The 54,394-nt window shown below is 44.2% G+C and carries 44 protein-coding genes, 1 tRNA gene and 1 pseudogene (1 of these 46 running past the window's edge); 30 read left to right on the forward strand and 16 right to left on the reverse strand.

Annotated features, from left to right (window positions below):
• From ureC to ACTXGJ_RS01370, 4 genes and pseudogenes are all read right to left on the reverse strand, one after another.
• Positions 1–94, reverse strand: the start of a protein-coding gene (gene ureC, locus ACTXGJ_RS01355) for an urease subunit alpha (protein WP_439240778.1). It extends 1,610 nt beyond the left edge of the window; only the first 94 of its 1,704 coding nucleotides appear in the window; its start codon is at positions 92–94; its stop codon lies off the left edge, out of view.
• Positions 95–96: 2 nt separating this feature from the next.
• A complete protein-coding gene (locus ACTXGJ_RS01360) occupies positions 97–468 on the reverse strand; it encodes an urease subunit beta (protein ID WP_439241325.1) in 372 nt (123 codons plus the stop codon).
• 14 nt (positions 469–482) lie between these two features.
• On the reverse strand, positions 483–785 hold the full coding sequence (gene ureA / locus ACTXGJ_RS01365) for an urease subunit gamma (protein ID WP_439240776.1): 303 nt from the start codon (positions 783–785) through the stop codon (positions 483–485).
• A gap of 124 nt (positions 786–909) precedes the next feature.
• Positions 910–1,722 (reverse strand): annotated as a pseudogene (locus ACTXGJ_RS01370) (urease accessory protein UreD); the annotation flags it as partial.
• On the opposite strand from ACTXGJ_RS01370, the gene ACTXGJ_RS01375 reads away from it, so the two are divergent.
• From ACTXGJ_RS01375 to ACTXGJ_RS01395, 5 genes are all read left to right on the forward strand, one after another.
• Complete coding sequence (locus ACTXGJ_RS01375; protein ID WP_439240774.1) at positions 1,712–2,995, forward strand: ABC transporter substrate-binding protein; 1,284 nt, start codon at positions 1,712–1,714, stop codon at positions 2,993–2,995. The pseudogene ACTXGJ_RS01370 and the gene ACTXGJ_RS01375 overlap by 11 nt on opposite strands.
• Before the next feature lie 58 nt (positions 2,996–3,053).
• A complete protein-coding gene (locus ACTXGJ_RS01380; RefSeq protein WP_439240772.1) occupies positions 3,054–3,998 on the forward strand; it encodes an ABC transporter permease in 945 nt (314 codons plus the stop codon).
• A complete protein-coding gene (locus tag ACTXGJ_RS01385) occupies positions 3,995–4,891 on the forward strand; it encodes an ABC transporter permease (protein WP_439240770.1) in 897 nt (298 codons plus the stop codon). Before ACTXGJ_RS01380 ends, ACTXGJ_RS01385 begins: the two co-directional genes overlap by 4 nt.
• Before the next feature lie 63 nt (positions 4,892–4,954).
• Positions 4,955–5,830 carry an ABC transporter ATP-binding protein gene (locus tag ACTXGJ_RS01390; RefSeq protein WP_439257382.1) on the forward strand — a complete coding sequence of 292 codons (876 nt, stop codon included), beginning with the start codon at positions 4,955–4,957 and terminating at the stop codon, positions 5,828–5,830.
• Positions 5,820–6,437 (forward strand): ABC transporter ATP-binding protein, encoded by a 618-nt coding sequence (locus ACTXGJ_RS01395; RefSeq protein ID WP_439240766.1) that lies wholly within the window; start codon positions 5,820–5,822, stop codon positions 6,435–6,437. Before ACTXGJ_RS01390 ends, ACTXGJ_RS01395 begins: the two co-directional genes overlap by 11 nt.
• A gap of 64 nt (positions 6,438–6,501) precedes the next feature.
• Here the strand turns inward: ACTXGJ_RS01395 and ACTXGJ_RS01400 are convergent, their stop codons facing one another.
• Positions 6,502–7,224: a hypothetical protein gene (locus ACTXGJ_RS01400; protein ID WP_439240764.1), complete on the reverse strand. Its 723-nt coding sequence runs from the start codon at positions 7,222–7,224 to the stop codon at positions 6,502–6,504.
• Between the two features lie 296 nt (positions 7,225–7,520).
• Positions 7,521–8,210, reverse strand: coding sequence for a hypothetical protein (locus ACTXGJ_RS01405; RefSeq protein WP_439240763.1), 690 nt, complete (start codon positions 8,208–8,210; stop codon positions 7,521–7,523).
• 244 nt (positions 8,211–8,454) lie between these two features.
• Between ACTXGJ_RS01405 and ACTXGJ_RS01410 the strand changes: the two genes are divergently transcribed.
• From ACTXGJ_RS01410 to acnD, 6 genes are all read left to right on the forward strand, one after another.
• Positions 8,455–9,471 (forward strand): LysR family transcriptional regulator, encoded by a 1,017-nt coding sequence (locus tag ACTXGJ_RS01410; RefSeq protein ID WP_439240761.1) that lies wholly within the window; start codon positions 8,455–8,457, stop codon positions 9,469–9,471.
• Between the two features lie 183 nt (positions 9,472–9,654).
• Positions 9,655–10,941, forward strand: a complete 1,287-nt coding sequence (locus ACTXGJ_RS01415) for an NRAMP family divalent metal transporter (RefSeq protein WP_439240759.1) — start codon at positions 9,655–9,657, stop codon at positions 10,939–10,941.
• A gap of 469 nt (positions 10,942–11,410) precedes the next feature.
• Complete coding sequence (gene prpB, locus ACTXGJ_RS01420; RefSeq protein ID WP_439240757.1) at positions 11,411–12,301, forward strand: methylisocitrate lyase; 891 nt, start codon at positions 11,411–11,413, stop codon at positions 12,299–12,301.
• Between the two features lie 44 nt (positions 12,302–12,345).
• Positions 12,346–12,993 (forward strand): DUF2059 domain-containing protein, encoded by a 648-nt coding sequence (locus ACTXGJ_RS01425; protein WP_443564868.1) that lies wholly within the window; start codon positions 12,346–12,348, stop codon positions 12,991–12,993.
• Positions 12,994–13,094: 101 nt separating this feature from the next.
• A complete protein-coding gene (gene prpC, locus ACTXGJ_RS01430) occupies positions 13,095–14,222 on the forward strand; it encodes a bifunctional 2-methylcitrate synthase/citrate synthase (RefSeq protein WP_439240753.1) in 1,128 nt (375 codons plus the stop codon).
• Positions 14,223–14,489: 267 nt separating this feature from the next.
• Complete coding sequence (gene acnD / locus ACTXGJ_RS01435) at positions 14,490–17,144, forward strand: Fe/S-dependent 2-methylisocitrate dehydratase AcnD (protein ID WP_439241323.1); 2,655 nt, start codon at positions 14,490–14,492, stop codon at positions 17,142–17,144.
• A gap of 146 nt (positions 17,145–17,290) precedes the next feature.
• Here acnD and ACTXGJ_RS01440 read toward each other — a convergent pair whose 3' ends face one another.
• Together ACTXGJ_RS01440 and ACTXGJ_RS01445 are read right to left on the reverse strand one after the other, a co-directional pair.
• Positions 17,291–17,581 (reverse strand): type II toxin-antitoxin system RelE/ParE family toxin, encoded by a 291-nt coding sequence (locus tag ACTXGJ_RS01440; protein ID WP_439240751.1) that lies wholly within the window; start codon positions 17,579–17,581, stop codon positions 17,291–17,293.
• A 17-nt stretch (positions 17,582–17,598) separates the two neighbouring features.
• Positions 17,599–17,820: a TA system antitoxin ParD family protein gene (locus tag ACTXGJ_RS01445; RefSeq protein WP_058368813.1), complete on the reverse strand. Its 222-nt coding sequence runs from the start codon at positions 17,818–17,820 to the stop codon at positions 17,599–17,601.
• 101 nt (positions 17,821–17,921) lie between these two features.
• Here ACTXGJ_RS01445 and prpF point away from each other — a divergent pair, with 101 nt between their 5' ends.
• The 4 genes from prpF to ACTXGJ_RS01465 all read left to right on the forward strand — a co-directional run bounded on the left by prpF (position 17,922) and on the right by ACTXGJ_RS01465 (position 23,563).
• Positions 17,922–19,145, forward strand: coding sequence for a 2-methylaconitate cis-trans isomerase PrpF (prpF, locus tag ACTXGJ_RS01450; RefSeq protein WP_439240748.1), 1,224 nt, complete (start codon positions 17,922–17,924; stop codon positions 19,143–19,145).
• Between the two features lie 103 nt (positions 19,146–19,248).
• The gene (locus tag ACTXGJ_RS01455) at positions 19,249–21,114 is read left to right on the forward strand and encodes an ABC transporter ATP-binding protein (protein WP_439240746.1); all 1,866 of its coding nucleotides are present in this window, start codon (positions 19,249–19,251) and stop codon (positions 21,112–21,114) included.
• 136 nt (positions 21,115–21,250) lie between these two features.
• Entirely contained in the window at positions 21,251–21,865 is a 615-nt protein-coding gene (locus ACTXGJ_RS01460) for a GNAT family N-acetyltransferase (RefSeq protein WP_439240744.1), read from the forward strand.
• 171 nt (positions 21,866–22,036) lie between these two features.
• The gene (locus tag ACTXGJ_RS01465; protein WP_439257384.1) at positions 22,037–23,563 is read left to right on the forward strand and encodes a bifunctional 2-methylcitrate dehydratase/aconitate hydratase; all 1,527 of its coding nucleotides are present in this window, start codon (positions 22,037–22,039) and stop codon (positions 23,561–23,563) included.
• A gap of 108 nt (positions 23,564–23,671) precedes the next feature.
• Here ACTXGJ_RS01465 and ACTXGJ_RS01470 read toward each other — a convergent pair whose 3' ends face one another.
• On the reverse strand, positions 23,672–24,436 hold the full coding sequence (locus ACTXGJ_RS01470; protein WP_439257386.1) for an SDR family oxidoreductase: 765 nt from the start codon (positions 24,434–24,436) through the stop codon (positions 23,672–23,674).
• A gap of 171 nt (positions 24,437–24,607) precedes the next feature.
• Between ACTXGJ_RS01470 and ACTXGJ_RS01475 the strand changes: the two genes are divergently transcribed.
• Entirely contained in the window at positions 24,608–25,993 is a 1,386-nt protein-coding gene (locus ACTXGJ_RS01475; protein ID WP_439240738.1) for a DUF2868 domain-containing protein, read from the forward strand.
• A 52-nt stretch (positions 25,994–26,045) separates the two neighbouring features.
• Positions 26,046–27,683: a DUF3482 domain-containing protein gene (locus ACTXGJ_RS01480; protein ID WP_439240736.1), complete on the forward strand. Its 1,638-nt coding sequence runs from the start codon at positions 26,046–26,048 to the stop codon at positions 27,681–27,683.
• A 26-nt stretch (positions 27,684–27,709) separates the two neighbouring features.
• Here the strand turns inward: ACTXGJ_RS01480 and ACTXGJ_RS01485 are convergent, their stop codons facing one another.
• From ACTXGJ_RS01485 to ACTXGJ_RS01495, 3 genes are all read right to left on the reverse strand, one after another.
• Complete coding sequence (locus ACTXGJ_RS01485) at positions 27,710–28,732, reverse strand: ArsA family ATPase (protein WP_439240734.1); 1,023 nt, start codon at positions 28,730–28,732, stop codon at positions 27,710–27,712.
• Between the two features lie 89 nt (positions 28,733–28,821).
• On the reverse strand, positions 28,822–29,112 hold the full coding sequence (locus ACTXGJ_RS01490; RefSeq protein WP_439240732.1) for a cory-CC-star protein: 291 nt from the start codon (positions 29,110–29,112) through the stop codon (positions 28,822–28,824).
• A 148-nt stretch (positions 29,113–29,260) separates the two neighbouring features.
• Entirely contained in the window at positions 29,261–30,940 is a 1,680-nt protein-coding gene (locus ACTXGJ_RS01495; protein ID WP_439240731.1) for a carbon starvation CstA family protein, read from the reverse strand.
• A 345-nt stretch (positions 30,941–31,285) separates the two neighbouring features.
• Between ACTXGJ_RS01495 and ACTXGJ_RS01500 the strand changes: the two genes are divergently transcribed.
• On the forward strand, positions 31,286–31,954 hold the full coding sequence (locus ACTXGJ_RS01500; protein WP_439240729.1) for a hypothetical protein: 669 nt from the start codon (positions 31,286–31,288) through the stop codon (positions 31,952–31,954).
• 90 nt (positions 31,955–32,044) lie between these two features.
• The gene (locus ACTXGJ_RS01505; RefSeq protein WP_439240727.1) at positions 32,045–32,608 is read left to right on the forward strand and encodes a hypoxanthine-guanine phosphoribosyltransferase; all 564 of its coding nucleotides are present in this window, start codon (positions 32,045–32,047) and stop codon (positions 32,606–32,608) included.
• 49 nt (positions 32,609–32,657) lie between these two features.
• Here the strand turns inward: ACTXGJ_RS01505 and recD are convergent, their stop codons facing one another.
• The 3 genes from recD to ACTXGJ_RS01520 all read right to left on the reverse strand — a co-directional run bounded on the left by recD (position 32,658) and on the right by ACTXGJ_RS01520 (position 43,904).
• Entirely contained in the window at positions 32,658–34,844 is a 2,187-nt protein-coding gene (gene recD, locus ACTXGJ_RS01510; protein WP_439240725.1) for an exodeoxyribonuclease V subunit alpha, read from the reverse strand.
• A gap of 73 nt (positions 34,845–34,917) precedes the next feature.
• The gene (locus tag ACTXGJ_RS01515) at positions 34,918–39,366 is read right to left on the reverse strand and encodes a UvrD-helicase domain-containing protein (RefSeq protein ID WP_439240723.1); all 4,449 of its coding nucleotides are present in this window, start codon (positions 39,364–39,366) and stop codon (positions 34,918–34,920) included.
• Positions 39,367–39,428: 62 nt separating this feature from the next.
• On the reverse strand, positions 39,429–43,904 hold the full coding sequence (locus ACTXGJ_RS01520) for an exodeoxyribonuclease V subunit gamma (RefSeq protein ID WP_439240721.1): 4,476 nt from the start codon (positions 43,902–43,904) through the stop codon (positions 39,429–39,431).
• 353 nt (positions 43,905–44,257) lie between these two features.
• Here ACTXGJ_RS01520 and ACTXGJ_RS01525 point away from each other — a divergent pair, with 353 nt between their 5' ends.
• The 11 genes from ACTXGJ_RS01525 (at position 44,258) to ACTXGJ_RS01575 (ending at position 52,144) form a co-directional block, all read left to right on the forward strand.
• Positions 44,258–45,037, forward strand: a complete 780-nt coding sequence (locus ACTXGJ_RS01525; protein ID WP_443564869.1) for a hypothetical protein — start codon at positions 44,258–44,260, stop codon at positions 45,035–45,037.
• 93 nt (positions 45,038–45,130) lie between these two features.
• A tRNA-Arg gene (locus tag ACTXGJ_RS01530) sits at positions 45,131–45,206 on the forward strand.
• Positions 45,207–45,426: 220 nt separating this feature from the next.
• Positions 45,427–46,890, forward strand: coding sequence for a tyrosine-type recombinase/integrase (locus ACTXGJ_RS01535; RefSeq protein WP_443564870.1), 1,464 nt, complete (start codon positions 45,427–45,429; stop codon positions 46,888–46,890).
• Positions 46,891–47,056: 166 nt separating this feature from the next.
• On the forward strand, positions 47,057–47,365 hold the full coding sequence (locus ACTXGJ_RS01540; RefSeq protein WP_439240715.1) for a type II toxin-antitoxin system HicA family toxin: 309 nt from the start codon (positions 47,057–47,059) through the stop codon (positions 47,363–47,365).
• Between the two features lie 2 nt (positions 47,366–47,367).
• Complete coding sequence (locus tag ACTXGJ_RS01545; protein WP_439240713.1) at positions 47,368–47,715, forward strand: type II toxin-antitoxin system HicB family antitoxin; 348 nt, start codon at positions 47,368–47,370, stop codon at positions 47,713–47,715.
• Positions 47,716–47,820: 105 nt separating this feature from the next.
• A complete protein-coding gene (locus ACTXGJ_RS01550) occupies positions 47,821–48,708 on the forward strand; it encodes a hypothetical protein (protein ID WP_439240711.1) in 888 nt (295 codons plus the stop codon).
• Positions 48,709–48,854: 146 nt separating this feature from the next.
• Positions 48,855–49,157 carry a helix-turn-helix transcriptional regulator gene (locus ACTXGJ_RS01555; protein WP_443564871.1) on the forward strand — a complete coding sequence of 101 codons (303 nt, stop codon included), beginning with the start codon at positions 48,855–48,857 and terminating at the stop codon, positions 49,155–49,157.
• Between the two features lies 1 nt (position 49,158).
• A complete protein-coding gene (locus ACTXGJ_RS01560) occupies positions 49,159–49,443 on the forward strand; it encodes a helix-turn-helix domain-containing protein (RefSeq protein WP_439240706.1) in 285 nt (94 codons plus the stop codon).
• A complete protein-coding gene (locus tag ACTXGJ_RS01565) occupies positions 49,440–49,727 on the forward strand; it encodes a hypothetical protein (protein WP_439240703.1) in 288 nt (95 codons plus the stop codon). Before ACTXGJ_RS01560 ends, ACTXGJ_RS01565 begins: the two co-directional genes overlap by 4 nt.
• Positions 49,720–49,914 carry a hypothetical protein gene (locus tag ACTXGJ_RS01570; protein WP_439240700.1) on the forward strand — a complete coding sequence of 65 codons (195 nt, stop codon included), beginning with the start codon at positions 49,720–49,722 and terminating at the stop codon, positions 49,912–49,914. The genes ACTXGJ_RS01565 and ACTXGJ_RS01570 overlap by 8 nt, the downstream gene beginning before the upstream one ends.
• A 109-nt stretch (positions 49,915–50,023) precedes the next feature.
• Positions 50,024–52,144 carry a DUF3987 domain-containing protein gene (locus ACTXGJ_RS01575; protein WP_439240698.1) on the forward strand — a complete coding sequence of 707 codons (2,121 nt, stop codon included), beginning with the start codon at positions 50,024–50,026 and terminating at the stop codon, positions 52,142–52,144.
• Between the two features lie 243 nt (positions 52,145–52,387).
• On the opposite strand, the gene ACTXGJ_RS01580 is transcribed toward ACTXGJ_RS01575, so the two are convergent.
• Positions 52,388–54,394 (reverse strand): type I restriction enzyme subunit R domain-containing protein (locus ACTXGJ_RS01580; protein WP_443564872.1); only part of this gene is annotated, 2,007 nt, incomplete at its 5' end.

The following is a 54,394-nucleotide window of genomic DNA, read 5'->3' on the forward strand; positions in this document are numbered from 1 at the left end:
CAATCTCTATCCACAGCTCGGTATCCCCTAAGCGTATTCTGTCCCCTGTGGTAGGCCCGTACATATTTGCATAAGCATCGCGTGAAATTTTCATGACTACTCCTCGCCGCTATTTTTGTTTGTTTTTTTACCGCTATCAGCTTTATTATCAGCACTCTCTTTATCCAAAGGCCCCATAACATCGCCATGAAACCCATAGATAATCCGAGCGCCAGAATACGGAATCAGAGACACTTCGCGCTTTTGACCCGGTTCAAACCGAATCGCCGTGCCAGCAGGTACTGCCAAACGACGACCATACGCTTTTTTGCGGTCAAACTCTAAGGCATAATTGACTTCAGCAAAATGATAATGTGAGCCCACTTGAATGGGTCTATCGCCTATATTGGCCACTTCAATCGTAATCACTTCACGATCGGCAAACAGCTCAATATCGTTTTCTTTTAATTTATACTCGCCAGGTATCATCATAGCGTATCTCCTTATACGATGGGATTATGGACGGTGACCAGTTTAGTACCATCAGGAAAGGTAGCTTCGACCTGTACGCTCTCTACCATCTCAGCGACGCCTTCCATAACATCGTCACGTGTTAGCACTTCACGGCCGGCGCTCATCATGTCAGCCACCGTTCGACCCTCACGTGCGCCCTCCATGATAAATGCGCTGATGAGAGCGACAGATTCTGGATAGTTTAGCTTAATACCTTTGGCTTTACGGCGCTCTGCTAATAAAGCGGCGGTAAACAACATCAGCTTATCTTTATCTCTTGGGGTCAATTCCATTAGTTATTCCTCTTGTCGTGACTGTTTATTATGATTATTACAACTTATTATTTATTGCGACTGGTGTTTAAAAGATGTTTAGAACCTGCTTTAAGTTTTTATTATATGAGTCAAAAGCAGCTTTTTAAGTAAGCCAAATACGAGGCGTTGTCGCTTTAAGCCCTATCAAATGCGGCCGAACGATATTGCGCACTTGTTGAAACAACGCCCAGACATCGTTACGCTCTGACCCTAAATAACGTATGAGTAACACGCCGCGCCGATAGATCACTGCCCACTGCGTGGCTGCGCTTTGAAAGGAAGGATAAGCCGCTTCGGTCGCCGTCAGTAAAGTCGCGTGTAACTGCTCAACCACCTCATCAGGATTATTCAAACCCACGACCCACATAGTGGCATGAACGCTCGCACCGCCCTGCCCCCACATACCCATGAAGCGGGGATGATTTGGGTCAATGACTTGCTTTTCTATCCATAGCGGTTGGCCGTTTTGAGTGAGGCAAAAATGTTGTTCAAGCTTACCACTAGCAAAAGGTAAATCGCTGGCAGGACGACCTAACCCCATAATTTCCCAGCCCAGACACTTAGAGCTCTCATCCAAATCTATCAGAACGGTTTGCTTCCCAAGAGAACCATCGAAGGCTATTGTCTCCTGCGGTAGCCATTCTAGAACAGAATCATTAGTCACCTTTAGATGAGTATGTTGGCTCCACGCCACATGATTACTATCTGCTCGATACAACTTATTGGCAGCTGGCGTCGTTAATAAGGTAGTGGCATTATCAGTGACCGTCACATCGATATTGAGCGAATCGCCACTGGCAATACCGCCCGGCGGATGCAAGAGATACACATGACAGCAGCCATCACGGCCTTCCGGATAAAATGGTCTTTGAACACGCAGAGGACCATAATGGCGCACCGTATTCATGCGGGTAATGACTTTAGTGAAAGATGTGACGTTTACTTTTGAGCAAGCGATGCAAAGTGCGTCAGTGGTTGATTTAAACATCCTAGAAAAAGTAGAAGCGCTTGATGAGACCAGCGTGCAGTTCACCTTGAAAACCCCACAATCCACTTTTGCTAACAGCTTAGTGGCTACAGGGATCGTGCCAGCGCATGCTTATGATGATAATTATGCCGAAAACCCTGTCGGCTCAGGGCCGTTTCAATTAGTGCAGTGGGATAAAGGGCAGCAGCTTATTGTAGAGGCTAATCCTGAGTACTATGACAAGCACCCTTATTTTAAGAAGTTAACGTTTGTGTTCTTAAGTGAAGACGCCGCCTTTGCAGCAGCGCAAGCAGGGACGGTTGATATTACCTATCTGCCGGCCGCTTTTAGTCACCAAAAAGTACCTGGCATGAAGCTTGAATCAGTCGAAACGGTGGATAACCGCGGCATTGCCTTTCCTTACGTTAAGTCAGGCAAAATGACAGAAGAAGGTTTGCCCATTGGCAACGACGTCACCGCTGATCCAGCGATTCGTCACGCTATCGATATTGCAGTAGACCGTGAAGCGTTAATCGAAGGGGTGTTAGAAGGCTATGGTTCGCCGGCTTATACCTCGGTCGATGGTTTGCCATGGTGGAATCCAGAAACCGTGGTCGATGATGCAAACATGGATGGCGCTCGTAAGATGCTAGCCGATGCAGGCTGGGAAGATACCAATGGCGACAGCGTGCTTGAAAAGGACGACCTAGATGCCAAGTTTACCCTTTATTATCCGGCCAATGACGTTATCAGGCAGTCGCTTGCCATTGCCGTTGCCGATATGATAAAGCCCTTAGGTATTCATATTAATATTGAGGGCGGCAGCTGGGATAGTATCGGCAAAAAAATGCATTCTAACGCGGTGTTAATGGGCTGGGGTAGCCATAATCCTTATGAGCTGATCAATATTTATGGTAGTGAAAATGCGGGAGTTGATTTCAATAATACAGGCTTCTACAGCAATAAAAGCGTAGATAAATATTTTAAACAAGCGCTACAAGCAAAGAGTGAAAGAGAAGCACTTGAGTATTGGAAAAAAGCGCAGTGGGATGGAACGACAGGACTTAGCGGTAAAGGTGACGCGGCTTGGGTCTGGCTGGTTAATATTGACCACTTATACCTGATGAAAGACAATCTCGATATTGGTAAGCAAAGAATCCATGTCCATGGACACGGTTGGCCTGCGACTGACAATATCGTAGATTGGACATGGAGTAAGTAATGTGCAAAAAAATATGGGAGGTAAAGTTAGTACTTACTTTTTGTACAAAGGTCTAAGAATGGCATCATTATTAGTTGCCATTAGCTTTATCTCATTTATCCTGATGAAGAACTCCCCTATTGATCCTGTGCAAGCTTACATCGGCGCGGATATGCTAAATGTAGGACCTGAGCAGCGTCAGCAAATAGCGGAATATTGGGGACTTAATAAACCTGTTTTGGTGCAGTATGCGAATTGGGCGGCGGCGGTACTGCAAGGCGATTTGGGTACCTCAATGATTTATCGGCGTCCGGTTAGTGAGGTTATCGGTGAGCGTTTTATAAGCTCCTTAGCGCTTATGATAGTAGCATGGACGTTATCTGGGGTGATGGGATTTGTGCTTGGTGTCGTTGCCGCTATGAAAAATGGCACCTGGATTGATCGCGCTATTCAATGGTACTGCTATACCCTAGCCTCCACCCCTACTTTTTGGATGGGACTGTTGGTGCTTATTATTTTCGCGGTATGGCTTGGCTGGTTTCCGATCGGTTTAGGAGTGCCAGCAGGAGTTTTAGCGGAGGATGTGGTGTTTTTAGATCGAGTAAAACACCTTGTGCTTCCGGCATTAACACTCAGTATTGTCGGCGTTGCCAACGTGGCACTGCATACCCGTCAAAAGCTCATTGAGGTGCTATCAAGCGACTACGTCTTATTTGCAAGGGCTCGCGGTGAAAAAGGTTTTTCTTTGTTTTGGAGGCATGGCCTACGCAATATTGCTTTACCCGCAGTTACCCTACAGTTCGCTGCGTTTAGTGAGTTATTTGGCGGCGCTATTCTTGCCGAGCAAGTCTTTTCTTATCCAGGACTTGGAAAAGCAACGATAGACGCAGGTTTACGGGGAGACGTGCCACTGTTATTAGGCATCGTTTTATTTAGCACCATCTTTGTCTTTGCGGGCAATTTAATTGCCGATCTGATTTACTACCTCGTCGATCCGAGGACGAGGGAAAGTAGAATGCTATGATGCCAAGTAGCCCAAATAGCCAAAGTAAACCAAGCAACATGACCAATAAAAACCATAAGCGCTTTAAACGCTTTGGACTCAATCTCAGACAGCGCACGCTGCTGACTATTATAGTTGCCAGTATATTCCTAGCCAGTGTCATACTTGGCGGCATTGTTATAGATGAAGGCAAAATTGCCAGCAATTTAACTGATCGTAACCTGTCTCCTTCACTCGAGCATCTCTTTGGCACCGATTGGCTGGGCCGAGATATGTTTGCACGCACGATTAAGGGTTTGAAGCTAAGTATCGGAGTAGGATTGCTCGGCGCAGTAGGCAGCGCTTTTATAGCGCTCGTGCTAGGTATGGCAGCCGCAACAATGGGCCGTATGACCGATCGCGTGATTACGTGGGTTATTGACCTGTTTTTGAGTGTGCCGCATTTGGTAACGCTGATTCTCATCTCATTTATGCTAGGCGGCGGTTTTAAAGGCATCGTGGTTGGTTTGATATTGACGCACTGGCCAAGTCTGGCACGGGTGATTAGAGCCGAAGTCATGCAAATACGCTCTGCGGACTACGTGCAAGTCTCGCAGCAAATGGGAAAATCGCAGTGGTGGATTGCGACTAATCATATCTTCCCGCATCTTATCCCGCAGCTGTTAGTGGGATTTATGCTCATGTTCCCGCACGTTATCTTGCACGAAGCATCCGTGACGTTTTTAGGATTAGGCTTATCGCCTCATGAACCAGCGATCGGTATTATTTTATCAGAGTCGATGAGATATTTATCATCAAATCTTTGGTGGTTGGCCTTTTTCCCCGGAGTGTCCTTGCTTATCGTGGTGCGCACGTTTGAGACCATTGGTGAAAACTTAAGAAAATTGCTCGATCCTACAGAAGCAAACCAGTAAAAAAGGGAGAAATAGATGTCGACTTTAGAAGTAAAAGATTTATCGATATCGTTTAACCAATATATGAGCGGGTTAAAACAAAGAGAGCTCACTGTCGTCTCAGGTTTAGACGTGAGTGTAAAAAAAGGTGAAATACTAGCCATCGTGGGAGCGAGTGGTTCGGGAAAGAGTTTACTCGCGCATTCAATTTTAGGTATTTTGCCAGCGAATGCGAATGTGAGTGGCACCATCAAATATAAAGGGGAAGCATTGACGGCTAAGCGGCAAGAATCATTACGCGCCAGTGAGATTGCTTTGATTCCGCAATCCGTTAATTTTCTTAACCCACTTATGCGTGTAGGCAAGCAAGTCAGGTCGCCTATGAATGATAAGGCGACAATTGCGGCTCAAAGAGAAGTATTTAAGCGACTCCATCTAGGCCCAGAGGTTGAAGATATGTATCCTTTCGAGCTCTCTGGTGGCATGGCGCGCAGAACCTTGCTCTCGACTGCCATTGTCAGAGATGCCAAGCTTATTATTGCCGATGAACCGACACCTGGACTTGATCCTGTAATCATCAAAGAGGCACTACAGAGCTTTCGAAACCTGGCTGATGAGGGGCGCACCATTATGTTCATTACCCACGACATTGAAGCGGCCTTACAAATCGCCGATCGGATTGCTGTTTTTTATGCAGGGACGACGCTTGAAGTGGCATCAGTAGAAGATTTTACAGGAGACGGTAACAGACTGCGTCATCCTTATAGCAAAGCATTATGGCGTGCCTTACCACAAAACGATTTTATTCCCATTGCAGGTTCGCAGCCTAAGCCAACTGGCCTTTCGCCCGGTTGCTTATTTGCGCCGCGCTGTACGCTTATGATACCTGACTGTAGCGAAGTACAGCCAGACATGCGAGATCTTCGTGAAGGAAAAGTAAGGTGTCTGCATGCAACTTGAAGCCAAAAATATTGGATTTCGCTACGATGATGGACCTTGGTTATTTCGAGGAGTAAATATAACGATAGAATCGGGCGAAATCGTTGGGCTCGTTGGACCCAGCGGCTCAGGTAAAACCACCCTTTGTCGTATTTTATCCGGTTATGAAAATCCCGTAGGAGTAAGCGTTACGCTAAATGGGTCAGCTATCTCTAAAGAAGCTTATCATCCGGTGCAATTGGTGTTTCAACATCCTGAAAAAGCGGTGAACCCACGCTGGAAAATGTGGAAAGTGCTTAATGAAGGTTGGGAACCTAATAAAGAATTGTTAGATTTATTAGGGATTGAAGAGGAGTGGTTTACGCGCTTTCCGAGGGAGCTATCAGGAGGCGAACTGCAGCGGTTCTGTGTGGCAAGAGCGCTTGGGCCAAAGACGAAGTTCCTCATTGCTGACGAGATGACAACCATGCTTGATGCGATTACGCAAGCGCAGATTTGGCATGCGGTGCTAGAGAGCTGTGCGCATAGTGAGGTTGGCATTCTGGTCGTCAGTCATGATGCGGCGCTTGTTAATCGGCTTTGTCAGCGGGTGATTGACTTGAGCGCCTTGGCATGTGCTGAACATTAACAAAAAGGCACTACTGATAGCTAAGCATTCAACCATTACTGTTAACCTATCTAAACAAGCTCTATTAGTAATCACTCTCACGATACAAGGTAGTTTGTGCTTCCTTGGCGAAGTCTTCATAGCTGACGCTAGCGGACTCCTCATTCTGTAAAACTTGCCCATTAGCTACTTCTTGGTTGGGTGTTGAGGGCGGCTTAGTGACTGACTGATCTTTGCTTTTTTTACTATCCATACTAGCGCTAGTATTTTGAACAGTAGCGTCCGAAATTTTATTTTCATTAGTATCACTAGCCTGATTGGTCTTTTGCTCTGACAGGATTACTTGTTTATCTTCATCTGAGCTGCTAGAAGGTGTCGCAGTAGCATGGTTATTGGCGACGCTCTCTTCAATAGAGGGTTTATCCTCAGCGGCCACTACGTTTCCTCCGCTAGTCGATGAGCTATTGCTGGTCATTAGACTAAAAATAACGACAATCACTACCAACAAAATTAAAACAACGCTAGCAGCAATAATTTTTAACTTACTACCCTTTTTAGTGGTATCGTTAGCGTTGTTTTCGGTTTGCTCCAATAATAGGGTGTCAGCTTCAGCAGGCTTATCTACATGCTGGTCTAATGCGGTTGTTGCTGCGCTACGTTTAGAGAATATTGAGCTTAAAAGTGTATTCTTTTTCTTTTTTTGTCCGGCAAAATATTGCATCTCCTCTTCGCTCAACAGCTTATGCGCTAAGCTCCTATCGACACCGTCGTATGCTTCATTGCCACTATCGTTATTAGAGTTTTGCATAGCTACTCAGACACTTAACTATTAACCGATTACTTAGATCGCATCACAGCCGCTTACTTCAAAGTACGGCGGTAGACAATATCATGAATAATTATTATATAGCTATAATGCCAAAAACATCTAGGTCGAATGTCGCTTTTTTTACAGGCAGCAAAAAGAGACCATTAGCAGACTAATGATCGCTATCAGAAAACTTTAAGACGGTTCAAGAAGATATAGTTACTCTGTATAGCACCTCATAAGTTACCGTTAGGACAAATTGTCATTTATAAAGCAGTTATTTTTAATATTAAAATCTAATAAGAGCTGTCACGGTACACCACTTTCTGTGATTCTGCTTTGAAGCTGTCGTAACTGATAGTAGGCTCTACGTCGGTCTCTCCAAGTTGCATTGAGCGTACTCTAGTCGTCATTTTAGCTTCAGGGGCAGTTTTTGCTAATTCAGCGTTTAAGGCTAGGCTATTTAGACTGTGTTTCACTCGCGCTAATTCTCTAGCATTGGCGGCATTTGTTGCTCTTTCTTGTGCCATAGCGATAGTATTCGCTAATGAGTTTTCTTTACCTATGACTGATATATTGTTACTGACCTCAGACATCTGACTGTCAACCGCTGTAATGCGATCGATCAAGGTGTCAGTAGCGCTAAATAAAATAATCACTAACGCTAGCAGCAATAAAGCACAAGACACACCAATAATTGTCAGCAGCCTTGCACTATTGTTTGAGCTCTCATCAGTGGCTACTACCGTTCTGCTGGTCGCAATCATCCGGTGACCATTGTCTTGGGTATAGTCTTCTAAAGAGCTTTGTGGGTAGTTAGCAGCGTTATTTGTACTTTTATTCAGATCTTGATTGATACTTGCCATCGTTTTTTTGAGATACTGCTCGTAAACACTCAGGCTTCGACTATTGATGCTAGGTTTAATATCGTTCTCCTCAGATGACATCTGACTGTGGTTATGACGATTATTATCTCGATAATTCATAAGGCAATATCCAATCAGCCCCCGATTCAAGCTATAAGTATTATTGCAACATTGCCTATTGCTGTTTCATACAAAAGCGCTCTAACATAGGTATCAACGCCATAGACAATCATTCGCTTAAACCAACAATTGCCGCATTATTGACCAAACAATATCGATAGCCCAGCAGAAATAGTACTGAAGGTAGCAAAAACCTGACCAGTAGCATTTGCATTTATGAATATAAGGTTTTGAAGGAGTCTTCATGGATTTAAAACAGCTTAATGCCTTTATTGCTATTGCTGAGTTACGAAGCTTTAGTGCGGCTGCAAAAGTTACCGGAATGTCGCAACCAAGCCTTAGCCGGTTACTTAAGCAGCTAGAGACAGATATGAATGTCGCCTTAATTGATCGCTATCACAGACCACTGCAGCTAACGACTGCAGGCCTGTTTTTTTATGACAAAATAAGTGCTTTATTGATAGAGCTTGATGCCGTTACTCATATGACCCAGCGCCTATCGGCACCTAGCAAAGGCTTGAATATAGGCTTTGTACCCTCTGTGCTTTACGGTCTACTACCTGAGGTCATTGCTACTTTTAAGCAGCAGAACGCTGATATCGAAGTTAATCTCAAGGATATCAGCTCTTATCAGCAGATAGAGGCGCTAAAATCTGGTGAAATTGACGTGGGTTTTGGGCGCTTTGCCCATCAAGATCCTTGGGTACAACAAATACTACTGCGCCATGAGCGTTACCTCGTAGCACTGCCAAAGGCGCATCCACTAGCTGAAGTCAAGGAACAACGCTTGCTAGATTTAGCCAATAGCCGCTTGATTCTTTATCACCAAACCCATCTACCCGGCTTAGTGAATACTGACTCTACTGCTACCGATACGAGTATTAGCACTCGAGGTAAAAGTGCAAAACAAAGTCCCAAACCAGCTACAAATTCAGTCACTGATTCAGTCACTGAGCCTCTGTTATACCTATTTGCCCAGCACGGAATTACCCCGCTTAGAACCAGTAAAGTGAGTGATCTACAAGTGGCGCTCGGCCTCGTCGCTGCAGGAGAGGGCATCACTTTAGTGCCTGCAAGTCTACAAGTGATGCGAACTAAACAAATCAGCTATCAGCGTTTGATCCATGAAAACGTTACCTCCCCTATTTATTTACATACGCTAAAAGACTTTACCCACCCAAAAGTATCTGACCTACTCATTGCTATCTATGAGATCTATGAGCAGCGCGGTATCACTTACCGGCGTCAGCAGTTTGTCTAAGGTAAGCTAATAGTTATTATTCGCAAACCTCATAGTTGTGCTAAAGTCACCGAAAAAAGCCCCTACAAACTTCAATCGACTATACTTTCTAACGATTATTGCTCGTTATGACATTTTTTAACTTTATTGGTCGGCTATCACAGGTCAGTGATAGCTCGTCGCCTGATGTAAACTGAGGTATCTATGACCACACAACGAATAAACAACTCCGATATAAATAGCCAAGATGCTAGCCGCGCGCCCGCAGGTTTTAGTTGGCGAATTTTTGGTCCAGGTATCTTGATGGCAACAGCCGCTATTGGCGGCTCGCATCTGATCTCATCGACGCAGGCAGGCGCGATATACGGTTGGCAGTTGGCTATTATGATTATCTTAGCCAATGTCTTTAAGTATCCGTTTTTTCGCTTCGGCACCGACTACGTCTATGATACCGGCGAGAGTTTGATTGCTGGCTATGCCAAGCGCTCAAAAGGCTATCTTTGGATCTATTTTATTCTCTCGATCTTATCAGCGGTCATTAGTACTGGTGCGGTCTCTTTGATAGCGGCGGTGATTTTAGGGTTTATGTTCCCGGCCTCTATTGGTCTGTCGACTATTAGTTTGTCTTTGATTATCGTCGCAGTCTCGTGGTTATTTTTGATTGCCGGTCATTATAAATTGCTCGATGGCGTGACTAAGTGGATTATGATTGCACTGACCGCCGCCACAGTCATTGCCGTACTTATCGCAGCCGGTAAACCTACGGTGATGACGGCTGACTTCGTTGCTGCTTCGCCTTGGAACCTAGCCACTCTAGGTTTCATCGTCGCGCTAATGGGCTGGATGCCAGCGCCATTAGAGTTTGCCGCCATTACCTCGATGTGGACATCGGCGAAGAGAAAGACGGATAATACTACCCATCGTCAAGGACTATTAGACTTCAATGTGGGCTACGCGGTTTCTGCTATCTTGGCGTTGTTTTTTTTATCGCTTGGCGTTTTTGTTCAGTATGGCTCAGGCCAAGAGATTGAGCTGGTTGGCGGTGCGTATATCAACCAGCTGATCAGTATGTATACCAATACCATAGGCGACTGGTCGCGGCTATTGGTCGCCTTTGTCGCCTTTATGTGTATGTTTGGCACGACGATTACTTGCGCTGATGGTTATGGCCGTGCCAATGCTGAGTGTTGGCGACTGCTCAAAGGTCAAAGGGAGATCAGCAAAAAACAAATCGCCTTTTGGACGACCTACGCTATCGGCGGTGGCTTAGTGATTATTACCTTTTTTACGGGTCAGCTTGGCTCTATGCTGAAGTTCGCTATGATCTCCGCATTCGTTTCCGCCCCTATCTTTGGTTGGTTGAACTACTCTTTAGTGAGTAAGCATCAAAAACTCTCTACTGGCATGAATGCCTTATCGATTGCCGGTTTATTATTCTTAGGTGGCTTTGCGCTACTGTTCTTGGCCAATCTGTTTGGTCTGCTTGGATAGTCTGTTCTCAAATGAGATTGAGTACTAGTTGCTGTTTATAACTGCTAATTATTATTTAATACTTAAAGCCCTCATAGCTTAGCTATAAGGGCTTTTTTGCTGACTATTATAAAAACTGGTTAAAGCTCATTTGACCTTATTTATGGCATAAAAAACCACAGTGATAGTAGCTATGTAATTGTAACTAAATGTAACGGTAAACAGTTCGATTACTTTGCTCGGTAAAGTAATTTGAATACTACAATGAGGTAATCAGCGATTATATGAATATAATTATTCAAAAAATAAATAATGTTAATTATTTTAAAGTAATATTTCATTATATATTAACTATATGCTGTATTTCTCACTTTGCAATATCAGTGATTGAGTGTACTCTTAAGCAATAAACCATATCGCACCCTTATATTTAACCCTTAATGATCAGACTTTTTAAGTTAAGTCATCTCTTCTATGCAAGGATTCTCACATGAGCTCATCAGCTGGCGCACGCTTTCGTAGTGCAATGCAACAACAAAACTCTAATGACCTGCCTTTACAAATCGCTGGCACTATCAATGCTTACACTGCCATGATGGCCACCCAAGTCGGTCATAAAGCCATTTATCTCTCTGGAGCTGGCGTGGCGAATGCTTCTTTTGGTTTACCTGATTTGGGCATGACTAGTCTTGATAATGTGTTAGAAGATGCGCGCCGTATCACTGATGCTGTTGATACACCCCTATTAGTAGACATCGACACGGGTTTTGGTGGCGCATTTAATATCTCGCAAACCATCAAAAAAATGGAAAAAGCGGGCGTAGCAGCGGTACATATCGAAGACCAAGTGGCACAAAAGCGCTGTGGTCACCGTCCTAATAAGGAAATCGTTAGTATCTCAGAGATGGTCGATCGTCTAAAAGCGGCGATGGATGCCAAAACCGATCCTGACTTTGTGGTGATGGCGCGCACTGATGCCTTATCGGTTGAAGGTTTGGATGCTGCGGTTGAGCGTGCAGTCGCCTTTCAAGAGGCGGGCGCTGATATGATTTTCGCCGAAGCCTTGACGGATATCGAGATGTATCGTAAGTTTACCGATGTATTAGACATTCCTGTCCTTGCCAATATGACAGAGTTTGGTCAGACTGATCTGTATACGACCGAGCAGCTATATAGCGTCGGTGTCGACATGGTGCTGTATCCTTTATCAGCGTTTCGCGCAATGAATAAAGCGGCGCTTAATGTCTATCAGCACCTATTAGACGACGGCACACAAGAAAAGGTTGTCGATACGATGCAGACGCGCATGGAGCTATACGACTTTTTGAACTATCATGAATTTGAGCAAACACTAGATAAATTGTTTGCTGATAATAAGTAATTAAGTAATGTAGCTGTTGATATTCACCAAACTTTAGGGTCTCTATGTCAGTTGTTATTCATATTAAGAAGCAAACCTTACCCAAAGTCTCATTAGGCTGTACCTTAGCTGCTGCGTTATTTATTAGCGGCTGTAATGATACTTCCACCACTGAAGCTGTAGAGGGAGTCGACACTGTCAATGATACGGCTGTCGTTACTAGTGATGAGGTCGCTACTAGCGCTAGCACTGATTCAGATGAGCTAGTCATGACAACGATAACTCTAGATACCGTCGATCAGATGTTATTTGTACCGCTACTTACCAATGGTGAGCTGAATCAAGAGCAAATCAGCTGCCTCGAGGCTCGGGACAAAGACTTGGGTAAGGCGGAGGTCGATGCGTTTTATAAAAGCAAGTTTAGTGATGCTGAGCTGGCGTCACTCAATGAGTTTTATGCCTCGGATGTGGGTCAAAAGCTACTAGACTTCGGTAATGAGCAGCTGCTTATTATGAACGGCCAGCAAGTCGCTACGCCAATGCCTGATCCTACCCCTGAGGAGATGGCTGAAATTCAGACCTTTATGGAATCACCGCTTGGCGCTAAGTATATGGAAGTCAATAACGCTGAAGGTGCTGGCAGTGCTATGGAGGTGATAAATAAGCCTCTCAATGCCGAATTTGAGCGTTGTAATATCGATATAGAGCTATAGAACTATAGAGCTTTCAGTAAAGTAAACCCGTTCACCCTATTAGTATGATTTTTCGTGAAGTTGTTTCGTTCCACCCAAAAGCCACCAAAAGGAATTTAATCATGGCAGCACAAAAAGAGTTATCAGGCGCAGGCCTACGTGGTCAAGTTGCAGGTAAGACCGCTCTATCAACCGTAGGTAAATCAGGTTCTGGCCTGACGTACCGCGGTTACGATGTCTCAGAGCTTGCAGATAAGTGCGTCTTTGAAGAAGTCGCCTATCTATTACTTTATGGCAATTTGCCGACCCAAAGCGAGCTTGACGACTATCAGGCCAAACTCAAAAAACTACGCGGTTTACCACAACCATTAAAAGACGTACTTGAGCGCATTCCCGCGGACGCGCATCCGATGGATGTACTGCGTACCGGCTGCTCAATGTTAGGTAACCTTGAGATGGAAACTGACTTCTCTCAAGAGAATGATAAGACCGATCGTATGCTTGCGGTATTCCCATCTATCATTAACTACTGGTATCGCTTTACGCACGACAATGAGCGTATCGAGACTGAAACTGATGACGATACGATTGGTGGTCACTTCTTGCATTTGCTCAAGGGTGAAAAACCAAACGAGCTACATACTAAGGTGATGAACGTCTCGCTTATTCTTTATGCTGAGCACGAGTTCAATGCATCAACCTTTACTGCGCGTGTTTGTGCTTCTACCCTATCTGATATTCACTCTTGTATCACAGGTGCGATTGGCTCCCTGCGTGGTCATTTGCATGGCGGCGCGAACGAAGCGGCAATGGATATGATCGAAGGCTTTAGCTCGCCTGATGAAGCCGAAAAAGAGATGATGGCCATGCTCGAACGTAAAGATAAGATCATGGGCTTTGGTCATGCTATCTATAGCGAGTCTGATCCACGTAACGTGGTAATTAAAGGGTGGGCGGAAAAATTAGCTGACGATGTTGGCGATACTGTGCTATATCCTGTATCTGTTCGTGCCGAAGAAGTCATGTGGCGCGAGAAAAAATTATTCTGTAATGCTGACTTTTTCCATGCTTCCGCCTATCACTTTATGGGTATCCCGACTAAACTATTTACACCCATCTTTGTCTGTTCGCGCTTGACTGGTTGGGCGTCTCACGTTTTTGAGCAACGCGCTAATAACCGTATCATTCGTCCAAGTGCAGAATACACCGGTGAAGAGCTGCGTCCTGTACCTGATATAAGCGCTCGTTAATAGTCTTAAGTATTTTTTGAAATAAACGATTTGTAGGGTGGGTTAGGAGCGTAACCCGCCGATCTGACTAGCACACCCTGCAATTTATTTTAAATCTACCCTACCCTTTATTTAGCAAAGTCTATATCTAATGGAGCTTTTGAAAATAAATTTTGCTAAATAAAATATCTCTAAAAAAACCCTCTTTAAATCTCTTATACCCTCTACACAGGAAAGCCCGCCATGAGCGATGACAAGCAGCCTTTAACGCAAGTTAATCCGCAAACCATGAATGAGCAATACAAAAAGCCATTACCGTCTTTGGATGGCAGCAGTACTGATTTGCATTATTTTGACGTCGAGCATGCGGTCAATGACATTGAGCCTGGCGCTTATGCCAAGCTACCTTTTAGCTCAAAAGTACTATGCGAAAATCTTGTACGCCGTTGTCCGCCAGAGGATCTCACCGAAGCGTTATCACAGCACATCTACCGTAAGCAAGAGGTTGATTTTCCTTGGTATCCTGCCCGTGTCGTTTGTCATGATATTTTAGGTCAAACGGCCTTTGTTGATTTGGCAGGCTTACGTGATGCTATCGCGGCGGAAGGCGGGGACCCTTCCAAAGTCAATCCCATCGTACCGACACAATTAATCGTCGATCACTCATTAGCGGTTGAGCACGCAGGTTTTGAAGAAGACGCTTTTGAGAAAAACCGCGCGATTGAAGAGCGCCGTAACGAAGACCGTTTTCACTTTATCAACTGGTGCCAGTATGCCTTTGATAATGTGAATGTAGTACCGCCTGGCAACGGCATCATGCATCAAATCAACCTAGAAAAAATGTCGCCAGTCGTACAAGTCGTTGCCGACCAAAACGGCGATGCGGTGACTTTTCCTGATACCTTAGTCGGAACGGATAGTCATACGCCAATGGTCGATGCACTTGGTGTCATCTCTATCGGGGTCGGCGGGCTTGAGGCCGAAAGCGTCATGCTAGGTAACCCCTCTTATATGCGCCTGCCGAACATCGTTGGCGTTGAGCTAACAGGTAAGCTGCAAGAAGGTATTACCGGCACCGATTTAGTCTTGGCGATGACAGAATTCTTACGCGAAGAAGGCGTAGTTTCAGCCTATCTAGAGTTTTATGGCGAAGGCGCACGCAATATCACTGTTGGTGATCGCGCTTCGATCTCCAACATGACCCCAGAATATGGCGCTACTGCCGCGATGTTCTCCATCGATGAGCAAACCATCGATTATTTACGTCTGACAGGCCGTACTGAGCAGCAAATCAAAACCGTTGAAGCTTATGCTAAACAAACGGGTCTTTGGGCCGATGGCATGGTCGATGCTGAATACGACCGTGTGCTACATTTTGATCTATCTAAAGTCGTGCGTAATATCGCAGGCCCATCACGTCCGCACGCGCGTGTCTCGACGACTGATCTGGTTAAAGAAGGTATCGCTCACGGCGAAGGTGACAAACTACCAGAACCAAAAGATGGCCTGATGCCAGATGGCGCGGTTATTATCGCCGCTATCACCAGCTGTACCAATACTTCTAACCCGCGTAATATGGTAGCCGCCGGTATTGTCGCACGTAATGCAGTAGAAAAAGGCCTCGTACGTCAGCCTTGGGTCAAGTCTTCATTAGCGCCAGGCTCGAAAACCGTTAAGCTGTATTTAGAAGAATCAGGTTTGCTGCCTGAGCTACAAACCTTAGGCTTCGATGTGGTGGCCTTTGCTTGTACCACTTGTAACGGTATGAGTGGCGCGCTCGATCCTAAGATCGAACAAGAAATCATCGACCGTGATCTATTTAGTACTGCTGTACTCTCAGGCAACCGTAACTTTGACGGTCGTATCCATCCGTATGCCAAGCAAGCCTTCCTGGCCTCACCGCCACTAGTCGTCGCCTACGCTATCGCTGGTAATATCCGTTTCGATATCGAAAAAGACTCGCTCGGTAAAGACCAAAACGGCAACGATGTCTACCTAAAGGACATCTGGTTCGATGACGCCGAAGTCGATGCTATTGTCAAAGCTTCGGTTAAGCCAGAGCAATTCAACGAAGTTTATATTCCGATGTTTGATGCAGGCAAAGCTGAGGCAGATCGCAACGAAGCGTCCGTCATCGATCCACAGTACGACTGGCGTGAAATGAGTACCTACATTCGCCGTCCGCCATATTGGGAAGGTAAAATGGCGGCGATGAATCGTCTGAAAGGGTTACGTCCACTAGCGGTACTCGGCGATAACATTACTACCGATCATATGTCGCCATCAAACGCAATTATGAGTGAATCCGCTGCTGGCGAGTATCTCGATACTATGGGATTACCTGCTGAGGATTATAACTCTTATGCGACTCATCGCGGCGATCACTTAACCGCGCAGCGTGCGACTTTTGCCAATCCAAAACTGCTCAATGAGATGGTTCGTGATGAGAAAGGCGACGTTATTCAAGGCTCACTCGCTCGCGTAGAGCCAGAAGGACAAGTGATGCGCATGTGGGAGGCGATCGAGACGTATATGAATCGTGAGCAGCCACTGATCATCATCGCAGGTGACGGCTATGGTCAAGGCTCAAGCCGCGACTGGGCCGCTAAAGGCGTGCGTCTGGCTGGCGTGGAAGTCGTCGTCGCCGAAGACTTTGAGCGCATTCACCGTCAAAACTTAGTGGGTATGGGCGCACTCCCCGTACAGTTCAAAGAAGGCACCAACCGCGAGACGCTAAATATCGACGGCACAGAAATCTTCGATATCGAAGGTGATGTCTCCGCTGGCGGTGAGATGACGCTAGTCATTCATCGCACTGATGGCTCAGTCGATAAGACGCCTGTTATCTGCCGCTTAGATACAGCTGATGAGGTTAAAATGTATAACTCTGGCGGTATGCTCCAGCGTTTTGCCAAAGAGTTCTTAGCGGGTGAAGTGGCTTAAACGTTTAAGGTTTAGCTTGTAAGTTATAAATAACCGATGTTGTATAGAGGTATAGCATCGGTTTTTTAAGCTTATATTTTCTAATTATTTGGATTGGGCGAATGATAACGATAAGTTTTAGCAATATCGGACTGTTAAAGTTAGCTCTAAAGCATCAACTTAACATCACGATAAAAGTTCTCATGTGTTCCTAGCATAAGCAGCGTAAGAACGAGCTGACCATCATCTATCTGATAAGCTAATAACGTTAACTGTTTTGCCATTTTAAATTTGTGGACGCGCACAGACGAAAGGTCACCTGCTTTAAGTGTTCCTATATGTGGCTTGTCAACGATTGCGTGCACAGCCTTATCAAGGTCTGATTTTTGATTCTTATGTAGCTTTTTGACTGATTTTTTGAACCCATGAGACTGAATAACACGTAGAGATTGAGTCATAGTTTTTCCAGATTAAACTATCCAAATTCATAAGGCTCAGTCATACCCGCGTCAACCTCAGCTTGTGCAATTAATAACTGACGAACAAACTCATAGGATAAATCAGGATTATCTTCCATAATTTGACCGATAGTTGCCCAGTGCTCAATCTGCTTCGGTGGTGTCCGGTGTTGTGCTTTTGCAATAGCGTGAGCTTTGTCAACCAGTGACTTATTAAGTCGTATACTTGCAGTGGACATAATGCCCTCCTTATTTAATAACACTTACCTTTGTGGTATTTTACCACAAACAAAAAATATTAACTATTCACACTATAATAAGACTTAAAGGAATGAAATCCATGACCCAACCCACTTTCGCCCCGCAAATATCCGTCCCCGCCATCTACATGCGCGGCGGTACCTCAAAAGGCACCTTTTTTAAATTATCCGACCTACCAGAACGTTGCCAAGTAGCAGGTGCGGCGCGTGATAATTTTTTATTGCGCGTTATCGGTAGTCCTGACCCTTATGGTAAGCAAATCGATGGCCTAGGAAATGGTAGCTCTAGCACCTCAAAGACGGTAATTTTATCGCCTACTGAAATGCTAGACCACGATGTAAACTACTTATTTGGACAAGTCAATATCGCTAAGCCCATGATTGATTGGGCAGGTAACTGCGGTAATTTAACCGCTGCCGTTGGCGCTTGTGCGATTAATATGGGTATCGTTGACGCCGAAAAAGTAGCAGCTAGTAGTGAGTCTGGCATCTGCGAAGTGCATATTTGGCAAGAGAATATTAGCAAAACGATTATTGCGCATGTACCGGTTTACAAAGACGAGCAAGGAGCGGTGCAAGTACAAGAAACGGGTGACTTTGAGCTTGATGGCGTCACCTTCCCTGCCGCTGAGGTCAAAATTGAATTTATCGATCCTGTAGACTCTTCTAGCGATATGTTCCCGACTAACAATCTCGTTGATGATTTTGATGTCTCTGGATGTGGCCTCGATAAAGACAGCGTAAAAGCGACCTTTATTAACGCCGGTATTCCAACGATATTTATGAAAAGCGATGACTTGGGCTTTACGGGAACGGAGTTGCAGGACCATATTAATAGTAACAGTGAGCTACTGGCTAAACTAGAAAAAATCCGTGCCCGTGGCGGTGTGGCGATGGGACTATTTAAAGATGAGAGTGAGGCGCAAAGCAGTCAACATATTCCCAAAATTGCGTGGGTGGCTCCAGCGCAAAACTATACCGCCTCTAGTGGTAAAGAAGTAAAATCTGCTGATATTGATCTAGTAGTGCGCGCTATGAGTATGGGGCAATTGCACCATGCGATGATGGGTACGGCTGCCGTTGCTATTGCCGCAGCGGCAACGACGCAAGGGACGTTGGTCAACGCGGCGGCTGGCGGTGGTAGTCTTAGTGAAGTTAGATTTGGTCATCCTTCAGGTACGCTGTTAGTTGGCGGCAAAACGGAACAAGTCGATGGGCGCTGGCAAGCTAAAAAAGTCTCGATGAGCCGCTCTGCTCGTCGTATTATGGAAGGCGAAGTGTTTGTGCCTGAGGATGCGTTTTAAGCAAAAAATTTTAAATAGGCGCGCCTTACGAAAGATAGATAAATTATATACGAGTGAGCCTATGCATATAGATTTTTGAGATTGATTACTTTACCCTACTACAATGACTACCACTCCTAATCTCAGCAAATCCCCGTTCGATAAAAAGCCGCCAGTCAAAAAGACTGAGCGGCGCGCGCTGCTTTGGAATATTTTAAAAAAGCTTGCTGTCTTCGCCGCACCTTATAAATTACTCATAATAGCCACCTTAATTTTGACGGTGCTTGGCTCCTTTACCGCGCAGGTCAATGCTTTTGTACTGCGTTATGCCGTCGATACCTTAACCGAGATTGCTACGCTTGCCGAGCCTTGGGAAGCGGGCGTGCGTATGCTCATCATCATTAGCGCGGTGCTACTGACCAAAGAAATACTATCGATATTTATCTCGTTTGGTCAGCGCTTCTATGGTGAGAAGATACGTATCAATCTCTCACGGGATCTATCGCAAAAGATTATTGAGCGTATTCTCACTTATCGTATGGCGTTTTATACCAGTAGCGAGAACGACAGCGGTAAATTGCAAACTCGTATCGACTATGGCGTCAGTAGCCTAACGAGTCTGGTACAAAATTTCTTTATCGATATGCTGCCGCTGTTTGCCAGCGCCATTGTTTCCTTGATAATTATGTTCTCCACCAATTTTTGGATTGGCCTCGTTGGTCTGATTATCATACCTATTTACTTTTTTATCAGCCAAAAACAAGCCCGGCGCCTACAAGGCTTTCGGCGGCAGATGCGCAGCTTTCGAGAGGCTAAAAGCGGGTTGGTGATCTCTCTTATTAACTCGATTAGCGTGGTCAAATCCTTCGTTCGCGAGCCTATTGAAGCACAGAAGCATCTAAAAATTCAAAAAGAGATGACTGATAATCAGCTACGTATTCGTAGTATTGGCTTTATCTATGATGCGGTAAAGACTTTTATCGAACAAATCGGTGTAGTGGTGATCATTTTGCTAACCTCCTACTTTGTCTTGCAGGGTCAGATGACTATTGGCATGATTTTGTTCCATGTCATGCTATTTCAAAACGTCGCCGCCCCTATCCGTCAGCTGCACCGTATCTACGATCAGATCAATAATGCTTTAACTTATGCGGAAGGGTTTTTTGAGATATTAGAAGATGACAAACAAGTTGAAAATATCGATGGCATCAGTAGCAAAAATCTAAAAGGTCATATCGAGCTAAAAAATGTTGATTTCACTTATCCCAATGGTACTCAAGCATTAAAAGACGTCAGTTTTGAGATTCGCCCTAATCGTATTACCGCGCTTGTGGGGCTAAGTGGCGCAGGCAAGAGTACGATTATCAATTTATTAGTCAAATTTTATGAACCAGATACAGGTATGATCTGCTTAGATGGACATGACTTAAAAGATTGCGATACTCATGACTTACGCCAAAATATCGGTCTGGTATTACAAAGTAATCACATCTTCTCAGGCACTATCAGCGAAAACATTCGCTATGGCAATATGAATGCGACGCTAGATGACATCATAGTCGCAGCAAAAAAGGCTTCTATTCATGAGCAAGTGATGCAACTAGCGGATGGTTATGAGAGTACGGCCAAATCGTTATCAGGTGGTCAACAGCAGCGCATTGCCCTAGCTCGTATGTTTTTAAAAGATCCACCAATTGTATTCTTAGATGAGCCGACTGCTAGTCTTGATGCTATCGCCAGTCAACAGGTCAAAAAAAGCTTAGATCTAATCAAGCAAGATCGTACCGTTATTATGGTCTCGCATAATATCGCGCAGATTATCGACGCTGATGATTTAGTCGTTATTGAAAACGGTCAAGTGATCGAGACTGGCACGCATGAAGCGCTCTATGATAAAGGCGGTAAGTATTATGAAATCTTTAGCGCTATGTCTGATAGTCTGAATTTGGACAAAATCAGTCAGACGATTAATCATACAGCTGATACTTAAAATCTGGATGGTCGATAAAGCTTTATATCGCTATAATGCGATTTTATTTAAACACTGTCATTTTAATTATCATCTGCAATGTTTGATTTAACTCTATTCTTACCATTCAATAACTTTTTGTATAAGTAGCTTAATTATGACCGCCATGTTTGCTATAAAAACCTTTGATGAATTAACCTCAGTGGATATCTATCATATTTTAAAAGCACGCTCGCAAGTATTTGTGGTAGAGCAAAACTGCGCTTATCAAGATATGGATGAGCTAGATTTTGACTGCTTACATCTGGTCGCACATCAGAACGAAGCTCTCGTTGGCTACTGCCGTATTATTCCACCAGAGTATAACACCCTCAGATCTAACCTTACTGACGATGAACACCTCAATACGGCTATGTCTGCTATCGGACGCGTACTAGTATTATCAGCGTATCGAGGCCAGGGGCTAGCGCGGCAGATAATGACTCAAGCCATCACCCATTGCCGCAAAAAATACGGTAAAAAGCGTCCAATTATCATCTCCGCTCAGACTTATTTGCTCAGCTTTTATCAGTCATTAGGGTTTGTGCCAGAAGGCGATTATTACCTTGAAGATAATATCGAGCACGTGAAGATGGTGCTAAGTGTGGCCAAAAAAACCAAGGTCAAAAAAGTTAGTAATACAACTACTAATACAACTTCGAAGATTTTAAGCGGTTTGCTATTTATATTGGTTGCACTGTTTATCTTAGGGTTGCTGTATTTGATGATCTAAAATTTATTAAGTAAAAAGGTTTTAATTCTTAACATAATACAGTTTGGATATTGGCTTTTGCTTATGCTACTTTGAGGTATGACTTATTTTTGAGAGTTATTATTTATAAAATTCACCATTAGTAAGTCGACTAGCAAGCAGAAAAACAACTCACTCAAGGAAGAGGAGACGATGATGTCTAAATCAGATAATCAAAATGCTACGGTTGAAAGCAACGTCCGTCCCAAATATGACAATGAAATTCAAAAAATTGCTGACTATGTGCTCAATTACTCGATAGATAAGGATTCTAAAAATAGTGATGACGCGTGGAATACCGCGCGTCACTGTCTGATGGATACGCTCGGCTGCGGATTACTCGCACTGCGCTTTCCTGAATGTACCAAGCATTTAGGTCCTGATTGTGAAGGTCAGCTGACGCCCAATGGCGCGCGAGTCCCTGGTACCTCGCATCGGCTAGATCCGATTAAAGCCGCTTTTGATATTGGCTGTATGGTGCGCTGGCTAGATTATAATGATACTTGGCTAGCCGCTGAATGGGGTCACCCGTCAGATAACTTAGGCGGTATTCTTGCGGTAGCCGATTACATCAGTCAGCAGAATATTAGCCGCAATCTTAAGCCTTTGACTATGCGTGGGGTGCTTGAGGCGATGATTATGGCGCATGAGATTCAAGGCGTGCTGGCACTAGATAATTCGTTCAATCGTGTTGGCCTTGATCATGTGTTCTTAGTCAAATTAGCCTCAACCGCTGTCGTTGCTAAGCTTTATAACTTACCTCGAGAACGTATTATGGCGGCGATATCACAAGCATTAGTCGATGGGCAAGCGCTACGCACGTATCGGCATGCTCCCAATGCTGGCAGTCGTAAATCTTGGGCGGCTGGGGATGCGACTAGTCGCGCGGTACGTTTGGTCGACATCACACGCCGCGGTGAGATGGGTATTCCTGGCGCGCTGTCAGCGAAGCAATGGGGCTTTTATGATGTGCTGTTTAGTCATACCAATAAGGACTTAGCAACTAAACCTGAGGATGAGCGTAAATTCACCTTCCAGCGTGAGTTTGGCAGTTATGTGATGGAAAACATCTTATTTAAGTTAAGCTTTCCTGCGGAGTTTCATGCGCAGACGGCTTGTGAGGCGGCGGTTATTCTACATCCGCGCGTCGATGATAGGATTGATGACATCAAAAAAATCGTCCTTACCACCCATGAATCGGCTATTCGTATTATCTCTAAAGAAGGCATGCTCGCTAATCCTGCTGATCGCGATCACTGTCTACAATATATGGTAGCAGTGCCACTGCTTACAGGCGATTTAATGGCGGAGAATTACGAAGATGACTACCATGAGCAGCATCATATCTTGATCGATGGCCTACGCGCTAAGATGGTGGTTGAAGAGGATGCTGGCTATACTAAAGACTATCACGATCCTAGTAAGCGCTCGATTGCTAATGCCATTCAGATTTTCTTTAAAGACGGCACTAGCACCGATAAGGTCGCCGTTGAGTACCCTATCGGTCATAAGCGACGCCGCGCTGAAGGTATCCCTATTCTGGAAGCAAAATTTCGCGCCAATCTAGCGACTCGTTTTATTGAGAGTCGTTGCCAACAGATTATTGAGCTATGCGATAATCAAGCAAAGCTAGAGCAAACGCCAGTGCCTGAGTTTATGGACTTATTGATGATCAATTAATAGGTTGGTATAAAAGAGAGCTTTTCAATAGCAAGGGCGCCTTATATACAGGGCGCCCTTTTTTTAACTGACTATCTAAACATTATGTTAAGCGACACTCAAAACCGCCTACCATGATATAGACTCCCCTGCCCAATCGACAAAACTACCGGTTTGATCGCTACTCATATTCGCTAGCACTTCTAATAAGGATTCTGCACTATAAGCTGGCGAGAATAGATGGCCCTTAGCGACGTTTGTTTGAAAAGGTGCCGATAACTGTGTATTCACAGTACCAGGCTGCATAACCACCACGCAGACCTCTTTCAAAGAGCGCGCCCATTCAATACTCAAATTTTTCATGCCCATATTCAGCGCCGCTTTACTCATGCGGTAACTGTACCAGCCGCCAAGCGCATTATCACTGATACTTCCGACTCTGGCTGATATCGTCGCAAATATCGCAGGATTATCGCCACTTCTTGACGCGTTTTTGAGTAGCGGCTTGATGTGTTTGGCAATAAGCATGCTGGCGAGCGCATTGACTTGCATATTTTTTAGAAAAAATTCAGTCTCCATCTGCCGCAGCGCTTTTTCTGGTTGATTATGTTCGGTATGTAGCAGACCCACACAATTAATGACCCAGTCGATATGACTGCTATGCTCCTTGATGGCCTCAATACTCTGCTTAATACTAGCCTCGTCACAGATGTCCATCTTCAGCCAATGCAACTTATCGACCTCAATCTCAGGTACGCTATTATGATAAGTGGCAAAGACCTGGATGCCAGTTTTTACTGTATTTTTGGCTGCTTTGGCGACTAATTGCTCTACCATAGCTTTACCGATACCGCCTGTGCCGCCGATGATGAGATAAGTTTTAGTGGTCATCATAGAGTCCTTTTTTTGTGATAGCACTTCTTATAAGATAGATTTTCAACTGACAACTCTTTAGCTATTCTTTCGCTATAAACAATAATAGCAGCTATCTAGATTCGATATACGCTACAATAATCTGCAATTACCGCTTTTACTTATCATTTTTTGACTTGGATCTTATCGCTTATGCTATCCCCGCAAGACCAACTGACTGAGCTAGTACGAAACCTTGAGACCAACAATCATGTATTTGCCACAGATCCGCTACTGGTGACCGAAAAGCTGCAAAATGAAGAAGGCTCGCCGAAACAAAAGCTGCATCGCCGTGCGAAACGCATCGATAGTAATGGAGTGCTGGCAAAGGTCTTAGGTAAAATAGACGCTCGTATAAAGAGCATCATGGTCATTATGAGTGTGGTTTGGTGTGTCTCAGGATTTTTGGGGTTATTTACCTTATTGCAGGCCAACGTCGTCAACTTCTTTTATGTGCTAGTCTGCTTATTAGGGTTTCATACGCTAATGCTGGTTGGCTGGCTAGTCTTTACTTTTATTAACCGAGGTAAGCAATCGGCCAATTGGTTTGCCAGTTTGGTCAGTCCGAGCTATTTGATTCGTGGTAAAGATGATGTCACTCAAGCGGCGGTTAGTCTTTATGAGCAGCAGCTTGAACATAGCGGGATGCGCTGGTATCTCGGCAAATTCAGCCATCAGTTATGGCTAGCCACTTTGACTGGTATGCTACTGGCGATTATATTTTTATTAGTAGTGCGTCAGTACAGCTTTAGTTGGGAATCCACGCTACTATCCGATAATGCCTTGATTGGTTTGACCCAGGCGCTGGGCTGGTTGCCAAGTCTAGTAGGATTTAATGTTCCTGATAGTGCGGCTATTATTCAGAGCCGCTTGGTCACTGATGCGCTGCCTTTGTCGGTAGCTAGACAATGGGCAAGCTTGCTAGTCGGTAGCTTATTGATGTATGGCATCGTACCGCGTGCGATTGCGTGGAGTTTTTGTGCACTAATGTTTCGCCGCAAAAAAATGCGCTTGGATATCAAATTGCCATATTACCAAAAAATTATTCACTTTTGGCAGCGTCAAATCATTGATGCTGATGATTTTCAAGAAGCACCCGCTCCTATTGCGCCAAAAGCTAAGGTAAGCTCGGCTAATAAAATCGTTGCCCTACTCGAATATCCTAGCGAGCATCAGCAGTGGTGGCTGGCTGGCACGGCCATTGAAGCCAATGAAGCAGTTGAGAACTTTGGTATCATCGATGATCGTGACGATATGGCGCGTTTGCATCAGTATCTAGATACTCATGCTGTACAAGTGCTATTAGGGATTCATAATAAAGCACTACCTGATCGCGGCACTCTGCGTAAACTGGATCAAATTGCTACTCATGCCAAGCATGGTCTAATCGTACAATTGCTAGATAACGATAAGGCCGACATCGATACCAATACTGTTACAAATACTCAGGATTCTAAAGACACGAATAACAATGTGCGCTACCAGCAATGGCAAACGGCGTTAGCTGAGCGACAAATCGGCTTGGTCGTTAATCACTAATCAAAAGTCATTAGTAAACCCTATTTTGATAACCTGCAAATAAGATCACATCATGAATAATAATACCGATAGTAAAAATAACGAAAGGCCCGCCGGACTGTTTGCTGACAAAGCTTTAAAAGACGATTTTACTCCTGCGGTTGTCCCTGAGGTTAATATTAGTGAAGCTAATACTATTTCAGATGCCACTCCAAATATCACTAAGTCGGATCAAGACCCTGCTAATACTCCTACTAGCAACCCTAATACTAAAAAGACGCTCGCTACTGGTGAGCCGTTAAAACTAGCGGTTGTTGGTCATACCAATACGGGTAAGACGTCAATTTTGCGCACTTTGCTACGTGACGTTTATTTCGGTGAAGTCAAAAACGAAGCAGCGACGACGCGGCATGTCGAGCGCGCGCAATTAACCGATAGCCAGACGGGTGAAGTCTTAGTTACTCTCTATGATACGCCTGGGCTAGAGGATGCCTCAGGCCTGATGGATTGGCTTGAAGATAATACCGCTAGCCGCCGTGATGGTATCGAGCGCTTGCAGCAGTTTTTGGCAGCAGATATCGCAACTGGCGCTCAAGGTGCTGAGGACTATAGTCAAGAAGCCAAAGTGATTCGCCAATTACTGGCAAGTGATATGGCAGTATATGTCGTCGATGCGCGTGAGCCGGTATTAGGTAAATATAAAGATGAGCTAGCAATTCTCTCGTGGGCGGCGATACCTGTGATGCCAGTGTTTAACTTTACCGATAGCCAAAACACTAACATCGATGAGTGGCAGACGATGCTGGCACGGCGTAATCTACACATCTCGACGCGTTTTGATTCTGTAGCCTTTGAGTTTGAGGATGAGATGCGATTGTGGCAAAATCTGGCCACGATGCTAACGCACTCTGAGATGCTTGAGCAGCTGGTGCAGCGCCGTACCGAGGATTGGGCACAACTACAAGATGATGCAAAAATCATCATCGCGGACTTTTTATTAAATGTGGCCGCCTTTGTGCGTGAGATCAGTGAAGACGATGATCCCATGCCAGTGCTACAAGATATGCAAGAAGCGGTCAGGCAAACTGAACGCACTATGCAGCATCAGCTTCTTAACCTGTATAAGTTTTATGATAATGCGGTAGCCTCTACCCCCCTGCAGTTGCAGGCTTATCAGCAAGATCCTTTCGATCCAGAGTTATTAAAAAACTACGGTATTCGCACCACTTCTGGTGCGGCGGCAGGTGCGCTACTAGGATTAGGTATTGATGCCGCAGCACTAGGAACCACTTTAGGGTTAGGCGCTGCGCTAGGCGCTATTGGCGGTGGGCTGCTATCTAACACTAGTAGCATCGCTGATAAGATTACGGGTGTTAAACGCTTATATATAGATCCCGCGACTTTGACCTTGCTAGCCACGCGCGCCACTGACTTATTAACCGCTTTGCGTCATCGCGGGCATGCGGCAACAGACGCCACGCAATTGCTCTATCAAAATGAGAGGGTCAGTGATGGGCAGATATCTGCGAGCAACGAAGACGATAGTCTAGAAGATGATAAGGCCGTCACTCTTTGGCCGCCTCACAAACTACCAAGCGAGCTCAAAAAAGCACGCGGCAAACCGCAGTGGTCTTCATTAAACAGTGGTAAGGCAGAACAAGCACAAAGCCTACGTATGGATACGACTTGGTCGCTGGCGAGCAAGCTGTAAAATAAAAAGAAATAACTTGATGTTTGTTATTTCAACAGCTTACTTAAAGCCTCAAACCCTCGTATATCAGTCTGCTGTAGATATATTTCAGATAGCGGATAGCACTTAAAGGCGGTTTCGATATCGCTCATAATCTGCTGTTGTCTATCAGCGCGCTGCTGCCAAAACGTGTCTTTTTGCTTGGGGTGAATCAACTGATTGACTACGATTGCCGAGGGTTTAAGCTTGGCACTTTCTAACTGTTCAATAGCACGTTTGGTTTCAACTAATGGCAAAATATCCGCTGTCATCACTAAGACGATAGCGGTTTTTTTATAGTCGTGTAAAAGCTCTGCCGCTTGCCGAAATAGAGCTTTGCGCTTTTCCAATACCGAAACTGCTTGCTCCCAGCGATCGGGTTTATGTTTCTCAAAAGGATTTGCGACGTTTTTTGAAGTATCACCACTGCTTTTTTTATCTAAGCGCGTAGCCACTGAGCGCAGTTTGGCCTGTCGTCGCTGCTGTGCCAACAAGCCATCTGTCCACGCGCCCATCATCTCAGGCAATACTAATAGTCGCAGCGTGTGCCCAGTTGGTGCAGTGTCAAAGATAATATGCTCATAGCCCTCCACGGCTGCAGAGACTAAATGCTGGCACATAGACTCTAGCATTGCCGCCTCGGCTGCGCCAGGGGCTGACTTCGATAGTCGCAGATGCTCGCGAATTTTTGGCATCATATCAGGATTGGCATAGGCCGTAATAGTGCGCTCCACTTGCGCGAAATGGGCATCTACGATGACATCAGGATTGAGCTCAAGAGCATCGAGATACTGGCTAATTGCTGTTTTTTTATTATCAAGCTTGGTATTTAACACATCGCCTAAGCTATGCGCAGGATCCGTCGAAATAATGAGCGTTTTTTTGTGTTGGCTAGCAAAACGGCTGGCAAGTGCAGCCGCTGTAGTGGTTTTTCCCACCCCACCTTTGCCGCCAACAAATATAATCGGCTGCTGTGATAATTGAACGACTAAAGTGTTTAACGATGTGTTTTCTATAGACTGTGTCGCCATGTTTTTCTCTGCTTTTCTCTATACTCAATCACTATCTAGGGTCTGATTGACTCGTTTTGTGGTTATTTATAATAAATAAATCCTTAGATCTAACAGCAACCGACATGATCGAACGGGCATCTCTCCATGCCCATACGGGTATGCCATTCATGGAAGTTCTCCAAAAATAGCGGTTGTAGCTCTAAGGTATAAAAGTTGGCAGGATTATCAATACCGAGACTCTCAGCAAACATCATCAGCATAAAAAAATCCTCTTCATCACGAGCAGCGCGAGCCATCGTTTGCCTATAAGGCGCATGATAAAACTCATTGAGTCCTGCGGAAAATCGCTGCCACCATGACAAGTTAATTTTTGGCTCATATTGCTCATTACTTTTCATATCTTATCCTAGTGTTGACTCTCACGGTATCTAGTATAATGGGGCGTATTCTTTATCCCACTATACCTTATGTTTGTTCAATAAAAAAACGCCAGCAATTGCCAGCGCTTTATTTCATTTAGCATCTAACTTATTTATAGAATACTTGCTAGATATTCTTCTTACCTTTATGTTCGCCCCATTCTCGGCGCAATACTGAGAAGCTCTCAAAGGTGACTAATACCGAAGCAATTAAGATAATCAAATCCATCGCAATTAATAGCCAGTTGCTATCGTCATAAAAGGTTTTTAGCTGAATCAATAAGGCAAACAGCGTCATCACTAATAAGAAGCATAGTGGCGCTAAGGTGTACCAGACTGGTTTACCTTTACGTAATAAAATAACCGTCACAATCATCAGCGTTAAGGCTGCCATGAGCTGATTAGTCGTTCCGAATAGTGGCCAGATAATCATACCACCTGCACCATCGATACCGCCTGCGCCAAACGCTAATAATAGACAGGTTCCGACTGCTAATAAGGTTGCCACCCAGCCTTTATTTAGTGCTGGCAAGTTATAAAATTCGCCAAACTCTTGGAAGATATAACGCTGTAGACGTACGCCAGTATCCATAGTCGTTCCTGCAAACAGAGCTGCCATTACCGTAAGCATCGTCTGCGATAGCACCAAATCAATACCAACGCCATTACTTAAAATAGTAGCACCACCATCAATAAAAGCACCGATAGAGCCGTCACCAAAGTTTTGATAAATCGCCTGCCAATCACCTAAAGTTGCAAAACCTGCGGTCGCCGCTAATATAGCACCAAGCGCAAGCATACCTTCACCTAATGCACCAAAATAACCTACAAACCGAGCGTCCTCCTCTTTATCGATCTGCTTAGATGTCGTACCTGTGGCGACTAAGCCATGAAAACCTGATATCGCCCCACAAGCAATAGTCACAAATAGCAAAGGTACGATAGAAGGCGCGCTCATCGGTAAGTCGCTGTTGATCGCAGGCGCGACAATATCGGGCGTTGAGATGAAGATAGCGGCATATAATAATATTAGGCCGACGAACAGTTGCAAGCCGTTGATATAATCGCGAGGCTGCAATAACATCCATACTGGCAATAATGACGCTACGGCAGCATAAGAGAATAATATGATAATCCAAACGGCATTATCAGGTAATCCCATGAAGGTTTCAGGCAACACCACTGGGAACATAGGCCCTAGATAAATCAGCCCATAAAGTGCCACTACGCCGATGATAGAGACCCAGATGAGACTCATATTGTAGCGGTAGATACACTGCCCGATAATAAAGGCGACCACCAACGCGCCCCACACCGGCAATACCGCGGATGGTGTTTTGATTAGCATATTGGCGATAGCCACACCGAACACAGCATTGACCATCAGTAGTAATAAGAAAATCACCACCATCATTAAGCTGCGCACGCGCGTACCCATCACCGTCCCGGCAATTGAGCCGATAGACTGACCACGGTTACGCATACTCGCCCAAATGGCAGACATATCATGGACACCTGCCATGAATATCGTCCCAAAAACCACCCAAAGCACAGCTGGCACCCAGCCCCAAATCACTGCAATAGCCGGACCAATGATCGGTGCGGCACCTGCGACTGAAGTGAAATGATGACCCCATAATACGTATTTATTAGTCGGAACATAGTCCACACCGTCTTTCATGGTATGGGCTGGCGTGGGAAGACTATTGTCTAACCCTAAAATTTTATTAGCTATGAATTTTGAATAAAAAAGATAACCACATAGCATCAAACCGATGCTGATAAGCAGTACAACAGCACTATTCATTGCATTCCTCCTTGCATACTTACTCTCCTTACATCAGCCTAGAAGGCTGCCTTTAGCAATTATAGACTTTTGTAAAAGCACTAATCATTTATGAGTGATTTTAACTGGTAGTCTACAATTGTTGTAGTATCGCCCTATATCGTTGCAGTGGTCAATTACAATCTATAAAATTAACCGCAGTAAAGGTTTATTTACCAAAAACTACCGTTAAATAAAAACTTATTATCTCAAAGCTAGGGATAACAGATGATTGCAGCTGATAAACGAATGCAACGTCACTAGTTTTTTACGTATACTCTTATATTTGATTTAGAATACTTATTTAATAAAATTCAAGGAAAAGACATGGCACACTATTTCGGATTTCCACCCTCAGAAAAACTCAAACAATTAATAGAGGAGGCGGCGCAAGCAGAGGCATCGGATGAGCACGTTGAGTACTACAAACACCGCGACGCACTAACCCATCAAACCGCTAGAGATTTGATTGATAATTTGCTGGTAGGCTTAGTAGAGATTATCCCTAATCCTGAGCGTCAGGCTTCTATGCGCAAAATCGTTGGCACTATTGAGCGCTCAGCTGATACGCTACTTAACATCTTATTAAATAAAGAGAATAACGAAGATGTATTGCCAAGCTTCCATTTTCTACGCGATCGAGCGACGTTTACGGATAATGAAGGGGTGAGCCGGGTCGGCTTTAAGCTCTCTGAGGATAGTGCTAAAAAAATCACAGAAGGCTTTGCTTCAGTGACTGCTGATGATGTTGACATGAGTAAATTTAAATTAGCATTGGAGACGATGAACGAAGACACGCTTACTCATTTTATCACTCGTTATGCCGAAACCCTTAAGCTAGGTATAATTAAACGCAAATCTGTACCGGTTGCCAAAGCCGCTATTGATAAAGGTATGAGCATGGCACTCAATAAACTGCTACCCGACTTACCCATGAGCTCATTGAACCGTTTGGCTGATTACTATCGTCCTTTTATTGTAGAAAAAGCAGATTAATTAATATTAGTTTAATCGCGGTTTGCGATTAGGTAAATTCGCTAAAACTTGCTAAAATATGTGGCACTTTTATCAAAGGCGCACCCTACTATGACTCAAATCAGCAATCAAGAGATTGAACAAACTCTGCGTAATTCAGAGTGCCTCATTAGCAGTATTGAAGTGGCTGCCGCGTATGAGCGACTTGCCGCCCAGCTGAATCTGCATTACGCAGGCCTCAACCCTATCGTTATGGTAGTGATGAATGGTGGTCTTATCCCAGCAGGACAGCTACTGACTCATCTAACCTTTTATCATCGCATGCACTATATTCATGCCACGCGCTATCGTGACAATGAAGGGACAAACGATCTTGATTGGAAGTTCAAACCTGATGTCAGTATCGAAGGTGAGCATGTACTTCTCATTGATGATATTTTTGATGAAGGCATCACACTAAAAGCTATCGTTGAAGAATTAGGGAAAGAGAACCCCGCTTCTATCGATTCTTGCGTACTGTTGAATAAAATGCATGATCGCAAAGTCGCTGATTTCGATGTGGATTTTGTCGGTATCGATGTTGATGATCGTTATGTCTATGGCTGCGGTATGGACTTTCATGGTTACTTGCGTCATCTGCCAGGGATCTATGCTATTAAAGAAGATAAAGTATAATACTTGCATTTTTGGCATAAAAAAGCACTCTATTGAGTGCTTTTTTCATTTATAGCCCATCAAACTGCAATGCCAAGCCAGTATAACGCTGCGTCGGTGTTTGAACCGCCTTCTCAAAAGCAGGTTTAGTGCTATATATCGTGACCTGTTTTTTTGCGCGAGTCACTGCCGTATAGATAAGCTCTTTGCTCAGCAACCTAGAGTGGCTACTATCAAAGCTAATTGCCACGTGATCAAACTCAGAGCCTTGTGATTTGTGAATGGTCATCGCATAAGCGGTCGCAACGAGTTCTTCATTTAGTAAATTGACCGCTATGCCCTGAGTTTTATTTTCAAAAAATACTTCTAACTGTCTGCTATCATCACTTGTCTGTAAGCAAAAACCAATATCACCGTTGAACAATCCAAGCTCATAATTATTTTGCAGCACCATGACTGGCCGACCATGAAACCAGGTGTTTTGACCTAGGGGTAGCTTTAATTCAGTGAGATGCCACTGGGTGAGGTAATTATTGATATAGTGATCACCCCACTCTCCATTATGACCAGCAGTGAGGATTCTAAACTGGTTAAAGGTCTGCATTAAAGATGTGATAGTCTCTTTAACAACGGTTGGCATGGATTTTTCTATTGGATGTTTTAATAGAACATGTATATTGTTCACGTACTTTTGGTAATTTAGGGTTATTCTTTTAAATATTTTTTCACTGCTTAGGCTATTTATTATTTGATTATCTGCAATTATTTCCGTAGATTGTGTATTTATACTCGAAAAACTGAGTGCCTGATCCTGTTCTAACAGTTGCCAAATCGCTTGAGTATCTGTATTTGAGTTATTGATGAGTTGTGCAAGCCTACCAATGCCTGAATCCTTACTGAACCTACGACTCTCAGTGAGCTCGATGTTTATAGGTTGCAGGCATGGTGTGCGGCACAAGTCTGCCAACACAGCTCCAGCATCTACGGCAGCAAGCTGGTTTGCATCCCCTAGTAAGATAAGTCTTGCGCCTTTTTTTACCGCACTAACGAGATAATTTGCTAACTCCACCCCTAACATTGAAGCTTCATCAACAATAATAATATCTTCGCCAAGAGGATTATCGGCATCATAGCGTGGTCTGCCCGTTCGCCCAATACCTAACAGCCGATGAATGGTTTTGGCTTCTTCTAACTGCATATCTACGTTAGCTGCATCCAAAGCCGCTTGTAAAGATTCCTGCATACGCTGTGCGGCTTTACCCGTTGGTGCAGCTAGCGCTAGGCTGGCGCTATCGGTGCTAAATTTAATAGCAGCATTCTCACCTTCCCTACCCTGGGCAGTGTGTTGTAGCGCAATGACTAGCTGTGCCACGGTATAAGTCTTACCTGTGCCGGGGCCACCGGTGATAATACTAAACGCGTTATGGTTAGCTACATTAATCGCTGCTATCTGCTGATCCTCCAAACTTCCGGGTATCGCTATTGTTAGGGGCGTTATCTGTTGATTCATAATAGTATGGATACGTTTTGCTAAGCTAAACTCTGCTTGCCAAGTTCGATGTAACCATAAAACGATCAATTTACTTTTTTCTTCTTTAGTTTGGTAAATAATAGGTTTATTATTTTTGCTTAGGCTATTTTTATTATCTTCACTCATGTGCTGAACGTTGCTGAACAAGTCATAGTCACTTATTGAGTCAATAAAAGCTTCTAAATCGGTGTTTTTTAAGCGCTGGTATAATGCAGTGATGGCATCGAAACGCTTTGTGAGAAGCTCTCTTTCATAATTGGTCAGTACTGACTGTGACCATAACTGATATCTCTGGTTAAATATGATACTTAGTAAGCGAAAAAAAGAAGATTCCGTAGCATCCTCACTGTCTATTGAATGATCGTTTTGTGTCTCTACTAATGCTAAAAGTGGTGCAGCTAACATCTCTAGCAGCTGCACCTGCCAAGCATAGAGAGCTATTGACTCACCGCCAATATATCCTTGCACTGGCACTTCATCCTTAGCTTCTTCTATCGTTAATACCGTATGCCCCTGTTCTAAATGCGTCGTCAGCATAATAAGCAAAGCGCTAAATAACGCTGTATCTTGCGGCTTATCTACTTGGCCGTCATTGCTATTTGTCTTGTTGTCAGGCGCTTTATAAGCTGATTGCGTCTGCTGACGGCGTAGTAAAAGATAGTCACTAAGGTTACTGGCCCAACTTTCTTGCAAGCTAAGGGCTACCCTACTGTTATTATTACTCATAATATGTCTGTCTCTATAATTATCGAAAGTTATCTGGTCAGCATATAGGCTATCGATTCTTGGTCCTAACCCATTAATCTGGTAAACCAAACAAGGTATCTAAAGCTTTAATAAAATCGATCGGTATATCCCACGTGACTAATCCATAGCGCTTATTTTTAACTGTAGAGCTATCGTCAGTATTTTTCATATTCTGCAGATCATTATTCTCTGCTTGTGTATCTGCGTTATAGACCCCGCGCAGGAATACATACTCAACAGCGCCGAGATACTTATCTTCATTACCGGCATAGTCATTGACTCTCATGCTTAAGAATCGATGTAATGCGACCTGATAAATGGCCGCTTGTAGCCAATACCCTGCTTTTGACATGGCTTGTTTAAGAGTGTTTTCATCATAATTGCTTAGGCTATTTCCTAAATAATTACTCTTATAATCGACTACGTAGTACTTGCCAGCGTGCTCGTAAACCAAGTCAATTTCGCCGCGTAGATAGCGATATAAGTGCGCTTTATTTTGCGCCACTAAAGTCACGTGCTTGTCCGGCGCGTTTGGTAAGTGCTGTGCAAACAGACTAGTAATATCCTCTGCTCTAAAGTGTTCTGATAAGCCCATATTGAACTCCAGCTCAGCAAAGCGCTGTGCGGTATCAAGCGACTGCAAAGGTTGATTAGAAGCTAATAGCGGCGTCTGTAGCACTTCATCGATCCAGCCAATCAACGCTTTATGCTGGCTATCCACTATAGCGTCCGAATCGGCTAATGGACTACTCTGCTTTTTATTGGCTTGCAGTAAACGCTGTTGCTGCTCAGCGCTACTATAGATCAGTGGCAACTGATAGCTACTCACCGCGCGATCGATGACTTGAGACCACTGGGATTTATTATTAAAGTCAATTTTTTCAAATATTTCATGTAAAAATGTACCTGCATTAGCGCCTTTGACAAAGCTAAAACGAATATCCTCTTCCTCTTTGACGCTTAGCTCACTATAAAGCGTTTCAGCATCAGTAAGGGCTACTGTAGAGCGTATGGTGTCTGCAGCACTGCTCAAATCAATGTCTATGGCATCGTCGATGCGCTCATCCACTACCGCCATGATCTGCGTTGATTCATCAAGCTGACGCGCTAAAGCGGTAAAACTGGTCTTCGCCCAGCCATAAAAATAACGCTTACTCATAACCTCTAAGAACGGTGCGTATTCAATTGTCTCTGTTGTCAGTTTGATGGTGGCAGCAGTCAAGTTATCATTTAGGCTGATGTGTTTAGCCTGATGCTCTTCATGGTATTTATTGACATTATGCGCTCTGAGCATCCCTATCGTGTCTTTGAGCCTATCAGGTAACTCAATGTTTTTGGCAGGTACGTCGAACCAATAGCAGATTGGTCTCAAGCCAGCATTCGTATTACTGTGCGCGTCTTTTAGTACCACATAAAGCTGTTCACTAGCGCGAGTAAAAGCCACATAACCTAGCCGGCGCAGCTCGTCAAAACCCTCTTGTGTCTCAATATCAGTATAATAGTCTTCTTTTGTAGATGAGCCTTGAATAGGTGAAAAGCGGCGCTGATTGCCAGTCGTTTCCTGAGCTATCGACTCTGTAGAAGAGTGCTGGTTGTTGTCGTTTTGACTATTATATAAGTACAGCCCATAGTCTTCTTTATGACCCGACTTCCTACTAGCGTCGCCCATACCCAAGACATAGACAATCGGAAACTCAAGACCCTTCGACTTATGAATGGTCATAAGCTGCACCCCAGACTCAGTAGGGAGCGGATACTGCTTTGCCCAATCGCTACTAGGGGCAGCATCGATGTTTTGTCTAAACCACGCTAACAGCTCATGTTCGCCCATGCCGCTACCGTACTGCGCCATAACATCCAACACATGACGCAAGTCCATGATGTGACGATCGCCTTCTGGATGACTCGCTAGCGATTGCCAAACGCCTTGTGACTGCACCGGGTTTTTATCTAATAGATAATGTAGCGCTGACAAGATACCAAAGTGTTGCCAACGCTGAGCGCCTTCTTTTATATAAGCAATAAAGTCTTGATAGCTCTGTTTGCGCGCGTGATTACTGCCTCCAATAGCCTCTGACTCATGATCTGTCATCATAGCTCTCACAGCCTTGATATTTAAGCCATACAGATGACTTGTCAGCACCCGGTTGATCATGTCATGACGATAAGGGTAGAGCATAACGCTTAGCAGTGCTGCCACATCTTCTGCCATAATAGTCTCAAAGATACTGACATCACTAGTCGTTAGCGTAGGTACGTTTAGCTTCACCAGCTCATCTTCAACCTGCTTGAGATCCTTTTTGGTACGTGCCAGCACACCGATATCGCTTGGTTGAATGGGGTTACCTTTTAAGGTCTGCTGACTCTTTAGTAAGGTTGCAATATGACGCGCGGTAATCTCATGCTCATCGTACTCTAGCTCCTTGTCATACGGTAAGTGCAATAAGCTCACCGGCTGGGCTGAGAGCGCCTCCTTCACTAAGTCATTGGTTTGAGACGCTATATTAAACCAAGACAACTGGCTATCTGGTTTTGCTGCCTTGATGTGCTGATAATAAATCCCTGTACCTAGCTGCGATAGCTTATTATCACTAGTGCTAGGCGTCGCCATACCAAACCAGCAATTAAGCGCTTGGATGACGCCGGCGTTTGAGCGGCGATTGACATCGAGCGTCCAAAAGCTTTGCTTATCAAACTGAGCTTTCATATAGTTGTAGTTGGCGACGTCACCACCGCGAAAGCCGTAAATCGCTTGCTTGGGATCACCAACTAACAGCAAAAACTCATGACTCACTTTCTTAGCGCTTGATTGCTTATCATCGGGAGCAGTGCTTTTTTTATCGGTTAAATAAATACTTTCAATCATCAAAGCTTGCTCGCCATTGATGTCTTGCGACTCATCGATAAGCGCAATCGGATAATGATGGCGGATATAACGCGCCAGCTTTGGCCCTTGTGGGCCTGTTAAAGCTTGATTGAGACGTACCATCTGCAAGCTAAAAGTCGTCTCGCCGCGCTCTTCTAAAATGACCGGCAGTCTCTCTCGAACCGCAAGAATAATATGACGGTTTAGGTTGGCTAACAATAAAATGATATGTTGGTCTAATTTTTCGACCCTATCTAAAATAGCCATTAACTTGACTATTGTGTCTAACTCAAAAAGAGTCTGATGTTCCTTTTCTCTGTCTTTATTGAAATTTTTAATCTTACCTTCTTCATTGGGATATCTAGAGTCCTGTAACGAAGTTAGAATTTTGTTTTCACGCTCATTTAAATAGCTAGTAAAGGCTAGCTGGTGTTCTGCTATTTTATGATGTACATCAACTAAGGCATCAAAATGATTGATCAAGATAGAGTTACCACGAAACCCTTGTGACTTCCTATAGTCGAAATTTAAATAAGGTTGAATATCTGTTAAATCTAATTGAGCAAATTCATAAAGCATCTTCTCGTACGCACTAAAGTCAAAATCTTGATCTAGTTCCACCTCATCAATAGGCGCTGAGATAAAGTTAAGCGAACGCGTGACATAGCTTTTATGATCATTAGTAGCCGTAAGTTTGCCTTGTTGATCTAGTAACGCATAGAGTTTCGGCTGCTCATGATAGAGCCGACTTTGAAACTGGCGCAGCTCATCATGAATGATGCTGTCAGTGACTTGCTCGATACTACTGTCTTCAATGATGCTCATGCCTTGCTGATGACCGGTCTCACTACTATATTCTGTCAGCCACTTCTGCGCTAAGCTATCAAGCGTACCCACAAACAGATTATCAAGCGTCGTGAGCACCAGTGCCGTACGCCGAATAGCCTCGGTCATCGGATAACTGTAGACATGATCTAGTAGATAGCCAACTAAGTGCAAATTAACAGGGTCCTGCATCAAGCTCTCTAAGCGCGCAAAGTTAGCTTGCTGTATTAGCCAAGTATCACGCTCCTCTTTAGCTTGTATGCGCTTTTCCTGAGTGCTTTTTTGCTTACGTTGTTGGTCATAGTCTAGATCTTGGTTGAACTCCTCAGTCTCTATAATAGTCTCTACAGTAGTCTCGGCATTGGACTTTTTCTCTGGCGTAACTTGTAACACCTCGGGATACAGAGCCGCTTTATTATTAATGTCAGCGCTTAGGCTATTTACCCATTGCAATAACTGATAAAACTCGACCAGACGCTCATGGATACGCTGACGCATCTCAGCTGCAGCAGCACGGGTGAATGTAGTGGCGATTATCTGCTCAGGCGCTCGTCTTGCCTCAATCAACAAGCGCAGGACGATACCGGTTAGCGTCCACGTCTTACCGGTACCCGCTGAGGCTTCAATGAGGTGCTGACCGCTGAGCTCAACTTCAACTGCCGGTACTTTTTCAGATGCCTTATCCGCCTTATCTTTATCAGAAGTATCAAAGCTTTGAGATAAATGTTGCGCTTCGTGTGGGTGCGTATCTGTAATTAGCGTCTGCTGAACGATATCCGTAATATCAGTCATATCGGTAAACTCTGTCATATAGGCGTACACTTTAAATAATTATCAATTTAATATGGATTACAAAATAAGCATCTAAGGGGCTAGCCGTCTAGCCCTTGCAAAGCGTCAAACATTGGCTCATATAAAGGCTGCGCTATGGTCGTTAGGGCCATAGATAAAGCCTTAAAGGTATCTTGATCACGCAAGACGTATTGCCATATAGCGTGCTGCGAACAAGTATCATAAATCATATCTGCCTGAAAGCTCGGTCTTAACCAGTCTGAAAAATCTGCTCGTTTGGGCCAATAGCTACCATTATCGCTGTCCTGCGCTTTTTGCTGTTTCTCTACATAAGTTAGCGCGTACTCTGGCAATATCGTAATAGGCACTTGACCGACTAGCTGAGCAAAAATTGCCCACTTTATCAGCTCGAGTAGGGCATCTTCATAGACGATAGGAGCGATCTTAAAGGCAATGGACTTCTCAAACTTCTTCACTCCTGATCTAGACTTATTAAAGCGCCAAATGCTCACTCCATCATTTAAAGTGACTTGCTGGCTGGTAGTGCGTTTCGCGACTTGCCAATACAGATGCGACAACCAAAACTTGAGTAAATGCTTGGGGCTAGCAGAATTCGGCAATATATTTAGCCACTGCTTGGGGGAGCGCTCACTATACGCGCTGCTCGAGTGCTGATGAGCATCACTACTATGAGCCTCTACTGGCACAAGGCCCTTTAATTTAATGAACTTAGGTAATACAGACAGCAGGGACTCATTGTGGCCATCTTGTGTTTCATTAGTATGATTAAGAATTGTGGCCAGATCTATACGTACAGGATGCTCAGTAGTCGGCGTCAGCAACTGCGAAGCCTTTGCATTGTCCTTTGCTTTTTTATTGAGTTCATTAGCGTCATCAAAGCTATTAGCAAGTAGCTGCTCTTGAAACTCCAGACACTGCTGCTGCAGTTTTTTCTGCTCATTCACTAATGTGGTTTGCCTTGCGATACCTGCCGGCATGATCTTTTGGTACATTAAAGTTGAATCGTTAGGGCTAGCAAGCATAGTAGGGTCATTAGACTGAGTATCTGTATTTGCGTTATCAGCATTAGTAGCGAGCGCATTAATCAGATAGTCTGTAATCTGATAGTTGGTTAAGCCGTCCAAAAATAATGGCTCTTGCTGCGCCTTTGCTTGCTCACCTTGTACCACATGTACCTCTTGGGTACGCAAAAAGGCCTTTGCAGGATGACGGACTTGATAAGCCAACACCCCTTCTACGTCTATCTCATGAATATCAAACAGGGTTTGGCTGAGTATATGTGTGATGTCCGCTGCATTATTTGCATCCTGTACATTCGTACTTATATCGAGCGCTAACATCTCATTCAATGCTTGCAAAGCTTGCTGATCTATTTGCCCAAGATGACCGAAACGCTGACCCAGTACTTGAGCGACAGCTTCATATTGCAACTTTGTAGGTAAACCTACGAATTGTAGCCGCTCGCTCGGCACGCGCCCCTTTAAAGTATGAAACACAGCTTGCCAAAGCGGTGCGGGAGGAAACTGCTTTTTTTGTACCAGCTTAGTTTTGCGCATGGCTTTATTTAACAGCGCGTCTAGCTCGTCGCTCGCATCAATTTGTGCATGCGCTTCGAGGTTATCCTCAGCAGCATTCGTCACTGCGCTCTGATTTGTAGCAAAAACTACATCGTCTTCAATCGTCGATTCAAACAGACTCTCGTGAAAAGGCAAGGCTGGATGCTCAGTCACTAGCCACTGTTTTATCAATTTGGGTAGGTAGCGCTTGAGAGTCTCCGTAGTCGCATCAATATTCTTAGGTAATGACTTTAATGCCTCAAGTGAGCCAACTTGCCACTGCACCTCCCCTTGCAAAAACTGTAGCAGCTCACTTACGGGGTTGGCAGGTAGATGCTCATGAGTATCGGTCAGGCTTTGACCGTTATAAAATATCCAGCAGGCACTGCGCGCGCACAGCAATGCATCCAAAAACGCACCATTATCATCATCCTCGCTGACTCTATCACCGCGGCGAGCCATAGTGGTTTTCATCAGGTCATAGCGATTATTACGATCCCGATCCGGGAATTCAGAGAGATTCATATTAAGCATAACGACAAGCTCAAAGGGTACGTTTCTTAAGGCACCAAAACGACCAAAGGTAATCACTCCCGTCGGCTCAGCACTGACTTGCTGACTTTCCAGCTCAGCTTCGATACTATCGAGCATAAAGCTCAATTTGAGCGGTAACTGCTCAACGCCTGCCAGCTTTTGCTCTACTTCATAATTGTCATTATCACCACTAGCATAGTGCCGATAATGACGATTGGCCCGTAGGCTAGATTTAAAACCATTCATTGCGTTATAGATAGCGCGCATAGTACGCGTTTGATCAACATCGCCAAAATAGCGATGAATGACTTGCGTCTCAATCTGACTCAGCCACTCTTCCGCCTTCAGCTTTTGGGTATGGTCATGGCGGCGTTCAGTTAAGCCCGTGTAAATGCGGCAAAGCGCCTCAACGATCATCCCATCACTCAAGCTCACTTGTGGTAATGGCAAGCTCATCTCAGGCATCGCCGTACTCGACCAGTCTGTCTCTGCGAGTGGATACAAACAATCACTCGCGCGCGCCTCTGGCATGACTAGTCCTAGCGCTAATCTGTCTAACGCGTGCGCAAAGCTAAAACGGTAATCATAGTCGTTGGCATCTAAAGTTTGTTTAAGATGCTGCTCATCAAAGCCGCGGATAAAACCTGCCTCTACTAATAAATCACAGCCGCGGCTCATCTGCTCATGCGTGAGCCCAAAACTTTCATACAAAGGTGGCAACATTAGCCAATCAAGCACCTCAGCGGCTTCAAAACGAGCGCTATGGCTACCAAGTAGCTTATAAAAGCCTATAATAGCTTCCCACAGTTGGCGAATATCAGCATCGACGACCCCAGTGACTTTGGCAGGTAGAGTCAAACCATCTTGCCCTTTGCCACTGACAAAAATAGAGCTGATCAACTCATGATGCCGCTCAACATCAGGCATGAGCACCACAATCTCTGAGATATGGCGTTTTTTTTCATCGGGTCTGATCGGCTCGTTGAGCCAGCGTCCAATCATGATACGTAGTACTTCAAGTTGGCGCTGCAAGTTATGGCAAGAATGAATGCTTAGGCTATTATCTTGGGCTGACATATCCCAGTAGCGCTCTTTCTCAAAGCGTTTATTCTCTAAAGCCTCATCGTCAAACCATTGCACCTTTTGCTCAAAACTTAGCTCTATTTGCTCATTGACTGCTTGCGATACTTGTGCCGCGGTTGCTTGTTGGGTGGCTTGCTCATCGAGCATCAGCACATCGTTTTGCAAACGCTTAAGTAAACTGGGTCGATTTTGTACACTATCTGCTTCAACAATCCCGTCCTCATTAATATAGTCATGCTCGATGAAATCCTCATCGCTCGTATCAAAATTATCGTGCCACTCTACTAGTTCTTCCTCATATTGCTCATTGCCTGATAAATTAGCGAGCATGGCAAAAGTATCCCGCGACTGCTTGCCCAAACGTGATAGCAAGCTATGACCGTAATCGCGTAAAAAGACACTCTCAGGATTGATGATTTGCTGACGTTGTAGCCAAGACTTATCGACGATATCCGCCCAAAACAGCTTTGAGGGATTGTAATGCAACAGTGTGACATTCATGTATTTCGATAAGCGCTGCAAAAAGTCTAGCTCAGTTTGCGGCAACTGCTGAATAGTAAAAATACGCAGCACTGCAGGCAGTTGAGCACGTTCATTCGCCTGATTATGCTCAAGAGCTGACCAAAAGGCATTTTCAAGCGCGACACGATATTGATGGACATCTGCAAATAGATGTAACCATACAAAGCGCTGAGCGACTTCTAGCTCCACATAATGCGTCACTAGCCAATCCGGCGTACCGCGGGCATACTTATCAAAGCGTAGTGACAAAGCGTCTTTTTCTGCTATTAGCTTATCAACAGCAAGTGGCCGGTTATGCGACCAAAGTGCTAGCCAGTCTTCACGGTGGGTTAAGTAGCGATTAAACACCCGTGCCAAATCGCTCGCCAGCTGCCAGATACGCACGTCTTGCTGTGCTTTATCCGGCGTGCTTCCCTCTTGCGGCTTATCGATTAAAGGCGCTAGCAGCGAGTGCACTGGATGCTTATCATCTTTGACAATCGTTTCTTGGTAGTACGTTAAATATCCAAACAAGCGCCACTGCATTACCGTTGGCGATAATACTGCTACTTCAGGTACATTTAAGATTGACGCTTCAGGATTATGCGCGAGCAGACACTCATTATGACGCGCTAACACCTTTTGCATCAATGTCCACTGATACTGGCCCCAAAAAGTCGTGGTCACTAAGGTACTAATACCTGCTTGGCTGGCAATAGACTTATCGAGCCAGTCGCCTAATACCATGGAAGGCACGATAACGATAAACTCAGCAAAAATAGGCTGATTTTTCGATTGATAGTCTGTCAGTAGCTCTGCGACTAAATGCTCGGTGCGGTGCGATTGAATAATTTTAAACATAGATAGCGATCTGATTAGAGTAGAAGACGAGATGAAGTAATAGCTATGATGGTAGTATTCACCAAATAGTTAACGATGTTATGCATCACTTTAGGAGACTAGTCTTACAAAGGTCGGTTTTGTAGTCGTGGCCGCTTTTTATTTCTGTTAAGATATGGCGCATAGCAGCTTTGAGTGGTTATTCTATTACCTTGAATATTTATCTCAATAGGTAGGTAACGCTTAAGTGTGCCACTGATAGCGCTGATTTGCTAGTACACTATCCCAATATTGGTCAAAGCCAACATAGCTTGCGACAACCAGTGTCGTCAGTTAGGTAAAACACCCCATTATAAGAATAAGAGCTCTATATTATGAAAGACTACAAGCTACTCCTTGCTGGGATAATACTGTTATTGCTTCTTATTATTATCGGGGTTATATCGTGGTTATGGCTGAACAATAGCAAAAACATCGATCCATTACCGATTTTGAGCAATGAAGACGCAAAATCACTGCAAGAGAATGCTGAAGAAGATAGCGATGCCGTCAAAAACAACACCGATGCCAATACGCTATATATTCAAGCGCAGCAGCCCCTACAAGTACCTTTAGACGATGTCATCGTCAGCTTTGAGGCGCGTTATCCGCATATGCAAGTGTTAACCAATTACGTGCCAGCTACTGACCTGTTGATTTTGGACAATACCAACCCTACTGATTTAGTCATTGCGGATGATAAATTATCTGATTCATTATTAGTGTTATTAGAAGATGAGCTCAATAGTAATATAAAAAATAACATTGTTGATGCGCCATCATCATCAAAAAACAGCTCAGTGACTGATGTAGAAAATCCTGAGTCTAAAACAACACCCGAGAACGATGAAACCCGAACGCTTAATCCGTTCGGTTACGCGATTAGAGAGTCGCAAACCGTTGAAGGCGTCATACTAAGTGATAAACCGCTTGCTATTAACTTCCGTAACTTCCTTATTTCAAGCTCTGGGCAAGACATTCTAAGGCAGTATGAATTCGACAATATTGATGGCTATCAAAACAGTGTAGACGACTTATTTAACCCTACCTCACATGGTAAAACCGCGGTTGAAGAAACCGAGATCGTCACTGACGCCATAACTAATAGCCAATAATACATAGCTTCTTTTAAGTAGATTCATTCCCAATCAAACCGCAGGTTAACATTGCTTTTATCACTCAGTTTTTTTACAATAAGCCTCTAAAATGCGCCTATAGCTCAACAGGATAGAGCAGTTGCCTCCTAAGCGATCGATCCGAGTTCGAGTCTTGGTGGGCGCACCAATCATTGTATTTAGACATAACCTCGCATTACCTCGAGCCCTTGAAACGCTTACCATACCTAAGTTTTAGTCTTTATTAAACACTTGTCATTACCTACTAGCACCTCTACAATGTTGTACATGCTGATGTACATAAATGAAATTATCATTAATTTGTTGTACACAAATCGCGTCATTGTTGTACATGGTAATTATTAATTGTAGCTAATCGAGGTGTAGCAATGGCTGAGCGCAAAAACTACCTATTAAATGTCAATGGTGTAAAAGCTATCGCCAAGCTTGCGCCACCAACTAAACGTAAAAGATATAGCGATGGTGATAGCCTTCATCTAGTCCATGACCCAAAGGGTTCTCTGTACTGGGTCATGACTTACCGTTATCGGTCAGATAAAGATATTAAGCCCAAACAAAAAACCTTTTATATTGGAACCTACAGGTCGTCTAAGCAAGATGTTGACACCGTGTTCAAGCCTGATGTGACTCTTAAACAAGCCCGTACTGAGCGTGATAGAGCTAAGGCATTGCTAGCTGAGGGTATCGACCCGAATATCAATAAGAACCAGCATAAAAACAGCGTTGAGCAAAAAGACCTATTCAATGTGATAGCGCAAAGCTATATCAATGACAAGTCGGACACTACCCCTAAAAACGTGCAAAAGCTACAGACCTACCTTGATAAGCATGTAGCGCCGCATATCGGCGACTATCCTATTCAAGCTATCACGGCTCAAGATGTGATTAAGACAGGTCTAGCCGTACAAACTTACTTTGAGCAGCAAGGTAAATTGACAACAGACACCGCTCACAAGAGCGTGGCGTTTATAACGTCAGTGTTTGAGTATGCTATCAATACACTAGGCTATGACATCATTAATGTGGCTTATGGGCGCAGTAAGGCACTGAGAACCCATAAAGCTGAGCGTATGAAAGCTATTGAGCAACATCAATTCTCAGAGCTGTTACGCAATATTGACAACTACGGTAAAGACAATCCGAACGGGCATCTTCAGACAGTGGCAGGCATGCAGCTGATGGCGCTGTGTTTTGTCAGGACTAAAGAGCTCAGGTTTTTTGAATGGTCAGAGATTGATTATCATAAAAACGTGTGGCGCATACCAGCGGCCAAGATGAAAATGCGTCAAGACCACATCATTCCACTGTCACCGCAAGCTATGACTATTATTGAGCGTATGCGTCCATTAACGGAGCAGACGGGTTATGTGTTCTATAACTTTGAACGCAGTCAGCCCTATAGTGAAGTATGGTTCAATCAAGCACTCAAACGCATGGGTTACACAGGCGACCCCTACCCTAAGATGACAGGTCACGGCTTTAGACAGCTTGCCAGCACAGGGCTATATGAGCTGCAATTCAATGATAATTTAATCGAGATACAGCTCGCACACCTTGAACAGTCGAGCGTCAAAAAGCGTTATGACTTATCGGCACATCTAGCACAGCGGCAAATGATGATGAATAAATGGGCGAACCATCTTGATGACTTACGCGCTGGCAAGGCGGTCAGCTTTGACTTGTTGACCCCTGATGAAGTCGCTAAAGAAATGGATAGCAGGAATGAGCAAGCGACTGATATAGCGCTACACGATAAAGACATACTGATAAAGAGTTTACAGGCACAAGGCGTATCGCAAGAGGTACTAGCTAAACTTGCCGAGCAGCTTTAACAACATCTTTTAACAACATGACGCGCCAGCTTTTAGCCATAAAAACATAAATATACGGCAAAACAGCACTGACAAAACTGACGAAACCTAGAAATAATGACTAATTAACGATTGTTAGTATCATAATTTGATACTATAATAATATAAACAGGTTTAAGGGTAAGTTATGCAGCGCAAGCACCAAAAAACACTAAAAGCCATTTTTAATAAACCCATATCAGGGAGTATAAAATGGTCAGCTATCGAAGCCTTGTTTATAGCACTGGGTGCAGAGGTTAGCGAACGCTCAGGTTCAAGAGTGGCAATCGTATTAGATGGTGAAGTGCAAGTCTATCACCGCCCACACCCTCAGCCAACAACCGATAAAGGCGCAGTGGCAAGCGTTCGCAAGTGGCTAGATGCTTTAGGCTATAGCCCTATTAATGACGATGATGTAACGCAGACCGCATCCGTAACCAATGATGATAAGGAATAATTATGCAAAATATAATGATGATTAATGAGCATAAAGCCATTATTAAATATGACCCTGAACTGAGTATGTTTCGTGGTGAGTTTGTGGGCTTAAATGGTGGGGCTGACTTCTACGGTGACAGCATAACCGCGCTAGAGCGTGAGGGCGCACAGTCGCTACAGACCTTTTTTGAGGTGTGCAGAGAGAACGATATTGAGCCATACAAGGGCTTTTCAGGTAAGTTTGTGACTCGCATACCTAGCGGCTTACATGAACAGGTTAGCACCATTGCCACCAGTCACGGTATGAGCCTAAACCAATGGGTCACTGATACGCTTGCCAATGCTGTCAATAATGAGGGCATGGCATAGCATAACCGATTGCAAGGCTAGGATTAATTACCCGAACGACAGCAACTGCACCCTTAGCTGCCAGCGCCTTGCTCCTATTTAATTTAAGGGTGTGAGGGTGCAAATGTGAGTTACTATAATTTAGAGCAAACTCTAAAAGAATTTCAAAACAAATTACCTGAAAAGCTTTTACCCTTCGACTTACCGCAGCTTGCAGACTTGTGCAGACGTAAAGAAATAACACCAGTATTCTCTTATGATAGGTACATTAATGAGGGACTTGCTCATAAACGTGAACTTCCTACATATCTAAAAGAGCTGACAAAACCTTTTAATGGTTATCTTACCTTACCCGCATTGACTAACTTACTATTTCAGCTTACAGAAACAGTTAGCACAAGTACTGCCTATGTTTATGAGGAAATAGGAGTAGAAAATAAAGGTGCATTTGTTTCTTTAGAGAATTATGGTTATGACCGCTTCGAGGATTATCATGATGGTTATAATAGTTATAGTCGTGGTGATATCAACCATATAGGCATAAACAATTTATTATTTCCAACCGAACAAGTACAAGCCTATATATCATCCAAGAGTATTGAAAAGCTAGACGATTCAACCTTAGGAGCATTTGGTAACCCAACAGTAGCGCATGGCGAAGATAAAACCTATGAACAGCTTGTTGAAGCACTGACAGCCGCCAATAAGAAGATAAAACAGCAAGAGCAAGATATAGACATGCTTAATGACCAGTTAAATGAGCAAGCTGATACCAGCGACATATTGAATGACCGCAACGAAAAGAGCTATCAAACGACTATAGGGTTACTATTAGAATTGATGACTGTACCAAAGATAGAAGGTGATAGACCACCGTTTACCAGTGAAGCGGTAATTATCGGTAAGATTGCTGATAAATCAATTTATGGGCAAGGTAAAACCACTTTAGAGACTCGCTTTAGAGACGTAAAAACAACATTAGAACAAGTAAAAAAGAGAGCGTTTAAACCTTAATAGCTACTACCTCAAAATGAACCCATACCTCAGTTGAGGTGTGAAACCACCCCAGCTAGGGTGCTGTAAACAACCCTACCCCGTAATATTCAGTCTATAGCAGAACAACACCACACATTCCTTAAACTGCTATGGAGTGAATAATTATGACCTTAGTTGACCAATATCTAAGAATGGCAGACCTTGCCAACCAGCCAGCACGAACCGCTAAGACCTACATTGCAAAGTCAGGTCAGCAGCGCACCGTCACCGCCAAAGCCGCTACACGCGGTATCACTAGCTTCTCTGCAAAGCATATCTACCACCTTATCAATGAAGGCAAATTTCCAAAACCTTTAAAGATTGGAAGAGCTAGCCTATGGCGCTTGTCTGAAATCAATAACTGGCTTGATAGTCATGCCCAGCCGTCAAACGACCATACCGCCGCTAATGCACAAGAGGGGGGTTAATATGACGACCTCAGCCACCGCACCCGTGACCCACGAGCCAGCCCCTAAGACCCAAATAGAGATAGTCAGAACGCATCTGATGACAGGCGCGACTATCACTATATGGGACTCTATCCGCCTTTATAGAATTACAAGTCTAGCCCCTCGCATATATGACTTGCGAGAGTCAGGGTTATTAATCCAAAGTGAAATGGTTAAGCATAACAATAAATGGTTCGCTGTCTATTGGCTCGATGAACAGACCTTACTTGATAGTGATTTGTCTAATAGCGAGGTGACACCATGAGTAACCACCCTAGTGTATCAATTGATACCCCAGCCAGCCGACTAGTGACTATAGATAGTCTGTACTTACGTGTTATGAATGACCGCGTACGAGACATTTGTATCAATACTGAGCACTTAGCCATCGCGCTAGAAGCTATCAAAACAGAAGACGATGTTAGCCAAGGCGTTCTTGTGGCAATCAAAGCGGCATTGCTTGCCAATAGCGAGCTGGCACGCCTTGTTAATGAAATGTTTTGTGACTACGCATTGCCGTACCAAGCGGAGGTATCAAGCCATGAGTAAAGACACCAAAATCAATCTAAAAGCCGACCACGAGCAGCACAGCGACAAACAGGCTGGCAAGCGCGGCTTATTGCTAAGGTTTATTATCTTTATGGCATGGGTGGCAGCTATTAGCTTGCTACTGTCATTAATGTCGTGCCAGCCAAACGAACCTATAATCTTCGTTATAGGGATAAGCAGCCTATGAAAACCTACCCACAGCCAAAGCGGAGCCGTAAGTATGCCAAGCGTAAAAGCTACTATAAAAAGTATAGAGCTACGCGCCAGACGAACCAGTCAAGAGCAAGAGGTAACAGATGACTACTACAGACAAAGCAAAGCCCCAAGCTGATGACAAGGGGCTTTATGACTTACTAGGCTCAACAAAGCAAACTAGCACCGATATTATAACAAATGACGATACAATAAAAAGCCTGATAGCACTAGGTCAAGGCGATAAAATCAGACAGCTTAAAGACACCTTTACTATCCACAATGGTGATAGGAAAAGCGACATCATTGACACTGCTGGCAAGGTGGCTTTGATACTCATTGACAATATGCACCAGCCAGCCAATATAGGCATCTATACCCCTAACAGTGATGACCCTATAGAAGTGACCGACCCAAACTCGCCTAGCGCGTTTATCATTGGTAGTCTTAGCTTAGATAGCGTTTGGTATGCAGTGAGAAATCTAGCTGAGGGCGCAGAGCTATCTAGGCAGCTAATAAGCCAAGGGCTAAACGTCACTATCTTAGTAAGCGTCAACCCCTTTCACTTTAATAATATGGTTAGTCACTTCGCTGAGGTTAAGCAAGTTACTGTATTAGTTACCCATGATAAAAAAGACCTGGTAACTAAGCCATTGCTAGGGGTAAACGTCAAAGCTATTATTACTACTTTTGACTTGCTGCTATCGTTCGATAATGGGCAGACGCTTCATGATGTTTTAAGTGATCCTGATACGATCATTAAAGACTTGTTAGCTGAAGCGTGGGGCAAATTGGGAAATATAGAAGACCCAGACAGTAAGGGTACACCTTACCCATTAGAAGCATGGGGAAAGGAAGGAGATATACTTTATGATGCTTTAACCGCTATTGCTTATCATGCTCAATCACCATCAGCAATGGCAGGAAATAGCATATTAGGCGCTTCAGCAACCACCATTCAACAATATATCAACGCGCCTTATGCCTTAGGTGATAAGTTTATGCCCGTATCGCTATTTCTACTCACTGAGGGCGACAGCGGTAGCGGTAAGAGTCGAACGGTAGGCTTTAGTCACAAAGCGCTTGTGAGTTACCAAAATGACAAGCGCAAAGAAGACAGGCAATTATTAGATGAATGGAAAGCACAAAAAGCCAGCACACAGAAAAAAGATTTAGAAGCATGGTTACTTGAAAATCCTAAACCTAAGCAGTCTATACTTTTGATAAAGTCTGGCACTATTCAAGGCTTTTTAGATAATATGCTAATCGGAAATACCACAGATATAGCATGGTCAACCGCTGAAGCTGCATTGTTTCTAAGTGGTCATAGTTTAACCAGTGATACCGCAAAAAGTAACATTAGCCAGCTGTGTGATATATGGAGTGACGGCTCATTTGATCGACTGCTATCACCGCGCTACGATAGCATAGAGCAAAATAGTATAAGTGGAGTTAGGTTTACCCTAGACTTGCAGGGGCAACCGTCTGTCATAGCGCCAGCACTCAATGATGAAGCGATGAACGGACAAGGATTATTACCGCGCTTTTTGTTTGCCTTTCCTGACAATATGAATGGTCAGATCGTTTATAACACTGATGAAAGACTAGACGCTAAGCCAGACCTTGACCCACGTTTACAAGCCTACTGGCAGCGATGCAAGGAGTTATTAGACCCCAGCCAAGATAATATTAGAACTGATGACGAAGGTAGGATTATCCGCTTTAATATGCCCTTTGAGAACAGAAAAGCCAGAAAAGCATTGGCAGACTACCAAACCGCTAAGGAGCGCCAGCTATGTAAAGGTGGTAAGTTGGAAAAATATGCAAGCTATGCCAGACGCTTGCATGAAAACGCTAGCCGTATTGCTGCAATACTCGCTTACTTCAACGGCAAACGCTTTATATCAGCTGATGACATACATAGAGCCACATTACTGACTGACTATTCTATGAGTGAGCGTATCAGATATACCGACAAGCCCCAAGCTGGTGATAATGACGCGCAAAAATTAATAGGCTGGCTGGTCAGACATTGTCATAAGCAGTCAGTCAAACAGCTTGCTTACTCAACAGCTCAAAGTAAGGTTACTCCTAAGCATTTACGCCAAAAGCATAACTTTGAATTACTGGCTGAAGTATTAGAAAGTGAGGGCTATATCAAGATCGTAACCAATGGTAGGGCTAGAATGATACAAGTAAGACCTGAATTGTTAGATGCTGAATAAGGGGCAAACTAGGAAAATAGGAAAGCATAAGCTAGAAGGCTCGTTACTCCTACCCTAGTCAGCTTTCCTATATTTTAACCCATTAGGCAAGTAGGGAAAGTGAATAGCTATAGAGTGGCTAACTTTCCTTACTTGCCTTTTTACTTTATAAAGGGGAAAACGCTATAAGCTATATATACCAATACTTGTACAACTTACTTTCCTATTTTCCCTATTTTCCCTATTTTCCCTAAAGAACCTTACCTACGCATGATCACCCAGCTTCGTATCAAGCATCAATCTAATGAACTTCTTAAACTGATCAGGGTTAGACAGTAAGTGCATGGTCATACCTTCATACGCTTCTTGGCTCTCAAATAACGCATCCATCGCCGCATCAGGATAGCCACCTAGCATAATCTGATCCGTACTGTTATTGCTAAACTGCTTTACCACGATTTCATTTTCAGTCACTTTATCCCAAATCGTGTTTTGGAAGTTGATCATGTCTTTATCGGTAAAGTCCTCGCCAGCAAACACCTCATTTAGTCGATTAATAATTTTTGATAACAGCTCTTCTTCTTTATCTTTAGGTTTGGCCGTACCAGCACCGCCGCCAGCTTCCAGCTCACCACTGCCCTCTTGTAGCTTTAGATCTTGCTGATGCAGCTTTGAGACACGGTAGTGACTCATGACGATGTTGGTCAGATCAATATCATCTTCATCGGTCACGCTTTCACGTAGCATGGGCTGTAAGTTACGGGCGTATAGGCTCAGCTTCTCAAGATCTTTGCTATCATAATCGACAATCTGCGACATAAACTCATATTGACGGGTGAAAGTACCTAAATCCTTTTTAAAGATCTCCAGCGCATCTTGATCGGCCTTAAAACCTTTGTAGTCATTCTCGGCATTAGTGATCAATACGACATTACCCGTCGTTTTGGCTTCTTCAAGCATTTCCTTGGCATGCTGGGCTTGCTCGCGTGCTTGGCTGTAGCGCTTCTGCCAACGCTCGACCGCTGGCTTGCAGATATTACTAATGGCGGCGTTAGACTTATTCTTACTATAGAAAGCCTCAACGAACTGCTCGACCTCATGCCATAAGAAGATACCACTGGCGCGTAGCTTCTCATACAGGTCATACACTTGATCGGGGTCAGACACATCCACTAAGCTTGCGGTCTCATAGTACGGCTGGAAGGCCTCCAAAATGTCTTCAGGATCATTAAAGAAATCGAGCACAAAGGTGCCGCTCTCAGCCTTACCCTTATAGGTACGATTCAGCCTTGATAAGGTCTGTACACAGTCCACGCCCGTGAGCTTCTTATCCACGTACATAGCGCAGAGCTTCGGCTGGTCAAAGCCTGTCTGGAACTTATTGGCCACCAACATCACTTGATAATCATCACTATCAAAGGCTTTACGCATATCACGGCCTTTTAGACCGATATTCATATTATGCTCGGTGAACTTCTCGCCAAGTAATGCGCCGCTATCAGGATCATTATCGTTAAAGGTCACTTCCCCTGAGAAGGCGACCATGGCATTGATACCGCGGTAACTGTAATCACTGATATATTTATCAAAGGCCAGCTTGTAGCGTACCGCTTCTTTACGCGACCCTGTCACGACCATAGCTTTGGCTTGCCCGCCGAGTAAGCCTTTTATATTGTCGTTAAAGTGCTCAATGATGATCTTAACTTTCTGGGCGATATTGTGCTCATGCAGTCGCACCCAGCTACCCAGCTTAATTTTGGCGCGGCGAGCATCGACCTCATCGTCATCGCTAGCCAGCTTTTGGGTAAGCTGATACATCACTTTGTAGTTAGTGTAGTTCTTGAGTACATCTAAGATAAAGCCTTCTTCGATGGCTTGGCGCATAGAATAGACATGATAAGCGGCTGGCAGGTTATCACTAGCGGCTGGCAAGTCAGGATTGGGCAAGCGGCCAAACAGCTCAATGGTTTTTGGCTTAGGCGTGGCGGTAAAGGCATAGTAGCTTAGATTCGGACTGCTACGGCGCGCGGCTAATGTGGCATCCAAAACATCCTCACTAGATAGCGGCTTATCCTCATCCGCATTACTCTCTATATCACCTGAGACCAGCACTTCTTTCAGCTGGCGTGCGGTTGAGCCTGTCTGTGAAGAGTGAGCTTCATCGGCAATGATGGCATAGCGCCGCGACTTAAGCACACTAGAGTCTTCAATGGCTTTGAGCACAAAGGGAAAGGTTTGAATAGTGACGATAATAATCGGCTGGGAGTTGAC

It is taken from the genome of Psychrobacter sp. 1Y11 (assembly GCF_052259045.1).
GTDB lineage: Bacteria > Pseudomonadota > Gammaproteobacteria > Pseudomonadales > Moraxellaceae > Psychrobacter.

Coding starts and splice junctions, on each gene's coding strand:
- ACTXGJ_RS01390 (WP_439257382.1), top strand. CDS start 4,955: ATGAGCGGGTTAAAACAAAGAGAGCTCACTGTCGTCTCAGGTTTAGAC.
- ACTXGJ_RS01485 (WP_439240734.1), bottom strand. CDS start 28,732: ATGGCGACACAGTCTATAGAAAACACATCGTTAAACACTTTAGTCGTT.
- acnD (WP_439241323.1), top strand. CDS start 14,490: ATGAATGAGCAATACAAAAAGCCATTACCGTCTTTGGATGGCAGCAGT.
- ACTXGJ_RS01440 (WP_439240751.1), bottom strand. CDS start 17,581: ATGACTCAATCTCTACGTGTTATTCAGTCTCATGGGTTCAAAAAATCA.
- ACTXGJ_RS01515 (WP_439240723.1), bottom strand. CDS start 39,366: ATGACAGAGTTTACCGATATGACTGATATTACGGATATCGTTCAGCAG.
- ACTXGJ_RS01545 (WP_439240713.1), top strand. CDS start 47,368: ATGCAAAATATAATGATGATTAATGAGCATAAAGCCATTATTAAATAT.
- ACTXGJ_RS01405 (WP_439240763.1), bottom strand. CDS start 8,210: ATGAATTATCGAGATAATAATCGTCATAACCACAGTCAGATGTCATCT.
- ACTXGJ_RS01400 (WP_439240764.1), bottom strand. CDS start 7,224: ATGCAAAACTCTAATAACGATAGTGGCAATGAAGCATACGACGGTGTC.
- ACTXGJ_RS01415 (WP_439240759.1), top strand. CDS start 9,655: ATGACCACACAACGAATAAACAACTCCGATATAAATAGCCAAGATGCT.
- ACTXGJ_RS01540 (WP_439240715.1), top strand. CDS start 47,057: ATGCAGCGCAAGCACCAAAAAACACTAAAAGCCATTTTTAATAAACCC.
- ureA (WP_439240776.1), bottom strand. CDS start 785: ATGGAATTGACCCCAAGAGATAAAGATAAGCTGATGTTGTTTACCGCC.
- ACTXGJ_RS01460 (WP_439240744.1), top strand. CDS start 21,251: ATGACCGCCATGTTTGCTATAAAAACCTTTGATGAATTAACCTCAGTG.
- prpB (WP_439240757.1), top strand. CDS start 11,411: ATGAGCTCATCAGCTGGCGCACGCTTTCGTAGTGCAATGCAACAACAA.
- ACTXGJ_RS01560 (WP_439240706.1), top strand. CDS start 49,159: ATGACGACCTCAGCCACCGCACCCGTGACCCACGAGCCAGCCCCTAAG.
- ACTXGJ_RS01475 (WP_439240738.1), top strand. CDS start 24,608: ATGCTATCCCCGCAAGACCAACTGACTGAGCTAGTACGAAACCTTGAG.
- ACTXGJ_RS01395 (WP_439240766.1), top strand. CDS start 5,820: ATGCAACTTGAAGCCAAAAATATTGGATTTCGCTACGATGATGGACCT.
- ACTXGJ_RS01445 (WP_058368813.1), bottom strand. CDS start 17,820: ATGTCCACTGCAAGTATACGACTTAATAAGTCACTGGTTGACAAAGCT.
- ACTXGJ_RS01555 (WP_443564871.1), top strand. CDS start 48,855: ATGACCTTAGTTGACCAATATCTAAGAATGGCAGACCTTGCCAACCAG.
- ACTXGJ_RS01505 (WP_439240727.1), top strand. CDS start 32,045: ATGACTCAAATCAGCAATCAAGAGATTGAACAAACTCTGCGTAATTCA.
- prpC (WP_439240753.1), top strand. CDS start 13,095: ATGGCAGCACAAAAAGAGTTATCAGGCGCAGGCCTACGTGGTCAAGTT.
- ACTXGJ_RS01480 (WP_439240736.1), top strand. CDS start 26,046: ATGAATAATAATACCGATAGTAAAAATAACGAAAGGCCCGCCGGACTG.
- ACTXGJ_RS01565 (WP_439240703.1), top strand. CDS start 49,440: ATGAGTAACCACCCTAGTGTATCAATTGATACCCCAGCCAGCCGACTA.
- ACTXGJ_RS01465 (WP_439257384.1), top strand. CDS start 22,037: ATGATGTCTAAATCAGATAATCAAAATGCTACGGTTGAAAGCAACGTC.
- prpF (WP_439240748.1), top strand. CDS start 17,922: ATGACCCAACCCACTTTCGCCCCGCAAATATCCGTCCCCGCCATCTAC.
- ACTXGJ_RS01385 (WP_439240770.1), top strand. CDS start 3,995: ATGATGCCAAGTAGCCCAAATAGCCAAAGTAAACCAAGCAACATGACC.
- ACTXGJ_RS01570 (WP_439240700.1), top strand. CDS start 49,720: ATGAGTAAAGACACCAAAATCAATCTAAAAGCCGACCACGAGCAGCAC.
- ACTXGJ_RS01490 (WP_439240732.1), bottom strand. CDS start 29,112: ATGAAAAGTAATGAGCAATATGAGCCAAAAATTAACTTGTCATGGTGG.
- ACTXGJ_RS01520 (WP_439240721.1), bottom strand. CDS start 43,904: ATGTTTAAAATTATTCAATCGCACCGCACCGAGCATTTAGTCGCAGAG.
- ACTXGJ_RS01535 (WP_443564870.1), top strand. CDS start 45,427: ATGGCTGAGCGCAAAAACTACCTATTAAATGTCAATGGTGTAAAAGCT.
- ACTXGJ_RS01410 (WP_439240761.1), top strand. CDS start 8,455: ATGGATTTAAAACAGCTTAATGCCTTTATTGCTATTGCTGAGTTACGA.
- ACTXGJ_RS01495 (WP_439240731.1), bottom strand. CDS start 30,940: ATGAATAGTGCTGTTGTACTGCTTATCAGCATCGGTTTGATGCTATGT.
- ACTXGJ_RS01380 (WP_439240772.1), top strand. CDS start 3,054: ATGGCATCATTATTAGTTGCCATTAGCTTTATCTCATTTATCCTGATG.
- ACTXGJ_RS01375 (WP_439240774.1), top strand. CDS start 1,712: ATGCGGGTAATGACTTTAGTGAAAGATGTGACGTTTACTTTTGAGCAA.
- ACTXGJ_RS01525 (WP_443564869.1), top strand. CDS start 44,258: ATGAAAGACTACAAGCTACTCCTTGCTGGGATAATACTGTTATTGCTT.
- ACTXGJ_RS01360 (WP_439241325.1), bottom strand. CDS start 468: ATGATACCTGGCGAGTATAAATTAAAAGAAAACGATATTGAGCTGTTT.
- ACTXGJ_RS01500 (WP_439240729.1), top strand. CDS start 31,286: ATGGCACACTATTTCGGATTTCCACCCTCAGAAAAACTCAAACAATTA.
- ACTXGJ_RS01455 (WP_439240746.1), top strand. CDS start 19,249: ATGACTACCACTCCTAATCTCAGCAAATCCCCGTTCGATAAAAAGCCG.
- ACTXGJ_RS01425 (WP_443564868.1), top strand. CDS start 12,346: ATGTCAGTTGTTATTCATATTAAGAAGCAAACCTTACCCAAAGTCTCA.
- ACTXGJ_RS01470 (WP_439257386.1), bottom strand. CDS start 24,436: ATGATGACCACTAAAACTTATCTCATCATCGGCGGCACAGGCGGTATC.
- ACTXGJ_RS01575 (WP_439240698.1), top strand. CDS start 50,024: ATGACTACTACAGACAAAGCAAAGCCCCAAGCTGATGACAAGGGGCTT.
- recD (WP_439240725.1), bottom strand. CDS start 34,844: ATGAGTAATAATAACAGTAGGGTAGCCCTTAGCTTGCAAGAAAGTTGG.